General features: G+C 40.0%; 39 protein-coding genes and 1 pseudogene. 15 read left to right on the top strand and 25 right to left on the bottom strand.

The genetic code is table 11. The annotated features are described in order from the left end of the window. Positions 1 to 40: 40 nt before the first annotated feature. Positions 41 to 418, bottom strand: a complete 378-nt coding sequence (locus tag A1QC_RS12585) for a DUF4440 domain-containing protein (protein WP_017024364.1) — start codon at positions 416 to 418, stop codon at positions 41 to 43. Between the two features lie 238 nt (positions 419 to 656). Between A1QC_RS12585 and A1QC_RS12580 the strand changes: the two genes are divergently transcribed. Further along, positions 657 to 1,631 carry an integron integrase gene (locus A1QC_RS12580; RefSeq protein WP_017024363.1) on the top strand — a complete coding sequence of 325 codons (975 nt, stop codon included), beginning with the start codon at positions 657 to 659 and terminating at the stop codon, positions 1,629 to 1,631. A 52-nt stretch (positions 1,632 to 1,683) separates the two neighbouring features. Here the strand turns inward: A1QC_RS12580 and kdsB are convergent, their stop codons facing one another. From kdsB to A1QC_RS12555, 5 genes are read right to left on the bottom strand one after another with little or no spacing between them, the layout of a single operon-like run. Further along, positions 1,684 to 2,433, bottom strand: coding sequence for a 3-deoxy-manno-octulosonate cytidylyltransferase (kdsB, locus tag A1QC_RS12575; protein WP_017024362.1), 750 nt, complete (start codon positions 2,431 to 2,433; stop codon positions 1,684 to 1,686). Next, complete coding sequence (locus A1QC_RS12570) at positions 2,433 to 2,612, bottom strand: Trm112 family protein (protein ID WP_017024361.1); 180 nt, start codon at positions 2,610 to 2,612, stop codon at positions 2,433 to 2,435. The genes kdsB and A1QC_RS12570 overlap by 1 nt, the downstream gene beginning before the upstream one ends. Next, entirely contained in the window at positions 2,593 to 3,600 is a 1,008-nt protein-coding gene (gene lpxK, locus A1QC_RS12565; protein WP_017024360.1) for a tetraacyldisaccharide 4'-kinase, read from the bottom strand. Before lpxK ends, A1QC_RS12570 begins: the two co-directional genes overlap by 20 nt. A gap of 44 nt (positions 3,601 to 3,644) precedes the next feature. Continuing rightward, positions 3,645 to 5,411: a lipid A ABC transporter ATP-binding protein/permease MsbA gene (gene msbA / locus A1QC_RS12560; RefSeq protein WP_017024359.1), complete on the bottom strand. Its 1,767-nt coding sequence runs from the start codon at positions 5,409 to 5,411 to the stop codon at positions 3,645 to 3,647. Between the two features lie 30 nt (positions 5,412 to 5,441). Further along, the gene (locus A1QC_RS12555) at positions 5,442 to 7,757 is read right to left on the bottom strand and encodes a DNA internalization-related competence protein ComEC/Rec2 (protein WP_141706014.1); all 2,316 of its coding nucleotides are present in this window, start codon (positions 7,755 to 7,757) and stop codon (positions 5,442 to 5,444) included. A 6-nt stretch (positions 7,758 to 7,763) separates the two neighbouring features. On the opposite strand from A1QC_RS12555, the gene A1QC_RS12550 reads away from it, so the two are divergent. Continuing rightward, on the top strand, positions 7,764 to 8,273 hold the full coding sequence (locus A1QC_RS12550) for a DUF2062 domain-containing protein (protein ID WP_017024357.1): 510 nt from the start codon (positions 7,764 to 7,766) through the stop codon (positions 8,271 to 8,273). 260 nt (positions 8,274 to 8,533) lie between these two features. Here A1QC_RS12550 and lolE read toward each other — a convergent pair whose 3' ends face one another. From lolE to lolC, 3 genes are all read right to left on the bottom strand, one after another. After that, positions 8,534 to 9,781, bottom strand: a complete 1,248-nt coding sequence (gene lolE / locus A1QC_RS12545) for a lipoprotein-releasing ABC transporter permease subunit LolE (RefSeq protein WP_017024356.1) — start codon at positions 9,779 to 9,781, stop codon at positions 8,534 to 8,536. 1 nt (position 9,782) lies between these two features. Next, positions 9,783 to 10,496: a lipoprotein-releasing ABC transporter ATP-binding protein LolD gene (gene lolD, locus A1QC_RS12540; protein ID WP_017024355.1), complete on the bottom strand. Its 714-nt coding sequence runs from the start codon at positions 10,494 to 10,496 to the stop codon at positions 9,783 to 9,785. An 84-nt stretch (positions 10,497 to 10,580) separates the two neighbouring features. Continuing rightward, positions 10,581 to 11,804 (bottom strand): lipoprotein-releasing ABC transporter permease subunit LolC, encoded by a 1,224-nt coding sequence (gene lolC, locus A1QC_RS12535; RefSeq protein ID WP_017024354.1) that lies wholly within the window; start codon positions 11,802 to 11,804, stop codon positions 10,581 to 10,583. Between the two features lie 225 nt (positions 11,805 to 12,029). Between lolC and mfd the strand changes: the two genes are divergently transcribed. From mfd to A1QC_RS12520, 3 genes are all read left to right on the top strand, one after another. Continuing rightward, positions 12,030 to 15,524 carry a transcription-repair coupling factor gene (gene mfd / locus A1QC_RS12530; protein WP_017024353.1) on the top strand — a complete coding sequence of 1,165 codons (3,495 nt, stop codon included), beginning with the start codon at positions 12,030 to 12,032 and terminating at the stop codon, positions 15,522 to 15,524. An 85-nt stretch (positions 15,525 to 15,609) separates the two neighbouring features. Continuing rightward, positions 15,610 to 16,356, top strand: coding sequence for a peptidoglycan binding protein CsiV (locus A1QC_RS12525; protein ID WP_017024352.1), 747 nt, complete (start codon positions 15,610 to 15,612; stop codon positions 16,354 to 16,356). 153 nt (positions 16,357 to 16,509) lie between these two features. Next, the gene (locus A1QC_RS12520; RefSeq protein WP_017024351.1) at positions 16,510 to 17,067 is read left to right on the top strand and encodes a GNAT family N-acetyltransferase; all 558 of its coding nucleotides are present in this window, start codon (positions 16,510 to 16,512) and stop codon (positions 17,065 to 17,067) included. A 107-nt stretch (positions 17,068 to 17,174) separates the two neighbouring features. Here the strand turns inward: A1QC_RS12520 and A1QC_RS12515 are convergent, their stop codons facing one another. The 7 genes from A1QC_RS12515 to hinT all read right to left on the bottom strand — a co-directional run bounded on the left by A1QC_RS12515 (position 17,175) and on the right by hinT (position 23,225). After that, positions 17,175 to 18,464, bottom strand: coding sequence for an NAD(P)/FAD-dependent oxidoreductase (locus A1QC_RS12515; protein ID WP_017024350.1), 1,290 nt, complete (start codon positions 18,462 to 18,464; stop codon positions 17,175 to 17,177). Positions 18,465 to 18,787: 323 nt separating this feature from the next. Further along, complete coding sequence (gene ycfP, locus A1QC_RS12510; RefSeq protein ID WP_017024349.1) at positions 18,788 to 19,327, bottom strand: alpha/beta hydrolase YcfP; 540 nt, start codon at positions 19,325 to 19,327, stop codon at positions 18,788 to 18,790. 132 nt (positions 19,328 to 19,459) lie between these two features. Next, complete coding sequence (locus tag A1QC_RS12505) at positions 19,460 to 20,347, bottom strand: phosphotransferase (RefSeq protein WP_017024348.1); 888 nt, start codon at positions 20,345 to 20,347, stop codon at positions 19,460 to 19,462. 30 nt (positions 20,348 to 20,377) lie between these two features. Continuing rightward, the gene (gene lpoB / locus A1QC_RS12500) at positions 20,378 to 20,962 is read right to left on the bottom strand and encodes a penicillin-binding protein activator LpoB (RefSeq protein ID WP_017024347.1); all 585 of its coding nucleotides are present in this window, start codon (positions 20,960 to 20,962) and stop codon (positions 20,378 to 20,380) included. Between the two features lie 15 nt (positions 20,963 to 20,977). Continuing rightward, positions 20,978 to 21,364 (bottom strand): YcfL family protein, encoded by a 387-nt coding sequence (locus A1QC_RS12495; protein WP_017024346.1) that lies wholly within the window; start codon positions 21,362 to 21,364, stop codon positions 20,978 to 20,980. Continuing rightward, positions 21,361 to 22,740 (bottom strand): hypothetical protein, encoded by a 1,380-nt coding sequence (locus A1QC_RS12490; protein ID WP_017024345.1) that lies wholly within the window; start codon positions 22,738 to 22,740, stop codon positions 21,361 to 21,363. Before A1QC_RS12490 ends, A1QC_RS12495 begins: the two co-directional genes overlap by 4 nt. Before the next feature lie 134 nt (positions 22,741 to 22,874). Then, the gene (gene hinT, locus A1QC_RS12485; RefSeq protein ID WP_017024344.1) at positions 22,875 to 23,225 is read right to left on the bottom strand and encodes a purine nucleoside phosphoramidase; all 351 of its coding nucleotides are present in this window, start codon (positions 23,223 to 23,225) and stop codon (positions 22,875 to 22,877) included. 396 nt (positions 23,226 to 23,621) lie between these two features. Between hinT and A1QC_RS12480 the strand changes: the two genes are divergently transcribed. After that, the gene (locus A1QC_RS12480) at positions 23,622 to 24,782 is read left to right on the top strand and encodes a Card1-like endonuclease domain-containing protein (protein ID WP_017024343.1); all 1,161 of its coding nucleotides are present in this window, start codon (positions 23,622 to 23,624) and stop codon (positions 24,780 to 24,782) included. A 122-nt stretch (positions 24,783 to 24,904) separates the two neighbouring features. Here the strand turns inward: A1QC_RS12480 and udp are convergent, their stop codons facing one another. The 3 genes from udp to A1QC_RS12465 form a co-directional block, all read right to left on the bottom strand. Next, positions 24,905 to 25,675 carry a uridine phosphorylase gene (gene udp, locus A1QC_RS12475; RefSeq protein ID WP_017024342.1) on the bottom strand — a complete coding sequence of 257 codons (771 nt, stop codon included), beginning with the start codon at positions 25,673 to 25,675 and terminating at the stop codon, positions 24,905 to 24,907. 273 nt (positions 25,676 to 25,948) lie between these two features. Continuing rightward, positions 25,949 to 26,365 carry a CBS domain-containing protein gene (locus A1QC_RS12470; RefSeq protein ID WP_017024341.1) on the bottom strand — a complete coding sequence of 139 codons (417 nt, stop codon included), beginning with the start codon at positions 26,363 to 26,365 and terminating at the stop codon, positions 25,949 to 25,951. A 193-nt stretch (positions 26,366 to 26,558) separates the two neighbouring features. Next, positions 26,559 to 28,106: a bifunctional GNAT family N-acetyltransferase/carbon-nitrogen hydrolase family protein gene (locus A1QC_RS12465; protein ID WP_017024340.1), complete on the bottom strand. Its 1,548-nt coding sequence runs from the start codon at positions 28,104 to 28,106 to the stop codon at positions 26,559 to 26,561. Between the two features lie 203 nt (positions 28,107 to 28,309). On the opposite strand from A1QC_RS12465, the gene A1QC_RS12460 reads away from it, so the two are divergent. Next, positions 28,310 to 29,500 carry a sugar efflux transporter gene (locus tag A1QC_RS12460; protein ID WP_017024339.1) on the top strand — a complete coding sequence of 397 codons (1,191 nt, stop codon included), beginning with the start codon at positions 28,310 to 28,312 and terminating at the stop codon, positions 29,498 to 29,500. Positions 29,501 to 29,599: 99 nt separating this feature from the next. Here A1QC_RS12460 and A1QC_RS12455 read toward each other — a convergent pair whose 3' ends face one another. Next, positions 29,600 to 30,694 carry a GGDEF domain-containing protein gene (locus A1QC_RS12455; RefSeq protein WP_026025720.1) on the bottom strand — a complete coding sequence of 365 codons (1,095 nt, stop codon included), beginning with the start codon at positions 30,692 to 30,694 and terminating at the stop codon, positions 29,600 to 29,602. Positions 30,695 to 30,901: 207 nt separating this feature from the next. Here A1QC_RS12455 and A1QC_RS12450 point away from each other — a divergent pair, with 207 nt between their 5' ends. From A1QC_RS12450 to A1QC_RS12420, 7 genes are all read left to right on the top strand, one after another. Beyond that, positions 30,902 to 31,750, top strand: a complete 849-nt coding sequence (locus A1QC_RS12450) for a patatin-like phospholipase family protein (RefSeq protein ID WP_017024337.1) — start codon at positions 30,902 to 30,904, stop codon at positions 31,748 to 31,750. Positions 31,751 to 31,846: 96 nt separating this feature from the next. Further along, entirely contained in the window at positions 31,847 to 32,767 is a 921-nt protein-coding gene (locus A1QC_RS12445) for an EamA family transporter (RefSeq protein WP_017024336.1), read from the top strand. A 101-nt stretch (positions 32,768 to 32,868) separates the two neighbouring features. After that, a complete protein-coding gene (locus A1QC_RS12440; RefSeq protein WP_017024335.1) occupies positions 32,869 to 33,300 on the top strand; it encodes an acyl-CoA thioesterase in 432 nt (143 codons plus the stop codon). 187 nt (positions 33,301 to 33,487) lie between these two features. Then, complete coding sequence (locus A1QC_RS12435; RefSeq protein WP_017024334.1) at positions 33,488 to 34,438, top strand: SPFH domain-containing protein; 951 nt, start codon at positions 33,488 to 33,490, stop codon at positions 34,436 to 34,438. 4 nt (positions 34,439 to 34,442) lie between these two features. Then, positions 34,443 to 34,901: an NfeD family protein gene (locus A1QC_RS12430; RefSeq protein ID WP_017024333.1), complete on the top strand. Its 459-nt coding sequence runs from the start codon at positions 34,443 to 34,445 to the stop codon at positions 34,899 to 34,901. A gap of 405 nt (positions 34,902 to 35,306) precedes the next feature. Continuing rightward, positions 35,307 to 36,227: an aromatic amino acid DMT transporter YddG gene (gene yddG / locus A1QC_RS12425; protein WP_017024331.1), complete on the top strand. Its 921-nt coding sequence runs from the start codon at positions 35,307 to 35,309 to the stop codon at positions 36,225 to 36,227. A 271-nt stretch (positions 36,228 to 36,498) separates the two neighbouring features. Then, positions 36,499 to 37,665, top strand: coding sequence for a multidrug effflux MFS transporter (locus A1QC_RS12420; RefSeq protein ID WP_017024330.1), 1,167 nt, complete (start codon positions 36,499 to 36,501; stop codon positions 37,663 to 37,665). Positions 37,666 to 37,702: 37 nt separating this feature from the next. Here the strand turns inward: A1QC_RS12420 and A1QC_RS12415 are convergent, their stop codons facing one another. The 4 genes from A1QC_RS12415 to A1QC_RS12400 all read right to left on the bottom strand — a co-directional run bounded on the left by A1QC_RS12415 (position 37,703) and on the right by A1QC_RS12400 (position 41,677). After that, positions 37,703 to 38,389 (bottom strand): haloacid dehalogenase type II, encoded by a 687-nt coding sequence (locus A1QC_RS12415; RefSeq protein WP_017024329.1) that lies wholly within the window; start codon positions 38,387 to 38,389, stop codon positions 37,703 to 37,705. Positions 38,390 to 38,401: 12 nt separating this feature from the next. After that, on the bottom strand, positions 38,402 to 39,052 hold the full coding sequence (locus A1QC_RS12410) for a DsbA family oxidoreductase (RefSeq protein WP_026025719.1): 651 nt from the start codon (positions 39,050 to 39,052) through the stop codon (positions 38,402 to 38,404). A gap of 153 nt (positions 39,053 to 39,205) precedes the next feature. Continuing rightward, positions 39,206 to 40,573 (bottom strand): sensor domain-containing diguanylate cyclase, encoded by a 1,368-nt coding sequence (locus A1QC_RS12405; protein WP_017024327.1) that lies wholly within the window; start codon positions 40,571 to 40,573, stop codon positions 39,206 to 39,208. Positions 40,574 to 40,750: 177 nt separating this feature from the next. Beyond that, positions 40,751 to 41,677, bottom strand: a complete 927-nt coding sequence (locus tag A1QC_RS12400; RefSeq protein WP_017024326.1) for a DMT family transporter — start codon at positions 41,675 to 41,677, stop codon at positions 40,751 to 40,753. Positions 41,678 to 41,795: 118 nt separating this feature from the next. Here A1QC_RS12400 and A1QC_RS12395 point away from each other — a divergent pair, with 118 nt between their 5' ends. After that, positions 41,796 to 42,704: a LysR family transcriptional regulator gene (locus tag A1QC_RS12395; protein WP_026025717.1), complete on the top strand. Its 909-nt coding sequence runs from the start codon at positions 41,796 to 41,798 to the stop codon at positions 42,702 to 42,704. Between the two features lie 576 nt (positions 42,705 to 43,280). On the opposite strand, the pseudogene A1QC_RS12390 reads toward A1QC_RS12395, so the two are convergent. After that, positions 43,281 to 45,277 (bottom strand): annotated as a pseudogene (locus A1QC_RS12390) (hypothetical protein); the annotation flags it as partial.

Raw genomic sequence — 45,277 nt, 5'->3', positions numbered from 1 at the left:
ACACCTATCCTTATTTGTTATATGCCTGTTTTCTCAAGCTTTAATTATGTTCTAGCTCGAATGGCGAGCACGGTGTGCCTTGGTGATACTTGAGTTGCCAGCAAGTACCGGTAAATGCCCAAATTGAACAACGTTTAGCAAAATCACTAACTTCGCCAAATTCACTTACCAGAGCTGACTCGTACCTCAGAAGTTGGACGGAAGGTTCTAGCTGGATACATTCATACCTCTGTGAATGTATGCGAGTGCTTGAAGATTCCTCACCTTCCATCATTTCTATGATTGAGTCGAAATCATAACTCGTACCTGATTTACCGACTTCCACAAAACTTGGATGGATTAAACGCTCAATATCCGTTTTACTTTGACGTATTTCATACTGATGCAACTCGATCTCTTGCTCAATGAGAATATCCATTTGGTCTCCAAAACTTCAAAGGCATATAACAATTTAATAGACGGAAAAAATCCATCTATTCTTTCCGTCTATCATTCCATGGCTTATATCGCACAGCAAGCTAACTATCCATTTTCATTAATAAAATCAAACTTATTTCATACATTTCAAATGTAAAAGGCGGAAATAATCCGTCTAGTTCACACAAAAGCGCTAATACATTAGACCTGTATATAAAAACAGTATAGCAAGGAAGAAAATGAAATCTGAATTTTTACGTTATATTCATGATTATATGCTCAGTCGGCACTACGCTTTGAGAACCGTGCAAGCTTATTTGTATTGGATTAAGCAATTTATTCTTTATCATAATAAACGTCACCCTAATACGATGGGTGATAACGAAGTCGAGCAATTTCTTACCGTCCTTATTACAGAAAAGAATGTAGCGGTAAAAACTCAAGCCACAGCACTGAATGCACTTAATTTTTTATATCAACATATTATTCAACGCCCACTCAATCTTAATATGAATTTTAAACGTTCAAATCGCGCCCAAAAACTTCCTGTTGTTTTAACACAATTAGAAATACAGCAACTGCTCTATCATATTCAACCTAAGTACCTACTCTTGGCTCAGTTGTTATATGGTAGTGGGCTAAGATTAATGGAGGCAATCCGCTTACGGTATGATGATATCGATTATGATTACGGGGCGATTAGAATTTGGCAAGGAAAAGGAAATAAAAACCGGGTTGTCACACTTGCTAAACAACTCTACCCTTCGTTACAAACCCAGCAGAAGATAGTAAAGCAATACTTTGATTCTGATTTATCTAACCCGGCGTATAAAGGGGTCTGGCTACCATCAGCATTAGAAAGAAAATTTCCCAATGCCGAAAAAACACTCACTTGGCAATATTTATTTCCGTCACATAAATTAAGTATTGATCCTGAAAATCAAAAGATTCGAAGACATCATATTGATCCTTCATCACTACAAAAAGAAATCAGACGTGCAACTCAGTTAGCTAAAATTCCTAAAAAAGTATCATGCCACACACTGCGTCATTCATTTGCTACACATTTATTAGAATCAGGGACTGATATTCGGACAGTTCAAGAACAATTAGGACATTCTGATGTTAAAACCACTCAGATTTATACCCATGTATTAGAGCGGGGAGCAAATGGCGTACTTAGTCCATTATCGAAAATACCTATAACGAAATAAAGCCCAGAAATCTCTGAGCTTTATAGGTATGAGTGGCCGAATAAATAGGAGATTACAACGCCAAAATCTTACGTACCACTTCTAAATCTTCTGGAGTATCCACTCCAGCTGCTGGGGCTTCTTTAGCAAGCGCGACATGAATTTTCTCGCCATACCAAAGCACGCGCAATTGTTCGAGTGATTCGATTTGCTCTAAGGCGCTTGGCTGCCAGCTAATGTAAGTGTTAATGAAACCTGCGCGGTAAGCATAAATACCAATATGACGCATCAATGGCTGACGAATCGTTTTGTCTTCTTTTGCCCAAGCATCGCGATCCCAAGGAATAGAGGCACGGCTAAAATACAGCGCATATCCTTGTTCATCGGTTACAACCTTCACTGCATTAGGGTTGAATACCTCTTGTGGTTCATCAATGCTAACACCTAGTGTGGCCATTGGAGCAACACTGCTTGCTAAGTTTTCAGCCACTTGTTTAATGATTGAAGGTGGGATCAAAGGTTCATCGCCCTGTACATTTACGATGATATGATCATCTGCAATGCCCATTTTCTCAACCACTTCAGCTAAGCGTTCAGTACCTGATTGATGATCGGGCGAGGTCATACAAACTTCACCACCAAAACCCTCTACTACCGCTTGAATACGAGCATCATCGGTAGCAACAATCACTCGCTCAGCACCAGCTTGTTTGGCTTGTTCGTACACCCATTGAACCATAGGTTTACCTGCAATATCCGCAAGCGGCTTACCCGGTAAACGTGAAGATTGATAACGAGATGGAATAACAACCGTGAAAGACATTATCGTCCCTCATCCATTGCCATTTTACGAGCTTCTACTTCAAGCATCACTGGAATGCCTTCTTTGATCGGGTAAGCTAAACGGTCCAATTTACAGATAAGCTCTTGTTTATCGTTATCTAAAGTAACTTTACCTTTGCAAACTGGGCAAGCTACGATTTCAAGCAGACGGTGATCCATAATGGCCTTTAACCTCTATAATTTTTTGAATGATATTGTGTTTATCGCTTTGATTAATATTGGCTGAAACGGGTAAGTACCACCAATTATCTTGCGCGTACTGATAACATTTTACTGCGTCTTTCTCTGTCATGATCAAATGCTGACCTTGCGCAGATAACGCATTTAATTCCGATGACTCAAACGCTTGATGATCAGCAAAAGCTTGTGTTTTTACGACATCCGCATTCAAATCTTTTAACGTTTGGAAAAAACGAGGGGGATGCCCTATTCCAGCAAAAGCCACTAATTGCTTTAACATATGGACAGGTTTGCGTTCCCCAGTTTTTAAATTTACAGCGTCACTCGGCGCAAGCGTCATGGCGATTTCAGCATCTTGAGCTTGGCCACCGTTAGTAATAAGAAAGTCAACTTCGGATAAACGCTCCAAGCCTTCGCGTAAAGGTCCGAAGGGAATATAATGTTGATTACCAAAACGACGCTGACCATCAATGACAACTAATTCAATATCACGCTCTAGCGCATAATGTTGCAAGCCATCATCGGTGATAATGATATCGACATCTTGCTCGACTAATGCTTTGACAGCTTGGCTACGAACAGGATCAACCGCGACTGGCACTCCCGTTCGTCGCTTAATTAATAATGGCTCATCTCCAGATTGATCCGATGGCGTGGTCGCCTCAACCAATAATGGGTATTGATCCGATTTCCCGCCATAACCACGAGAAACTACGCCAGGTTTAAAACCTAATGATTGCAGTGTTTCTACCAACCAAATAACAACCGGCGTTTTACCATTACCACCAGCGGTAATATTCCCCACAACAATCACTGGCACTGGCGCACGGTATGTGGATTTGTTCCCTTGCTGATAGCTTTCACGACGATTCTGGCTTATGGCTTTAAACAACAAACTCAGTGGCCATAATAATGGCGCTAATACCCAGCCGAGCGGGTGGCGATGAAACCAAATCTTTTCAATCATCGCCAATTCCCTTTACCGTATAACCCAAACCGTTCAATAACACGCTATTCGCCAAATTGAATGCGGTGCAACTGAGCGTACGCACCATCTTTAGCAATTAATTCCGCATGGTTACCACGTTCAATGATTTCACCTTCATCCACCACAAGAATCTGATCCGCTTCTTCAATGGTGGATAATCGGTGCGCAATCACAATCACGGTTTTGTTCTTTTGCAATTCATCTAAAGCAGATTGAATGGCTCGTTCAGATTCCGTATCTAATGCTGATGTTGCTTCATCAAGAATCAACACTGGCGCATCACGTAGCAACGCACGGGCAATCGCTAAGCGTTGGCGTTGACCACCCGATAAACTTACGCCATTTTCACCAATCATGGTGTCGAAACCGTTATCCATACCTTCAATGAATTCAGTCGCGTGAGCGAGATCTGCCGCGCGTTTAATTTCTTCCATGCTGTATCGATCTTGCGCAGCATAAGCAATGTTATTAGCAATGGTGTCATTGAAGAGGTGAACATTTTGCGACACTAACGCGAAATGCGTACGAAGATTCGATAAGGTATATTCACGAACTTCATTGCCATCAAGATAAATCTCGCCTTCATCAATGTCATAAAACCGGGTAAATAAATTCGCGATGGTACTTTTACCTGAACCAGAACGACCTACCAATGCGACGGTTTTACCTGCAGGAACATCAAACGACACATGACGAAGTGCAGGTGAATCCTTAGTCGGGTAAGTAAAAGTGACATTTTTAACCGACAGATCACCAGTCACTTTTTTCACTTCTTTATTACCTGTATCGACTTCTGGCTGCATTTCAACCAATTCAAATAATGTCTGACAAGCCGCCATCCCTTTTTGGAAATCTGACGTTACATTGGTTAAAGCTTTTAACGGACGCATTAAAGCAAACATTGCAGAGAAAATGACTGAAAATGTACCGGGGGTTAATTGCTCTTTGATCGAATCAATACTAGCTAAATACAACACCACAACTAAAGCAATAGACGCAATAACTTGAATGATCGGGTTAGCGGCAGCCTGCGCTGAGACCAATTTCATTGATTGCTGGCGCATTTTATTGCTTACGCTGTCAAAACGTTCTTTTTCAACACTTTGACCCCCGTAGCTTAAAACAACCTTGTGCCCTTTTAGCATTTGCTCCGCTGAAGAGGTCACGTTCCCCATCATATCTTGCATATTTTTACTGATTTTGCGGAAGCGCTTTGAAACGATACCAATCGCCCATGCCACAATCGGTGCTATCACTATCAATACAAGTGATAACTGCCAACTGTTCCAAAACATTAAGAACAATAGACCAACAATACTTGCCCCTTCACGAACAATACTGACTAATGCCTTGCTGGTCGCGGCGGCAACTTGTTCTGAATCGTAAGTAATACGAGAGAGCAATGAGCCTGTTGATTCTTTATCAAAATAGCTCACTGGCATTTGCATGAAATGGTTGAATAACTTGCGGCGCATTTCCATCACCACATTGCCAGAAACCCAACTCAAGCAGTAGGTAGAAACAAATCCACTCAAACCACGAATGATCATCATACCCATTACAATAAAAGGCAGGACTTTTAAAAAGTTCGATTCTGTACTGCCAAAGCCTTCATCCAATAACGGTTTAAGCAATGAAACCATGTAGGTATCACTGGCGGCATTAATGACAAGTGCAATCGAGGCGACAATTAAACCAGCTTTGTAAACACTGATCATTGGCCACAGTTTTTTGAACGTTTGGAAAGTTGTTTCGTCTTTTTCGACTTTGGTGTCTGTTTGATGAGTCATAAAGGCTTATTTTTAATTAGACAATTGCCCTTATTCTAACCCTTTACGAACAATCTGCCTATACCAAGGCTGATATTGGTTACTCCTCTTTTGATCAACAGACCACTCTTTATCATAAATAGAAATTGTAATTTGTCCTGTATCACCAGTCTCTAACCATGAGATACCCTTTTTTCGATACCTTTCCACAACGTCTTGTGATGGCAAATGCCACTGATTATTTTTGGCGACAGAAGCAATCGCTAACTCTGGTTTTACCGTCTCTATAAATGAGATTAAAGAGGATGTCCGGCTGCCGTGGTGAGGCACTAACATCGCTTGCGCAGATAAATTAGGGTATTGCCGAGCAATCAACACTTCAGAGATCGCATCAATATCACCAGTCAGTAAGAAGCTAAAGTCAGTATCTGATATTTTGATAACGCATGAGTGTGGGTTATATGCTCGGTCAACCAATTTAGGTGGCCACAATGCTTCAAACTGCAACGATTCCCACGCCCAAGTTTGCCCTTGAACACAAGGCAAATCCCCCTTGATGCGTTCGCTACTTCTTTTCCATGTGGGGCTTAACGCTTGTTCAATCGCCACCCGCCCTCCGGCATGATCGGCGTCGCTATGACTAATGATCAATCCATCAAGTCTATCGATACCTTTGGTCATTAAACTGGGGATAATCACTGATTGAGCAATGCTACCTTGTGGCCAATTGATACCTGTATCGTATAACACTGATTTTCCATTTTGATGAATCAATACCGCCAACCCTTGCCCAACATCTAGAATTTCAATTTGCCATTTAGGATTAGGGGTGACTGGAAAAACCAAAAGACATAACGAAACCAACCAGAGTATCGCAATAGGGAAAATCCAACGAAAATGATAAAAGATAACGCTCAAACCCAATAATAAAAACAGTAAAGCTCCCGCTTTAGGCAACATCATCCATGCACCTAAGCTTGATTCTAAAACAAATAATACTGGCTTTAGCGACCAATCAACCCATTGCCAAGTGATGAGGGAGTATTCAGCAGTACCAAACACGCCCATTAATGCGGTAGCAAATAATGAAATAAACAATAACGGAACGGTAATAAGGCTAACCCAAGGTATGACCAGTACGTTAACAAAAGGTGAAACAAGGCTAATCCCACCAAAAACCAATACCCCAAGTACCGATAAACCAATAAAAACGCCGATTTGTACCATCAATATTGATTGCAATTTTTGCTTCCAAGAATATTGAATACGATTGATAAACCAAAGAGATAAGTAGATGGTAACAATGGCGAAAAACGATAACCAAAAACTGGCTTGTAAAATAGAAAATGGATCAAGTGTTAATATAAGGCACAAGGAATACAACAAAATCTGCCAACCCGACCAATGAAGACGCGTTGCTTTCATCAATAAAAAAGCCCCACCCATGATCAAAGCCCGCTGAGTCGGGATTGAAAACCCAGCTAAATAGGCATAAAACAAAGCCAACAAACCCGAGGTGAGCAAGGGTAATAAAAAATAAAAATCATAATTAATGAACGAAAAGCGTGAACATACCATTCGACCAACCAAGCCAATCCACCAACCAATCAACATGGCTAAACCTATATGTAACCCTGAAATTGCCATAAGATGAGAAAGCCCACTATCCCTAAGCTGTTGCCATTGCAAAGGTTTAATTTCACTTCGATCACCAAAACCCAAAGCTAAAATGTAAGAAAATGATGGGTATTCATACGCTTGAGAAGCCACTTTTTGATGAAGCCATAAGCGCCAAGAATTACTCGGTTTAATTTTTTTATTATCTGCACTATCTGGGTCAATAACTGCTTTACCGCTCCACCCATTAGCGACATAATATTGTTCGCTGTCGAATCCAGCATCATTTAAACGCCCAGTAATAGGCTTCATTGCAACATGCAATTGCCAATATTCACCTAGCTGAGGTGGTAATCTTTCACCTGAAAATTGAGAGTCGAAGACTTGAATATTCGGCTTTAAGCCAACTGGCAGGTTATTTCCATTTATTTGATGTACAGAAAAAGTAAACTGACCCCCTTGATTTGAAGGTTGATATAAGTCGGTTACTTTACCTTGCAGAGTGATGCTTTCACCGTACACAAAAAGCGCCGATGTCTTTTCTTTGAATTGATGGGCATGAAGAATAACCACAGCACAGCCGATTAATACACCTGCCACCCATTGCGCAGATTTAGTGAGGTAAAGTACTAAAAATAGTACTACAATCGGCAACAGCCATATTGATGTTGGTATGCTTGGCCATAGCACGCCACTTGCGACGCTAAAAACAAAACCAAGCATATTTAAATTGCGATTAATACGAGCCACCCACTTATGCCAAAAAAACTGATACAACGCTTCATGCCTGATCCTCAAAAGATCAAAAATCAAAAAGCGTTAAAAATATTTGGAAGCGTTTTATATAATCCTAATCTATGGTGTTTAAATCGCCGCTCTGCAGCGGGCGCATTTGCTGTGGGTTTGTTCATCGCCTTTATTCCGCTTCCTAGCCAAATGATCATGGCATCTGGCGCGGCGATTATGTGCGGTGTAAACCTACCTTTATCCGTTGCCTTGGTATGGATCAGTAACCCTATCACCATGCCGTTTCTGTTTTATTTTGCGTATCGTATTGGCGCTTGGTTGATGCATCGCCCAGAACAAACCTTCAATTTTGAATTAAGCTGGCATTTCTTCGTTGAGCAAATCAACACGATCGGCCCACCCCTCTTATTGGGTTGCTTTGTATGTGGCATCGTTTTAGCTACTATTGGTTATTTTGGCATTCAAGGCTTATGGCGCTACTCTGTCGTTCGCAGTTGGAAAAAACGTCGTTCAAGATAAGTAGCCCCTTGAAACATAAAACACAAGCAACCTATTGAAATATAAAATATTCCACAAAGAATTCAGCATTTAAGCCTATATTTCCATGGCGGAAATAAAAAAGTGCTATCAAGTTAAAGTTCATTATGAACCATCTTGATAGCACTCTTTTTTTTGAGACAAATGACGTATTTCGGTATGAACCTCATTTCTCGTAAATCGATCATTGCTTTGTCAATCTACGAGTCACTTAGCAGCACATCATCCAAGAAACGTCCTGCCTATTTCGCACTCAACACCGTCGCTGGGTTTAGCTTACTTGCATGTGATGCAGGGTACCAAGTTGCCAGTAGACTTAATGTAATCGCCGTACCTGAAACCAAAAACACATCCGGCCACGCAACTTGTGAAGGCAAGAAATCGATAAAATAAATATCGCCAGATAAGAACTGATGCCCAATCAAGGTTTCTACCCCCTTCATAATAGGCGTAAGATTAAACGCAACCGCCACACCAATCACACTGCCAATCACGCTGCCTAAAACGCCTGAAAGCACACCATACCAAACGAAAATTCGTTTTATCAGGCCATCACTCGCGCCCATCGTCCGTAAAATAGCGATATCAGAGGCGCGATCTTTCACCGCCATCATCAAGGTCGATACAATGTTAAAACTTGCCACACCAATCACCAGCACCATCACGAGATACATAATAGTGCGCACCATTTGAATATCATGGTGCAAAAATCCGTATTTCTCTTTCCAGCTTTTCAAATAAGCGTAAACCGGAATATTAACCCCGACCTCACGTACGATTCTATCAGCCTCAAAAACAGGGGAGACTTTCAACGACACCCCTGTCACACCAGTACCCATATTCAAATATTGTTGCCCATCTTCCAGTGGGATCATCACTAATCCGTGATCAATTTGCCCACCGAGGCTTAATAAGCCAGTCACTTTCAAGCGAACACGCTTTGGCGCACTTAATTGCAGTTCATTACCTGCGCTGTTTGCCGGAGGAATAAGTACGGTAACGGAATCACCAACACTCACTTTGAGTTGATCCGCCACCCCTTTCCCTAAAATGATTTGGTTTTCTCCAGCGCGAAAATTTTGCCAAGCGTCTTTATCAACATAATTTGAAAGGCTAGAGACCGCACGTTCAAAATCTGCATCCACGGCACGAACTTCCACTGCTTTTAATTTGCTTCCACGCTCAAGCAAGGCTGTAAAACGAACATAAGGTGCGGCAGCTTTCACCCCTTTATTCATGTTTGCGGTGCGGGCAATTTGATGCCAATCTTCGATTGGAGCGCGTACCCCTTCAATTTCCGCTTGTGGAATAACTGACAACACTCGGTTTTCTAACTCTCGCTCAAAACCATTCATTGCCGACAAGCCAATAATGATCACCGCGACACCGACGGCAATACCAATCGTCGACGAAAAAGAAATGAAAGAAACTAACTTATTTCGCTCTTTTGCACGGCTAAATTTTGAGCCTATAAACATGGATAAAAACATATTACTCACTCACCACCGCTGAATTTGGGTTGGAATGCGCTTGCCAATTCAATATGCCATCTTGCATAGCAAATTGCTTATCCATTTTTGAGGCTAAATTCGCATCATGGGTAACCACCAAAAAGGCCGTACCAAAATCTTTATTCAACTGACGCATTAAATCGTAAATTTCTAACGCCGTTTTTTGGTCTAAGTTCCCGGTCGGTTCATCGGCCAAGACTAAATCAGGTTGATTAACCAAAGCTCTAGCAATTGCGACACGTTGTCTTTCCCCGCCTGATAATTCCGAAGGGCGGTGCTCAAGGCGATGACCTAAGCCGACTTTTTCTAATACCGACTTGGCTTTTTCTTTCGCTTCATTTGCTTTCAATTTACCAATCAACAAAGGCATTGCGACATTTTCTAGCGCGGTAAAATCAGCAAGCAGATGGTGAAATTGATACACAAAACCAATATGCTGATTACGTAGCTTTGCTTGTTTATTGGCAGATAAACTGAGCAGTGATTGATCAAATAATTGAACATCACCTTCTGTTGCATTATCCAGCGCCCCTAGAATATGGAGTAACGTACTTTTCCCTGACCCTGACGAGCCAACAATGGCAAGAAAATCGCCTTTATTCACCTCTAGGCTTACCCCTTTAAGCACCTCGGTTTCTAAGTTACCTTCACGGTACGTTTTACTAATATTTTGACAGCTTAATAAAGGTTTCATGTTGGTTGTCCTATTGTGAAGAGACTCCACGCACTGTGAAATTTGAAATCCAGAAAATAAACATCGAAGGTACTGAAAACACCTTTATTCATAACGTAACGCTTCTGCCGGTTTAACCGATGCTGCTCGATAAGATGGAAACAATGTCGCTAGCAGGCTTAGCCCTATTGCTAACAAGATCACCACCATAATTTGTAACGGAGAGATCACCACAGGAAGCTCGGTACCTGCTGAAAACAAAGACAAGCCTAAAGCATCCATTACGTTATTCAAATTTGAAGCTAATAATGTGCCGAGCACACCTCCGACAATCGCACCAATCACGCCACTGCTTGCCCCTTGCACCATAAAAATAGCGAGAATTTGATGATTCGTCATACCTTGGGTTTTTAAAATCGCCACTTCCGATTGTTTTTCCATCACCACCATAATCAGAGCAGAAATAATATTAAATGCCGCAACAGCAATGATCAGCCCCAACATCAGGCCCATCATGTTTTTTTCCATTCGTACCGCTTGAAAGAGTTCTCCACGTTGGTCACGCCAATCAGACCAATTCCAATCTTTGGGTAAAATATTATCGGATTTTACTTTTTGAGAGAGATCTGCGACGACAAAGGGATCATTAAAAAATAATCGCCAACCGGAAATCGTATCAGAGGAATAACGAAGTAATCGACCTGCATCCTCAATATTGGTGACCATTAACATGGAGTCGACATCGGAACCGGTATTAAAAATGCCTGAAACGGTAAAATTTCGTTGGCTAGGAATTCGACCTAATGGTGTAAATTGACTGGCATTGGTCACCATTAAACGTACTTTATCACCCATATTGACGTTCAAAGTTCGTGCAAGAGAATGCCCTAAAAATACGTGATAACTTCCCGCTTGTAAGCCCGACATGCTGCCCATCATCATACGCTGAGCAATCGGATCATCTTCTCTCGGTTCAATACCAACCATTAACCCTGCACTCAATTTAGAAGGGCTTTGAATAATGGCTTCACTACGAACAATCGGTGAAATATCCTGAACATGAGGGATCTTTTGTAAAAACGCAGGGGGCGTTGATTCAAATGGCGTTCGGTCATCACCTTGGCTAACCACGGCTTGAGGCAATACGCCAAGGATTTTATCCTTCAACTGGCCTTCAAACCCATTCATAACAGATAAAACCGTTACGAGAGACAATACGCCAATTGAAATCCCAGCCGTCGACATATATGACACAAAGCGGCTGAACTTATCCCCTGAACGACCCTTTAAATAACGTAACCCGATAAAGGCCGAAACTGGATGAAACATGCACGTATCCTAGAAAAATAATGAAAACAGAGAATAACGATTGTATGAATGATTTACCAATAGCAAAAGCAAGAATTGACTAACTTCTGGCATCAATTTGTGGGATTCCCTTGATTAGTTGTCCCACATGACGATAATCAAAGAAAATAATCGTCTTTAAACCTCTCTTTGAGTGTTTGTTCGAACTGCGATTGCATTCTCAATTTATAAAAGCCCAATCAAATTATGTCTGAAACAACATCAAATAAGACCTCTTTGTTCTCATTGCCATTACCGGCAAAAGAAGGCGACAAAAAGCACATCGGCCAACTCGTAGGTGGTTCTCTTGCCCTATCCATTGCCGAGCTTTCTCAAAAGCACTCTGGGGTGACTTTATTGGCGGTGACGGATCACCAAATGGCCATAAAACTGCAACACGAGGTGTCGCAATTTACGTCTCATTCGGTGTCACTTTTTCCTGACTGGGAAACTCTACCTTACGATAACTTTTCACCTCATCAAGACATTATTTCTGACCGCATTGCCCAGCTTTATCAACTTCCTACGCAGCAATCGGGTCTTATCATCATTCCCATCAGCACCTTATTGCAACGCCAGTCACCAAAAGAATATTTATTGCAAACAACGTTGATGGTTAAAAGCGGTGATTTATATTCTTTAGATAAGCTTCGCATGCAACTTGAGAAATCAGGCTATCGCCACGCTGACCAAGTTTTTGGCCCTGGTGAATATGCCAGCCGTGGTTCTATCATTGATTTATTCCCTATGGGCTGCGAAAACCCTTATCGCATTGATTTTTTTGATGATGAAATCGACAGTATTCGTACCTTCGATGCCGAAACTCAACGAACCATTGAAGATATCAATGAAATTCGCTTACTCCCTGCCCATGAATTCCCAACCACCGAAGCGGCCATAGAAGATTTTCGGATCCGTTGGCGTCAACGATTTGAAGCCAGACGAGAGCCTGAATCGGTTTATATGCAGGTATCTAAAGGAATATGGCCATCGGGCATTGAATACTGGCAGCCTTTATTTTTTGAACGAACGGATACGTTATTTGATTACTTGCCAGATAACGCAATGCTACTCACCTTAGGTGATCTTGAAGCCACCATTGATCACTTCCTAACCGATGTAGATCACCGCTATGAGCAACGTAAAGTCGATCCATTACGCCCTTTACTTGAACCGCACGAGCTGTGGTTGAAAAAAGATGAGTTATTTGGTCACTTTAAAGCAATGCCTCAGGGTTTATTATCCATTGAACCCATTCAAGAAAAAGCAGGCAGAATTAATGCTTCGGTAAGCCCATTACCAAACTTACATGCTCAACATCAACTTAAAGAGCCATTATCTGAGCTTCGTAAATACCTTGAACACTACGCCGTAGAACATCCAAACGGTAAAGTCATCTTTTCCGTTGAATCTGAAGGCCGACGCGAAGCATTAAATGAATTACTAAGCAGTATTAAGGTTCGTGCGAAAGAGTTTGATAATTTAGAGCAAGCCCTAAAAGCAAAAGATAAATACACTCTTATTCTTGGTTCAACTGAACACGGCTTTATTCACCATAACCCTGATTTTGTGTTTATTTGTGAAAGTGACGTTTTAGGCGATAGAGTCATCCAGCGCCGCCGTAAAGATAAAAAAGCGGTCAATAGCGACACCGTAATACGTCATTTAGCTGAATTAAAACCGGGCCAACCCGTTGTCCACTTAGATCATGGTATTGGTCGTTATATTGGATTACAGACTCTAGAAACCGCGGGTATGACCACAGAATATGTCACACTGGAATACCTAAATAATGCCAAGCTTTATGTGCCTGTTTCATCATTAAACCTGATCAGTCGTTATTCTGGCGGCGCAGAAGAAACCGCGCCATTGCATAAATTAGGCAGTGATGCTTGGAGTAGAGCCCGTCAACGCGCCGCAGAAAAAGTGCGTGATGTGGCGGCAGAATTACTTGATATTTATGCTAAACGTGAAGTGAAAAAAGGCTTTAAATTCATTCATGATCGTGAACAATATGCCAACTTCAGAGCAACATTCCCTTTTGAAGAAACCGATGATCAATCCATGGCGATCAATGCGGTGTTGTCTGATATGTGCCAAGCAAAAGCAATGGATAGATTAGTCTGTGGTGATGTTGGTTTTGGTAAAACCGAAGTCGCAATGCGAGCAACTTTCCTTGCTATAGATAACAGTAAACAGGTTGCCGTTTTAGTCCCAACAACGCTGCTTGCTCAGCAGCATTTTGAAAATTTCCGAGATCGTTTCGCGAACTTACCCGTTCGAGTGGAAGTGCTATCTCGTTTTAAATCGGCTAAAGAACAGAAACTAATCCTCGCCGATCTTGCCGAAGGGAAAGTCGACATTATTATCGGGACTCATAAACTGCTACAAGATGACATTAAGTTCCGTGATTTAGGGCTATTAGTGGTGGATGAAGAACATCGATTCGGCGTGCGTCAAAAAGAAAAAATGAAAGCCATGCGCGCGGATGTTGATATTTTAACCTTAACCGCCACACCAATACCAAGAACACTCAACATGGCAATGAGCGGCATGCGTGATTTATCCATCATCGCAACACCACCGGCAAGGCGCCTAGCCATTAAAACTTTTGTCCGTCAAAGTGAAGACAGTGTGGTACGTGAAGCCGTGTTACGTGAAATTACACGTGGTGGTCAGGTTTACTTCTTACACAACCAAGTTGAAACCATCGATAAAGTGGCCGAGGATTTAGCCAAACTGATCCCTGAAGCTCGAATCACCACCGCACATGGTCAAATGCGTGAACGTGAGTTAGAAAGCATCATGAACGATTTTTACCACCAACGTTTTAACCTGTTGGTGTGTACGACTATTATTGAAACAGGTATTGATGTTCCAACCGCTAACACCATTATTATGGACAGAGCAGACAAGCTGGGCTTAGCGCAACTACACCAACTGCGTGGGCGTGTGGGCCGTTCTCATCATCAAGCCTACGCTTACTTACTCACACCTCATCCGAAAGCCTTGAGTAAAGATGCCGTTAAACGCTTAGATGCCATTGCTTCTCTAGAAGATCTGGGCGCAGGCTTCACATTAGCGACTCACGATTTGGAAATCCGTGGTGCAGGTGAGCTCTTAGGTGATGATCAAAGCGGACAAATACAGTCTGTCGGTTTCTCTTTGTACATGGAAATGCTAGAACAAGCGGTAAATGCATTGAAAGAAGGCAAAGAATTGTCATTAGACGAACTTTTGCGTGAACAAACTGAAGTAGAATTGCGTCTACCTGCACTACTCCCGGATGATTACATTCCAGATATTAATACCCGCTTGTCAATGTATAAGCGAATTGCCAGTGTCAGTAACACCGACGAGTTAGCAGAAATGAAAGTAGAATTGATTGACCGATTTGGTACACTGCCTGACGCAGCGAAAAATCTCTTAGTGATCAGTGAAATAAAACTTCAAGCTGCTAGTATAAAAGCGAAAAAAATTGAAGCACATGACAAGGGTGGCTATATTGAATTCTCACCAACCGCAGACATTAACCCTGCTTTTTTGGTGAAATTACTTCAATCTTCACCGAAAAAATATGCAATGGAAGGCCCCACAAAGTTCAAGTTTATTGTACCATTAACAGATAGACGTGAACGAGTGAGCTTTATTAACGATTTATTAGGCCAGTTTCAACAAAACCGGCTACCCAAAGTTAGTTAGCACATTCACTATGTGAACAGTTATCTATAACATTACACTTATTTGCTAAGGCATACTCCGCTATGCCTTCGATTACGGAGCACCAATGAAAAAACTGATTATATTCCTATTGGTTTTTGTTTCATTACCGACATTCGCACGATCTTTTGATATCGAACTTATCATTTTTAAGCGTAACGTCGAACCATCAAACACGAATGAAGCTTGGCCGCAAAGCCTGCCTCCTATCAATTTTAACCGTTCAATTTCATACAATAGTAAAGAGATGATGTCCGCTAATGGGGCTTATTTACTCTCTAGCGGTTCTTATCGCTTAAACCGTCAGTATGAAGCACTTTCTCGTCATGCTGGCTTCAAGCCTCTGGTTCATGTCGCTTGGCGTCAAACTGACCGAGGTGAAAGTCGTTCACCTATCTTACACATCAGAACGGGGCAAGACTTCTCAGATCGCTATGCGGCAGATGGCCGTTCACTCAAAGCAATCGCTGCTGATGGAACACCAACGTCTATTGAAAGAAGCGCTTTAAATGAACTCGATGGTACGATTCAAGTATACGTTCAGCATTACCTTTACTTAAAAACGAATTTGAATTTACGTATTCCTGGTAAAAATGAAGTAATACTGCAAGATTCGACTTTAGATTCTGCTGATGACCAAGATGATGACACGGTACAAATTGGTAACCTTGAGCCAATCAAACCAAAGGTTGAAACTCAAGATTTTCTAAATAGCTACCGAATGAAACAAAAGCGCCAAATTCGTAGTGGTGAAACTCACTACTTAGATAACCCACTACTTGGTGTTATCATTCAAATTCGTAAAGCTCAATAAAACCGTAGTTGATCAACACAAGGCTTAAGAGCGCACAACTGACGAATAAAAATCGGAATAATAAGAAGCTTCCTACTAAAAAGCTCAACACAATACCCTAATATAAGAAGAGGCCAACATGGCCTCTTTATTTTTAGAATTGGAGATTAATCCATGACTCCAGATTTGCAGCTGCATACACCTCGTTTAACGTTAAGGTTAATCCAATCTAACGAGTGCGCTCAACTCGCCACATTAATTCAAACCTCCCCTTCTTTATATCCTTGGATTGATTGGTGCCATCATAAGTTTTCGGTAACAGATGCCGATGATTTTGTGCTTCATACTCGCTTAAATTGGGTGAAGAATATCGCCTATGGATTTGGTGTTTTCACCAAAGATAACGATGAGCTGATCGGCATGGCAGCATTAACCGATCAAGCCTTCAGTTTTAACATGGGAACCGCGGGTTATTGGATTGGTGATACTCATCAACAACAAGGCTACGCAAAAGAGGCCACCCAAGCAGTCATTGACTTTTGTTTTTCACAACTCAAACTCACCCGCATTGAGTTTGTCTGTGCCCCAGACAATCTTGCGAGTCATAATGTTGCTTTAGCATGTGGGGCAAAAAGTGAAGGCTTAGCGAGAAATCGCTATATTTTTAATGCTCAACCTAAAGATGGATTGGTTTTCTCTATTATACCAACAACAGGCGTTAGCAAATCATAGCTTACTGGTGCGATTATGCATCCTTCAGGACATAGATTAGTCAGTACATACAATAAGGGCTTACCACGAATGATAAGCCCTTAAGAATCTCTTGTAACAAGCAATCTTTAGTGAAGTTTTAAGTTTGGACGTAAAACTTTATTAATGCGGCCAACCAGCATCATTAACCCAGTTTTAAAACAACCATGTAAAGCCACTAAGTGCATACGATAAAGCGAGATATACACGATACGTGCAATTCGCCCTTCAATCATCATCGAGCCTTTACTTAGGTTACCCATTAAGCTACCCACGGTCGAAAAACGGCTTAATGACACTAATGATCCATGATCTTTATACACATAAGGTTTCAACGTATGTTGATTAATCTTTGCCACAATATTGGAGTATGCACGGCTTGCCATTTGATGCGCAGACTGAGCTCTCGGTGGTACAAATGAACCGTCAGCTTGTTGGCAAGACGCCAAGTCACCAATAACAAAAATGTCATCATCACGAGTCGTTTGTAACGTTGGCTTAACCACCAATTGATTAATACGATTGGTTTCCAAGCCTGCTATATCTTTCATAAAATCGGGAGCTTTAATACCTGCCGCCCACACCATTAGCTGAGCCGGAATACGTTCACCATCTTTGGTTATCAAGCCTTTTTCATCCGCTTGTGTCACCATAGTTGCGGTACGTACGCTTACTCCAAGCTTAGTCAACTCATTATGCGCTGCTGCAGAAATACGAGGCGGTAAAGCGGGAAGAATACGTTCTCCAGCTTCCACAAGGCTCACATTCAACTTACTTGAATCTAAATCTTCAAAGCCGTAAGTATGCAGTTCTTTAATCGCATTATGTAATTCTGCCGACAATTCAACGCCTGTTGCACCACCACCAACAATCGCAATATCCACTTTACCTTCACCATGCTTCGCGTGAAGTTTAAGGAAAAGGTTATTCATTTCCTTACGGAATCGATGTGCTTGTTCTGGGCTATCAAGGAAAATACAATTGTCTTTCACGCCTGGCGTATTAAAATCGTTCGATTTAGAACCGATTGCCAATACTAAAATATCAAACTCAATTTCTCGGGCTGGAATTAATAATTCGTCATTTTCATCACGTATTTCACTTAAAGAAATGATTTTACGCTCACGATCAAGGCCATCTAAACTGCCCATTTGAAAATCAAAATGATGATTTTTAGCATGGGCGCGATAACTTAATGCATCCACCCCTTCATCAAGGGAGCCGGTTGCAACTTCATGCAATAAGGGCTTCCAAAGATGGCTCGTATTACGATCAACTAACGTAATACATGCTCTGCGTTTGCGACCTAAAGTACGACCTAATTTCGTCGCCAGCTCTAAGCCACCTGCCCCACCACCAACAACAACTATCCGCGTCATCTGACACTCCTAAATTTATAAAGATAAAATGTGTTCAGCCCGGCAATCTGCCAAACCGATAAATTCTTTCGATTTTAAATCGATACTTTAAGAAGGGTCATCTTTGAGAGATGAAAAATGTTGTTTCGTATCGGATGATCAAAGTGTGAATAGAGACTCAATTTTTTGTCTAAATTTGAGAATAATCAGGAATAATTTGATCTCGCTCATTATATCCACACTCATTTAAGGATCAATAAAAACCGACAATAAATCTGAAGACATAAAAAAAAGAGCCAAAGCGGCTCTTTATTTTAACAATACAGTCATAACACAAAGTGTCATTAAGCCAATTTAAAGGCTTTCATCTTCTGAAGATGCTGAGCAATCCTTTTAAATTTATGATTTTCTTGATCATCCCATACCACTTGATAATACGGAGATAACGCTTCATAGGCAGCTTTGCTGTCACGAATTTCATCGCTACGAGACAAAAACACAATACAGTTATCTTTATTTTTCTCTCGGTAGTCATTAACGCATTTCGTCGCAATATCCGTATATTCTTCTGGGCGATTAATTCGTCCTTGCATATTGTCTTCAGGGTTCAGGTTAGGATTAAATATTGCCTGCTTAATTCCACATAGAAAACCGATACGCTCAGACCAATACCCGCCCAAACCAACACCACAAATCAATGGCATTGGATCATCACTTTGTTCAATCACTTTAGATACTTCTTTCAGTAGATGCTGCATATCATGCTTTGGATGCAAGGTGCTATAGTTGATAAAACGTACATCTTCATCGATGAATTGTAGTTGCAGTACTTTTTCATGATTACCAGGACTTGTACTATCAAATCCATGTAAGTAAATAATCATTCAGCCATCCTCAGTTCTCAATTAACAACTTAATCTACCACTTTTTTTGTGGTTTAAAGTATTGTTTGTGTATTCATTGATTTTAAAAGTGGATAAGGCATAAACATGCCCCAAATAACACCAATCCATTGTTTACAAATGGACTTTAGATTGGGCAAGGTAAAATATATCATTCGTCAATTGATAACCAAGTAAATACCATAGCTTGATCATAAAACAAATATGAGGCATCCATAACGTCACTGCCGTTTGCCAATCTTTTACAGAGTTTAGTTCACGTTGGTAACAATACAATGACACACTGGCCTTACTGTCTATCTGGCTATTAGCAATACAGAACGTTAAATCTAAAACTGGAGAAGCTATAGCGGAATACTCCCAGTCAATGATTTTCAAACCTGTTTTGCTCTTAATTAAGTTATATTTACCAATATCAAAATGACATAAGCAATCGCTCCCCAATGACTCTGTCAATGTACGCAAACTATCAGAAATCGCATTTAAAGATTGGTACTGCGACTTCAATTCATCAGTTTTATGTTCAGGGTTTAAGCGACGCCAATAATCTTCGATTGTCTGGTGATAATCGAATCTCAATACCGTGTCAAAAGTAGTACTAGGACAACTCGACGAAAAGTTATGAATTTGAACTAAAGCACTAATTAAATAGCGTTGATGTTCTGACTCAGACAAGTTCACTTCAGTTAGTGGTGTACCCTCAAACCATTCAACCAGTAAACCTTGTGGAAGATTACGTTCTATTTTCGGGGCAAATTTTGCATTGGCTAAACTGACCAACACATCATATTCATTCGTTCGACAAACCGAAAAAGTATCGGTTGATATGGAAATAGGGCGCCACACAAAATGTTGCAGACATTCAGTTGTAATCTTCCAGCAACGATTTGTAGTGCCGCCTTTCATTATTTGAGCATGAGTAGGTTGCCGAGCCCAACCTTGCGCCACGGAAACAAGCGTACTATCTTCTACAATCGCTTTTTGCCATGGTAATGGTTTCACTCAGCATCCTCATTAATCTCAAATTATTGCTTATAGACCGAAAAAGCTTTTTGATTCTTGTTTACGGATTTCTGTTTCATCTGCCCATTCAATCAGGCCGGTTTTCAGATCCATTAAACGCATGGTCATTTTGTAATAAACATCGGTATCACTACCCGCTGATTTTACAATGCTAGATAGGTTGCCATATAACATGTATTGCGCACCTAGCATTTGTCCAAATTTAACCGCGCTGCTTTGATCAACAAGTTCATCATTATTCTGGAAGTTTAAATTCTTACGGACCGTTTCCACTTTATCCATATCAACAAAACGGAATTTGCCAGAATTCAGCATTTTAGTACTAACTGAATCGGTAATCGACTCGGTATCAATATGTTCACTGGTTTTGTTCTTAATTGAATCGACAAAGACAATTGGGCGACCAGTAATCGCGGCAACAGATCCTGAAGCAAGCATGCTATCAACCATCTCATTCGCAATTTTTTGAAGGTCCGTAGAACCGAAGTCAACCGTTGTGGTTTCGGCTGCATTCGCATCGCCATATTCTACTTTATTCGCACAACCACCTAAAACAACCGCTAAACCTAATAATGCAATGGCACTTTTTTTCATCACAAACTTCCTTTATTAATCTTGTGGTCTAATCTGAATGCGAAATTCTTTTGCATTCGGGTTAACCGATACTTCACTCAAACTCATTGATTCATAACCACGAAGGACAAATTGACGCCATGCACCTTGCTTAGCATTCACTTCCAACCCTTGATCGTCGTACCAATAGAAACGATATTGAAGATTTTGATTATCTTCATACTTACTTGTAATTTGAACCAAACCACGGGTATTTCCGTTTAATTCTTTGGCATCAATATTATCAATCGATAATCTGTCATCCAGTACACTGTCACCATAAAGCACTTTTTGACTTGCACTATCAATTCTAAGGCCAGCAGTATTGTTTGAACAACCTGCTAATGCAACGACACCTAAACAGGCTACTAACCACTTTTTCATTCAATCGCTCCTAATTGTTTATACCACAATGTCGTTGCTTTACCTTGGCGTGATACCCATACAAATGTGCGCTTATTGGCTTTAACATTAATTGGATACGTTTTTCCACCAGCAACGATAGAGTGCTCTCCTTCCGGTAAGTTTACACTACTACTGTAGACTTGTGCAGGCAGAGTCTGCCAGCTTCTTGTATCAGGTTGTTCGGTCGCGATGTTCCATAAATTCACAACTAAGTTGGTTACCCCAGAATCATCGGCCTTTACTGCTTGTCGCCTTAATTGATCTTTCGTATATAAACGCAAACCTTGTTTCAAAACAATCGAAGCGATTCGCTCACTTAAATCATTTTGCGCCATTAAGTTAGTATCTGCGAGCAAACTTGGTGTCATGCTTTGGCTATCGAGCATCAATGGTGAAAAGCTTTGTACATGAACATTTTTATAGACGGGTAAGGCAACACTATAAAATTTGGTTCTGCCTGAGCTATCCCATAATGGTAAGGATAATCGCCAACTGTTTTTGGCCGCCACTACGCCTCTTTCATCAATAACAATAACTTGCCCCTTACCTCTAGGAATAGGCTTAGGGTTACCATATTGTTTAATCAATGATTGTAAATCTTGTCGCATCCCAAGTTGTTTTGCGACTCGTATCGTTGCATCAATGATTTCTCGGTTACGAGGATTGACCGCAAGTGCTCGTTTATAGTCGATATACGCATCGTTTAATTGGTTACCTGCTTCATATAATGTGGCAGATAAAAACAACAAATAGCCATTTTGCACCGCTTGTAGCGTTTTCCCTGCGTCAGGGTATTGCGACAAAATACTGCCTAAATTAGGCTTAACACCGCTGCTTGCCATTTTATCTTGTGCTTCTTGCAAGTCTTTCTCTCGGCGTTTTTTCGCCTTTTCTTGCACTTGATTAGCAAGGCGCATTTCAACAAGTGCACCTTCCAAATCATTTTTCTGTAAATAATTTAAGCCTAAATATAAATGCAAATAACCCAGTTCATAATCGGCCGGGTCATACGTCGTTAAATTTTCATTTGTCGCTAATGAGCCAGCTTGATTGGCGCTTTCTGAAATAGAAACAGTTGCCCGTTGATTGAGTTCGGTGACGGCTTTATTACTCAGCTGAAGGGCCGTAAAACTGCTTGGGTAGTTTTCCGCTAAAAACGAAACTCGGCCTCTTTCCATATTGCTCAGTACTGGCCCCCCAACATCTGAATCTTCCAATTCAGATTCGGCATCTTTGTAATCACCCGCTTGAACATCTTGATACATATCGCGGTTTTGTGCCGAATAATGGCTAAACAGATTACCGGCAGATAAGTTGGCGCAAGCAGACAAAACAAGGCTCGATGACAAAACCATCAAAGCTTTTATTTTCGACCGCCAAACCATAGAAAAGTTTGACTGTGCGCTAGTAGGTTTCACATTCAGCGTTATTTTAGATTCGATCATTGTTTATTGTTTGCATTGTTTACGACAGAGAAAATGAATTGGCTTTAATTCACAAGCATTGGACCTAATGGTTGCCCACCGACTAAATGCATGTGTACATGGTAAACCTCTTGCCCGCCATGTGTATTGCAGTTCACAATTAATCGATAACCATTTTCCGCAATGCCTTCTTGCTTCGCGAGTTTTTTCGCTACCGTGAACAAGCGGCCCATGACTCGCTCATCTTCTTCTTCAACATCATTCGTGGTTGGAATGAGCTTGTTAGGAATAATCAGAATATGGCTTGGAGCTCGCGGATTAATATCGCGAAATGCGGTCACTAGGTCATCTTGATATAACATATCAGAAGGGATTTCTTTGCGGATAATCTTACTAAATAAAGTTTCTTCAGCCATTTTAGCCTCCAAGCGCTACTGCCGTGAAAATAGACTAACAGTATGCGCTATGACTTCATATATAACAATATTTTATGCCCATGCAGCCAAATTTATCACCATGAAAATATTGATAAAAAGTAACAATAATGTGGAACCTGTCACGAAATGTATGGTCTACTTTTCATGATGTTGACAAATGATAATAAGTATTAAGCTTCTATCGAAAATATAATACAGCTAAATGCCATCTCAAACTTGTTATTCATAAAATTCAACCTCATATTGTTATATCCAAGTTATTTAAATCATTTATCTTTCCTGTGTGGATCACTTTTTCTTTCACATTGAATACACAAAAAAGATTGATGACCATGTAAATTTATTTTTAGCTTTTATGCTAACCAAGGAAGTAAGATGTCGGTTCATGTTGGTATTATCGATCAAGATCCTGTACGACTGATCACCCCTCTTCTTGATAGTCGCTCTGAATGCTGTCACATGGCATTTATTGGTGATGCAAGTCAAAAAGAAATGTTTTCAAGGCTTCAATCTGTTTTGCAATATCGAGACATTAGTTCTGAGTTCTTTGAAATTCCTACCGCCGTCAATACTTCTGCAATTAAACGAAAAGTAAGAGAGTTAGCTGAGAAGCTTAAAGATCGCGGTGATGATGTATACTTCAATGCCAGTTGTGGATTAAGACACCGCCTGCTCTCCGTTTATGAAGTCATTCGAAGCTACAATTGGCCGATTTTTGTCGTCGAACCATTTAGTGATAACCAATGCTGGCTTTACCCATACGACAAACCTGAACAACAAGTTCAAGATCATATTAGAATCAGTGACTACCTAACGATTTTTGGTGCTCGCAGTGAATTCCCAACCAATGAAATTCCCGCGCCTTTAGATGCTAAATTACACGAATTAGGCAAACGTTGGGCAAGTAATGCTTTAGAATTGGGGCCTGGGCTTGCCACGCTCAACTACTTAGCTACGACTTGTCGTAAAGAACAAAAGTTAGATGTGAGTTTAACCGAGAAACAGCAAGGTTACCGAGAGCTTGATATGTTGATTTCCGATTTAGTCGATATCGAACTGGCGACTTATCAAAATGGCACGCTAACGTTTTATAACGAAGATGCTCGACGCTTTTCTAATGGTGAATGGCTAGAAAACTTGGTTCATAACACGGTAAGAGAAATCCATGATGAACTTCCTACCATCCAAGACCATTCTTTAAATGTTCAAGTTTACCGAGAAACAGGTGGTCGCGAAGTCAGAAATGAGCTTGATGTAGCGACGGTCGTGAATAATAAACTGCATATCATTGAATGCAAAACCAAAGGGATGCGTGATGATGGAGACGACACTTTATACAAATTAGAGTCATTGCGTGATCTATTAGGTGGCCTACAAGCAAGAGCAATGCTAGTGAGTTTCCGTCCTATGCGCCATAACGATATTTCACGCGCACAAGATTTGGGGTTAGCGTTAATTGGCCCTGATGAGCTAAAGAACTTAAAAACTTATTTAACAAAGTGGTTTAATGAAGCTGGTGGGCAAGAGGGCCTTTAAGCTTTAATTAAAACCTCTTTTGTGTAATACCAATTGTAAGCATAAAAATGCCCAGTCACTTTAAAGTACTGGGCATTAATCATTATGCAACCCATGAGATAATCAGGTCATCTCTGCTATTGCTATAGCATTTTTCTTGCCGCGGCCACTACCACTTCAATTGAACGCATTTCTGTTTCTTTCAATTTGTCATGATCTGGAATTTCATCTTTACTGCGGTTAACAATAATTCCCGCGACACAACCTGCTTTTAAACCAGAGCTTGCACACATGGTCAATAATGTGGCTGACTCCATTTCAAAGTTCAGTACCCCCATGTCTTGCCATTCTTGCATTGAGCCTTGGAAACGAGAAACAACACGACCCGTAAAAGTATCGTAACGCTCTTGGCCCGGATAGAAAGTATCGCTTGATGCCGTGATCCCTGTATGCACAGTACAACCTGTTTCGATAGCAGCTTCTTTCATTGCCGTCGCTACATCAAAATCTGCCACCGCAGGAAATTCCATAGGCGCAAAATGCAAACTCGCGCCATCAAGGCGTACCGAGCCAGTTGTCACAATCATGTCACCAATATTCAAGTGTGGTTGAATTGCTCCTGTCGTACCTACTCGTAAAAAAGTACGCACTCCAAGTTGAGCTAATTCTTCTACTGCAATAGAGGTCGATGGGCCACCAATCCCCGTAGAACAAATGACAACCGGTTGACCATCAAGCTTTGCACGAAAAACGGTATATTCACGGTGGCTAGCTAAAAACTCAGGTTCATCCATCTGGTTTGCGATTTTCTCTACTCGCGCAGGATCGCCTGGGATAATAGCAAGTGTTGCGCCATTTAAATCTTGCTGATTAACACCTAAATGAAAAACATTATTTGATGAAGTTGGTGCCACGATGTGCTCCTTAGTTTTTAGTTTGATTGATGAAGCATAGCCGCTTCAACTTTTCTAAATTAATCATACCCTTCGTATTCAAGGTATACCGATACTTTAGCCAAGAACCAGCAACATAAGAGTGAGTTAGATCACGATGAGTCGAGTAATAGATTATGATATTTCATAAGCAAACGTTTTGCATCACACTTTTCCATGAACCATAACAATAAAAAAATGGTCGCATTATTCGCGACCATTTAAATGAACAATTAGACGTCAATCAAAAGTGCCCTAAAGAGGATGTTTAAAACAATCATCCAAGCTATCACTGACCGCTTTTAATACTTCTCTTCGAGAGATAATACCAACCAACTTTTTGTTTTCAACGACAGGGTAAACTTTCGGTTTCCCTTCTTTCATTAACTCCGCCAGCTCAAGCACTGACATTTCAGGGCTAATAGTAAACGCATCTTTACGCATACAGTCGGCAACGGTGTGGGTATCTTGGCAGTGGTAGCTTACCTGCACCAATCTATTCAAGAGATCTTGCTCGGATAAAAACCCTACCACTTCTTGTCTATCATTAATAACAGGCCCACCAATATTAATCGCGTTCAAGACTTTATCTAAAGCGGTTGAAAGCGTCATATCAACGGTGAATGTAACCGCCCGAGGGCGCATATAATCTCTAACTTTTAACGATGCCATAAAGTACTCCTATGGGATTATTGCCTTCTAACGGGCGTATTGTTTGTCATCCAAATTAGGTCGGCAAATTCAATTTCTATTAATAAGTGTCGTCTAATTTCTTGATTTTACTAAATGGATTTAACCAATTTTATTGATAGACAGGGCCAATGGGTGATCAAGCACTCGATTCCCATTGGCTGTTTTCAATCAATTACTGTTTTTTTGCCTTCTCATTGGTTGGCGAAAATTGATAAATCTCTGGACGGCGATGCTTCAAATTCGTTACAGAACCTTCACTATGCAGCATTTTCAATTTTGATAAATCGACATCGGCATAAATCATCATTTCAGTATTAGGATCCGCTTCTGCAATGATCGCATCATGCGGGAAATACACATCAGATGGTGAAAATACCGCCGATTGTGCATATTGAATATCCACGTTATCAACTCGAGGCAAGTTACCAACACTGCCACTAATCGCTACATAACATTCATTTTCAATGGCACGCGCTTGAGCACAAATACGAACACGCAGGTAACCATTTTTAGTATCAGTCCAAAATGGTACAAACAGAATTTGAACGCCCTGCTCGGCTAGCATTCTTCCCAACTCAGGGAATTCAACGTCGTAACAAATCAAAATGCCCACTTTACCGGCATCGGTATCAATAACTTTAACTTTATCGCCACCTTCTATCACCCAATCCCACTGCTCATGAGGAGTGATATGGATCTTATACTGTTCTTCTATGCTTCCGTCACGGTGTAACATGTATGCAACATTGTACATGTGACCATCTTTTTGTACCGGTAAGCTACCGGCTATAATATTAATGTTGTAGGTGACCGCTAAATGAGAAAAACGTTGGATGATTTCATCGCTGTACTCACTCAAATAACGCATCGCTTCAACAGAACGTAAATCTGGTGCTAACCCCATTAGTGGCGCACTAAAAAACTCAGGTAATAGTGCAAAATCCGATTGATAATTGGCCAGTGACGTAATGAAAAACTCTGCCTGGCTTACCAAGTCATCAATTGACATGACATGGCGCATTTGCCACTGAACCACACCAATTCGAACGATGCTTTTCTCTGTCTGATGTACAGATAACACTTCTTCTTCATAAAAAATGTTATCCCACTCTAATAATGTGCCATAACCTTGAGATTTTTCATCTTCTGGTAAATAACCACGCATTAAACGCTTCACATCAAAATCATTAGATAGCTGAAAAGATAAGATAGGATCGTGTAACTCTTGGCGTTTTACTTTTTCAATATACTCACTCACTTTCAGCTCATGCGCATATTGACGGAAGCCGGGAATGCGACCCCCAGTTAAAATAGCTTTTAAATTATCACCACGACATAAATCTTTACGCGCTTCATACAAACGACGTCCTAAGCGTAAACCACGATAGTCAGGGTGAACGAATACATCTAAGCCATAGATCGCATCCCCTTTGGGATTATGCTGAGCAACGTTATTCTCATCGACAATTTCAGTGTATGTGTGTGGAAGGGAGAAGCGCGAATAATCCACCTTGATCGTTAATGCTGCACCGATAATTTTCCCACTATCTTCAATACAAATTTGCCCATCAGGAAACTGGGTAATCAGTTCCATAATCGTGGATTCTGGCCACGCACCACCCACATCAGGAAAAACCAAATCCATTAAAGCGGCCAGCTCAACATAATCTTCTGGCGTGACGGTTCTTAAATTTAACAGCGGGGTATTGTTCTCTTCCATAAATTTGATTCCTCTATTCACTTCATTCCATTATGCGGTTTAGACGAGCAATTTCCAGTGACTCCTTCTTTTTTTATAAAAATCATAGTTATCAAAAATAAAAACACGACTTTTTTAATTTATTTATCAAAAGAGTCTGTATTTTTCATACATCAATATTGCTAATATGACGCTGACTTTTTCATCACTCCAAGACCGTTTTAATGAAGACCTTTCTCTATTCGCTATTCCCAGGTAACCAACCCGACAAAACCGCAGTCTCGTTACTGTTTACTTGTTTTTTTGTAGGGATTGCAGGGGCATTTACCATTCCGACAATGAGCTTATTCATTTCAGAAGAAGTAGGTGCTCGCCCATTTCTTATCGGTATGTTTTTTATGGTGATGACGATCTCTGGAGTGGTGATCAGCCAAGTGATTGGTTGGTGGTCAGATCAAGGTGTTGACCGTAAGCGACTAATCTTAATATGTAATATCATGGGTGCTATCGGCTTCATTATTTTTGCATTCAATCGAAATTATTGGGTGCTACTTGCTGCTTCCGCTATTTTTGTTAGTACCACTTCTGCTGCTACCCCGCAAGTTTTTGCCTTAGCACGAGAAATACTCGACAGACATGCACGTCCATCTGAAACCTTCAGCGCCCTATTACGTGCACAAATATCACTTGGTTGGGTTATTGGCCCACCTATTGCCTTCTTTATCGCCACAGGGTTAGGCTTCACTTACTTATTTTTACTGGCTGCATTTATGTTTGTGGTTTTGTATTTCGTCACCTTCTTTACTTTACCTAAAATTGAACCAACCCCTAAAACGCCACATCAAGGGGTTGATGATTCAATATGGCGTGATAAGAACATCCTTTTACTCGCGATTTCATTTGTGTTCATGTATTGCGCCAATAATATGTACCTCATTAGTATGCCGCTTTACATTGCCAATGACATGGATTTGGACTCTTCCGTCGCAGGTTTAATGATGGGAACGGCTGCCTTTATTGAAATTCCAATCATGCTGCTCTCAGGTCGATACGCGTTACGATTTGGCAAAAAGAAAATGATGGCAGTGTCGATTATTGCTGGCACATTGTTTTATGTCGGGATCATACTCAATTCAAGTTTAGTGGGATTCATCGGGTTACAAGTATTGAATGGTATTTTTGTGGGTGTAACATCTGCATTAGGGATTTCTTTATTTCAAGATCTTAAACCAAAGAAAATGGGACAAGTCACCACTCTTTATTCAAACGCCATTAAAACAGGCGGTGTATTAGGTGGTGCAATAGCAGGGACCATTGCCGACTATTACAGTTTTCACATGGTATTTTTTGCATGTACCATCATGAGCTTGATCTCTTTTATCACCATATTGAAAGTCAGGGACACACACGCTTAACGCCATGATTCAGAAGTTATCTTCTCCATCCAAAAACGTTACTTAAAAAGAAGGCCATGAAATTTTAAATTTCATGGCCTTCTTTTTAAAAGCAGAGAATTATACTTCCACCATCAATTCGTGTGTTTTCGATTCATGAGCACGTTTCTTCGCAAGGTACATTTGTTTATCAGCCCGCACAATCAACGCCTCGACATCGTAGCCGGATTGAGGAGAAACTTCTGCTCCCCCAACGCTTAATGTCACATCTAAAGGCTTTAGCTTATCAAATTCAGCAAATAAACGTTCGCAATAAAAAGCCAAGTTTTCCACTTTTGTACTTGGCAATATAATACAAAATTCATCACCGCCATAACGGGCTGCTGTTTCTGATTTTCGTACCGTTTCATTGATTGCCATCGCCACCGCAATCAATACTTGGTCGCCCATCTTATGACCATAAGTATCGTTCACGGTTTTGAAATGGTTCACATCGAGATATAAAACGCAGAAGAAACCATTATTACGCTCAGCAAGCGCTCCACCTTTTTCTAATTGATCATAAAAGGCACGCTGATTGTACAGGTTCGTCATAGGATCGCGCATAGAAAGCTCGGTAAGCTCTTTAGTTCGCTGAGCAACCTGCATTTCAAGCCTTGAGGCATAGGCTTCTAGCTGAGTATTTACCGCTTCTACTTCCGATTGAAGCGCTGCAATATAAGTATCGAACACAAATTGATTATCAAAATACAATAATTTGCGGACTGCACGTTTTAATAAGCGACCATCAATTCCTTGAAACTCAGCATTGTCATCAATCAAATCTTCTAAAAGCAGCTGTAATTGATTAATGCCAGACAAGTATAATTTTGGACTTACACCAATTCGTTGGTGAACTTTACCGATGCGTAAACGCTTATCAACATAATCAAAATGATATTGGCCACTGAACAAATCTAAAATATATTGATTCATACTGGAGTGAAGGTTACTTAATGTTTCACGATCGCCAATCACCAAAGAAATTTCTGGTATCGCAGTCTGCAAAACATAAAACTGATCGACTAAATCGGGAACTAAAGGCTCGACCCACGGCAAGGCATCCTTAAGCGCTTTGACATCTTCATCTGTAAAACCCATGTATATTTTTCGGCGTTCAATTTCATGTTCGCCAATGCGTAGTTGCTCAGATAATGTTTGATGTAAATATGTCATGGCACTCATTCCAAAAATCTTTGTAACAGTTTACCATCTATCAAAACAAACTTACTAATTACAAGGGAATTTATTATCGATTTAATGTCCGCTAATGAGTAGAAATCGTTATATTTTCCTTAATCGATTGTTTCAGCGATTTCATCTTTCTGTATCATTCAAACGCTGTATAATTTTTAACGATTTAATTGTTCTGAGGTGAATCACATGGAAAAACCATCAACAATGGCACAACATGCTCTTGTCGTTGAAGGCGGTGCAATGCGTGGTATATTTTCAGCCGGCGTTTTAGACCGTTTTATTGACCACCAATTTTCACCCTTCGATTTTTGCATTGGCGTATCTGCAGGCTCTACTAGCTTGGCATCGTGGCTTGCTAACCAGAAACAACGAACTTATAAAGTCGTTACCGATTACTCCTGTCGCCCAGAATTCATCAATTTCAAACGTTTTCTTCGCGGTGGACATTGGCTTGATCTTGATTGGCTTTGGGATATAACAACCTATGAAATCCCTATCGACACTGACAAGCTTCATCAGCAATCAGTACCGCTTTATGTGGTCACTACCGACATTAACACTGGCTTGCCCCATTATATTTCATCCACCCCAGACAATGTGGTTGAATTATTAAAAGCCTCTTGCTCTGTCCCTGTGGCTTATCGGAATTATCCTGTCATTAATGGAATGCAAATGACGGATGGTGGCGTCGCAGATTCAATCCCTGTAGAGAAAGCCTACCAACTTGGCGCAAAAGAAATCACGGTGATCTTATCGCGCCCTCTAGGTTATGAGAAAAAACCCTCTAGAATCCCATGGTTAACTAAGAAATTTCTTGCTCAGCATCCGCAACTCGCAAATGCGGCTTTATTACGTGCTGAGAGTTACAATCGCAGTATTGCTTTCATAAAGCAGCCTCCAAGTGATTGCAAAATTAATGTTATTGCACCACCAGCCGACTTCCCCGTTGGAAGGCTCACTACCGACTTACAAAAACTCGATATTGGTTACCAAATGGGTATCGATGCAGCTGAACAAATTGTAATGGCGAAATAATCCCCAAAGTTCGTTTTTCCTTCAAAAGAACAAAAAACTCGCGGGTAAGAAAAATATGTGGCGTAATGAATTAACAGCTCACCTTCAAGGAAGAACATGAACGCACGCGGATTAGCACTAATATTATTAGTTGTCTTTGTTTGGGGCATTAACTTCGTTATTATTACTATCGGTATTAAAGACGTCCCTCCTTTCTTACTTGCGGGTTTACGTTTCGCGTTTGTTGCGTTTCCACTCATGCTATTTTTACCACGACCCGCCATTCCATTTCGTTGGCTATTTTTGTACGGCATTACCATTAGCTTTGGGCAATTTGCTTTTTTGTTTTACGCGCTTTATGTGGGAATGCCTTCAGGACAAGCATCCTTGCTATTACAAATGCAGGTTTTTGTCACCGCAATTCTGGCTGTGCTGATTTTTCAAGACACTTTAAATCGATGGCAATTACTCGGTGGCTTCATGGCACTAATCGGAATTGGTTTCTTACTTTACGGTGTGATTGAAACGGATATATCCATACTAGGTTATTTACTCACTTTCTGTGCTGCGTGTTCTTGGGGTGTTGGTAATATCTGTAACCGTCATATATCCGTTCAATATAAAGACACCAACATGCTTCAATTGGTCGTTTGGGGGGCATTAATTCCTATTATTCCTTTCTTTGCATTTAGCTTTTTCTTTGAAGACCATCAACAGATCCTTCATGCTATCACTCAGCCTTCTTTAACCTCTGTTTTAGCCTTGCTCTACTTATCAATTGTTGCTTCGCTATTTGGCTACAGCGTTTGGGGCATGTCGATAGCCAAATATGGTACGGCTAGTGTTGTGCCTTTTGCGTTATTGGTGCCAGTCGTTGGGTTACTATCTGGCTGGGTGATGTTAGATGAAACGCTCAATGTCATCCAATTTGTTGGCTGTGCCGTGATCATTGTCGGCCTATGTGTTTATTCCTTAAATCAAAAGCTGATCAATTGGTTACAAGCCTTTCGAAACACTACCATGAAAAATGCTGAGTAAATGCACAAAGCTACAGTTCACGGTTTTTCTTAGAAGGCATTGTACAAAGACAGATAACTGAATAATCTAAACACTCGTTTAACTCATAAGGAAGAAAGCTCATGACAACGTTACTCGATGGTTTTCCAGTCATTACAGAGATCCCTGTCGCTTGGGGTGATATGGATGCGCTGCAACATGTGAACAACGTAATGTACTTCCGCTATTTTGAAACCGCGCGAATAGATTATTTCAAACGCATCAATTTAATGGAAAACATTGCCATCACTCAAGTTGGCCCAATTGTCAGTGAAACCAGTTGCCGATATAAAATGCCGGTCACGTTCCCAGACACCTTATTAGTCGGATCAAAAATCACCGATCTACAAAGCGACCGCTTTACCATGAAATACCAAGTTGTCAGCAAAAAATACAATAAAGTAACAACATTAGGCAGCGCCACCGTGGTAATGTTTGACTTTAAATCCAACCAAAAAGCCAGCTTAACACCCGAAGTATTAGCGATCATTCAGCAATTGGAAAATTTAAAGTAGCGTCCCTCCTTCTTTCATAAACAAGGCTTTAAAGTGTCCTAAAGCCTTGTTTTCATTGTCTCAATCCCGAAACCGTTTCATTTATATTGTGAGATATTTCAGCTTTGCACCAAAATTAACCAATCATGACAAGCTTATTCCCCAAATTGCCGTAGAATGAAATTATTCTCATTAAAAGGACAACGTTATGAATAATCCTCTCGATCTCATCTTCGCTAATATAGTGCCGGTGGTTATCTTCATCTTTGTGGTGGTGGTATTAAAAAGTGGTATCAAGTTTGTGCCGCAAAACCAAGCATGGGTCATTGAGCGATTCGGTAAATTCCACTCGACTAAACTAGCGGGTATCAACTTCATTATCCCTTTCATTGATCGTATTTCTGCCATTCGTAGCTTGAAAGAGCAAGCGCAAGATGTACCTTCTCAATCTGCAATCACCAAAGACAACATTTCTCTCGTTGTAGATGGTGTACTTTATTTCCGAGTATTAGACCCATACAAAGCAACATACGGCGTGGATGATTATGTCTTTGCTGTCACCCAACTTGCTCAAACCACCATGCGTTCAGAGCTTGGTAAAATGGAGCTTGATAAAACCTTTGAAGAACGTGACTTACTTAATACTAATATCGTATCAGCCATTAACGTTGCCGCAGAACCTTGGGGCATCCAAGTCCTTCGTTATGAAATTAAAGATATTGTACCGCCGCAATCGATCATGGAATCGATGGAGGCTCAGATGAAAGCGGAACGTGTTAAACGTGCACAAATATTGGAATCTGAAGGTGACCGCCAAGCCGCTATCAATGTGGCAGAAGGTAAAAAACAAGCGCAAGTACTTGCCGCTGAAGCAGATAAAACAGAACAAATTTTAAAAGCAGAGGGTGAAGCAAAAGCGATTATTGCTGTTGCAAATGCACAAGCTGAAGCATTGAAAACTATTGGTGACGCTGCCAATACTGAAGAAGGTCAAAAAGCCATTCAGTTGGATCTTGCTACCAAAGCGATTGAAGCAAAACATGCGATTGCGAAAGAGTCTTCTGTTGTATTACTACCTGAAAACGGTACTGATGCTAGCTCATTGGTCGCACAAGGTATGTCGATCATTAACTCATTAAACAAACAACCTAGGGCGTAAGCGTATGGATTGGATGCTTAACTATTTACCACAAGTACTGATGTCGATTGGTATCATTGCCTTAATTATTGAAGTGGTTGTATTAGGTTTTGCAACCTTCATACTGTTCTTTATCGGCTTAGCGTTATTTATTACTGGCCTATCAATGTATTTAGGTTGGCTTGATGCCAGTGTTAATATGGCAATGTGGTCCAGTATTATCTTAACCTTCGGGTTTGCATTGATCTTGTGGAAGCCATTTAAAAAGCTTCAAAACAAACAAGTGACTCAAGATACTTCATCAGATTTTGCTCAAGAAACCTTTGTACTCACGGGTGATGTGAATCGCACTTCAAACGACGTATTGCATGCTTATTCTGGCATCAATTGGAAAGTGAGAAGCGAGCAACCATTAACCGCAGGGCAAACCGTTAAAGTAGTAAAAACTGAAGTCGGTATCTTGTGGGTTATAGCCGTCAACTAAAGCAACACAGTTAGCTGGACTCACGAACTTAGGCTGAATAAAGCCCAAAAACTAAAGGCGATATTCCTTAATTGGATATCGCCTTTTTGTATCAGTGAGAAGCTAAATTCCACTTTGAACTTTATAATAAACCGCGGCAAATAAAGCCGCAAAAATCAAAACCGTAATCAACAATTTAAGCCAAATAAATTTCACAATTTTTCCTTACCAAGCATACTAACCATCAATATTGTAACCCTATTAGGATACGCATAAATTCTGGTTTTGCGAATAAATATACTATCGATTCAGGTAAATGTTTTTCTACTTACTAGCACCACCATAAACTTACTGAATCATCCATTGTTCCATCAGAAAATTACTGTTACTTTTATCAATCATACGCGGATGATACATAGGTCAAACATGCCTTTTTTAACAAAAAACAAATATACCCTTTTTGGTATTGCCACAATTTTGCTATGGAGCAGTGTTGTTGCTTTGATCCGTGATGTCTCTGAACTTTTTAGCCCAATTGGCGGCGCTGCACTCATGTATACCATTAGTGCCATTTTTTTAATTGCTATTATGGGTGTGCCAACGTTAAAAGATTTCCCCACCCGGTACTTGATTATCGGCACAACTCTATTTGTCGCTTATGAGATTTGCCTCGCCTTGTCTTTAGGCATGGCAAACAATCGTCACCAAGCCATGGAAATGGCCGTTATTAACTATTTGTGGCCAGCCCTCACTATTTTATTAACGTCCATTCTAGGTGATCGTAAAGTCAGTATTTTGGTTTATCCAAGCGTGATAATCACCTTTATTGGTGTCGCTTGGTGTATTTCAGGTGATAGTGGTATTTCCATCCCTGTATTGCTCGCTAATATGGCAGAAAACCCAATGACTTACTTTATGGCTTTTTCCGCAGCATTTATTTGGGCTATCTATTGCTTCATCACTAAACAATTAAGTAATGGCAAAAATGCGATTACATTATTCTTTACTGTAACCGCGATTGCATTATGGATTAAATATATTTTCAGCAGCGAACCTAGCCTTCAATTTACTTTTAATTCCAGCGCAACCCTACTGCTTGCCGGTATTGTAATGGGAACTGGGTATGCTTTATGGAATCAAGCAATCATTGGTGGCAACATTATGCTACTGGGCACTTTATCTTACTTTACCCCTGTTTTTTCAACCGTTTTTTCTTCTCTATATTTGTCTGTCGCTCTTACTGCCTCATTTTGGCAAGGCGTAATACTGGTCACCGTAGGCTCGTTGATATGCTACTTTGTCACCAAAGAAAAAAACCAAGCTGTCAGCGTTAAAATAACAAACTGATTGATTGATTGAAAATCAACTTACTACTGCCTCTAATCTGAAATCAATTAACCCGCCTTTGGTGTTAAAGTTTGTATGATTAAGTTAATGTAAATCACCTAGCAAGTACTATTGAATTTACTTATGATTGGCGATTAATTATTACCTGAACTTTGGTCAGCCAATCTCATTTACATACATTCTCGTAATTAGTCTGCCCATCCTCTTTGTTTTTCCAAGTTAATCGGAGTATTTTTTGAAATCCACACAAAAAATTCTAGGCAAAAACAGCATGTTACTTTTTCTAATCGTGATCAGTGCTTTCCCACCACTCACAACGGATCTTTACCTTCCCGCTTTGCCGACCATGCTTGATACATTAAATACCACTCAAACCATGGTGAACCTTACGTTAAGCATTTATTTCGCCACTTATGCCATCGGCCTTCTGTTTTGGGGACCGTTAAGTGAAAAATTTGGCCGTAAGCCCATTATGCTAGTCGGGTTAGTGATTTATATTTCAGCCAGTTTATTATGTGCTTTTTCTGAATATATCGAATTACTGATCGTAGGCCGTTTATTACAAGCATTTGGGGGCAGTGCTGTTACTGTGGTTGCAACCGCCATTGTGAAAGATCTATATGATGGTCGAGAACGCGCCAAAATCATGGCGACCATTATGTCTTTAGTAATTATTGCACCAATGATCGCACCAATCTTAGGGGCATTTTTATTAAAAATAGGCTCCTGGCATATGATGTTTATTGCATTGGCTGTTTTTGGCGGTATGTCTGGAATATTCGCCTTATTGTACAGCGAGACATTACCGAATCGTTATACTGGGTCAATGCTACAAGCTTGGGGTCGTCTCGGTACGGTGATCAAAAATCCTAACTTTATTATTTTATTGATCATCTTCACCGCCCCACCTATGGCGTTACTTTCTTTTCTTGCCGTTGGATCTTATGTATACATAGACCAATTTGGCTTATCTGAGCAAATGTTCAGTTATGCTTTTTCTTTTAATGCATTAGTCGCCTCTTTTGGCCCCACTATCTACATTAAATTATCTCGGAAAATATCGGTTGAAAAAATCATCACGGTAAGTTTTGTGTGCTTAATGCTGTGCGGGATATTAATGTATTCATTTGGCCACCAATCTCCATGGGTGTTTGCTTTAATTGCCGCTCCTGCAACCTTAATGGCACTTATTCTTCGAGTACCTGGTACCAACTTAATGCTTGAGCAACAAAGCAGTGACACTGGATCGGCAGTTGCGATTATTCAATTTTGTTCGATGATGTTTGGAGCCTTAGGCATGACATTAGTGTCTCTACATTCAGAGACACTAATTGAAAACTTAGGCGTGATTCAATTTACCGTTGGTCTCGTTACATTAATTCTTTGGATTTTAGTCAAAAAGAAATCGTATGTGACTAACTACATTAAAGATTGCTAATAATTAAGTGAGCATAACCACTAAATATATGAATGACTTAGTGGTTTATAATCTGATCAGAAAAATCATTCAAATTTTTCGCCACAAAATCAGGCTCGGGAATATTACCCACCAATAATAGGTTGTTGTTCGGTCTAGTAATAAAAGCTGAAGAGCAACCGGCTGCTTGTGCGCCTAAGGTGTCCCATAAATGACAAGCCACAAGGCAAACCTTCGAAATATCCACACCCATTACGTTAGCTGAATGACGATAGGTTTCAGGATGAGGCTTAAAGGCTCGGACTTCTTCAACACTCAATTGATGCTCGAAGAATCGACTAATACCGGCTTTTTCTAATAATGTCGGTGAAGCCGTTGGAGCGGAATTGGTGAGCGTCGCCAATCGAAACCCAGCCTGTTGTAAGCGCTCCAAAGCCGGAATGACATCAGGATGTGGCGGCAGACTCCCTAGCAAAGATTTGAACTCTTCTACGTCTTGATCTGATATTACAAGGTTATAATTTACACCAACCATTTTCAGCGTACCCACAGCCAGTTGACCAAATGGTTCATAAAGCCCTGAAATCGTTATTGCTTGCGAATAAAGCACCAGTTCAGAAAACCAGTTCCGTAGTACCGAAGCATCGTTAAAAACGCGATCAAAAAATGGCTCTAAAATAGTGATATCAAGCAGTGTTTCGTTGACATCAAAAAGAAGAACGTCGACTTGACGTGTTGTATTCATATTGTGAACCTTTTAGTCGGAAAGTCCTGCTAGCTCTTTAAGCACGGCTATGTAATTTTCTTGTGGGTAAGCTCCCGTCATCGCACTACTACGATTAAAAATAACGGTTGGTACGCCAGAAATACCTTGCTGCTGCCAAAACATTTCTTGTTCGACAACACGACGATATCTATCTGCATCATTTAAAGCCGATTTGGTTACAACCGAATCTAACCCTACCTTTTGCGCTTCTTCTAATAGAATATTTCGATCGGAGACATCTTTATGCTCCGTAAAAAAAGCCGCAAACAAGCGTTGCTTAAGTTGGTGCTGTAAGCCATGTTCATGTGCAAAATCAAGCAACATATGGGCATCACGGGTATTTACCATCTTCATATTTTCAAAGTAATCAAACTCAAAATCATATTCCGCACCAAGTGCGCTAATGTTTGCGCGAGCTTTATCACTGTCTTCACGTTCAGCGCCGTATTTACGTAAAACATGATCCCGTAAATTTTCACCTTCTACTGGCATATCAGGGTTCAACTCAAATGGTTGCCATTCAATTTCTACTCGGTCTTGAAGCCCTAACTCATTAATCGCCGCTTCTAAACGCTTATAACCCACAATGCACCATGGGCAAACCACATCGGACACAATATCTATTTTGATCTTATCGTTCATTGTCATTTTATTCCTCTGCTTAACTGCCTACTGAATAAGTACACTATAGACATAACTGAACGTTCGTTCAATATTATTTTGAACAATCGTTCAATTTTGAGTTAAGGCTATGTTTATCGATTTAGATCGGCTCTGTGGTTAATTAAAACAACATTAAATAAAGGAGGGCTGTGAAGCGAATACTTTTACTCTATTTCTTCCTTCACGCTTTGCTTCGTACATTACTTGGTCAGCTTGCTGAAGTAATTCATCAAAGCTTTCTTGTTGTTGTAGCGTTGTAACCCCAATACTAACCGTGACTTGAATACTATTTGAATTAACAATTAAAGGCGTGTTCATCATTAATAGGCGTATATTTTCTGCCACTTCAACTGCACCTTCCTCATCTGTATCTGGTAAAACAATCGCAAATTCTTCACCACCAATTCGTCCAAAAATATCAGAGTCTCTGAGGCTTAAACGGCATTGTTCGCTAAATTGCTTTAAAAATATATCGCCAGCGTGATGACCATACTTATCATTAATCGATTTAAAATGATCCACATCTAAAATAAGCAGAGAATAAGCACGCTTTGACCGCTGAGATAAATTGAACTCTTTATTCCCCATATCCATAAAGTAACGGCGGTTACTAATTTGTGTGAGTGGATCAGTCGTCGCTTCAAGGTATAGCTGTTCTTCATAAGCGGAACGATTGTTAAGTTCAACTCTTAATATTTTTCTTGTGATGAGAAGCGTAATAGACGTGATAAAAAGAACAATGCAGGTTATCGGTATGAGTATATTTTTGCTTGGCACCATTGGAGTCCATGTTAAAAGCGTTATTTGCTTACCTAACACAGAATAAATGGGCATGCTTAATGATTCATCAACTGGCTTTTGAGTTTGGCTTAATCCAAACAGCTGATAGTTTGATTCTAATTTCTTTAAAAACGTAGAATCAACTCGTAGCCCTACCGTGAGATAAGAATTACTTCTTGCTGTGTGAAGCTTTTCATCAACTAATGGTCCCCCAACGACAAAATAGGTATTTTCCCCTACTTGTATAAAACCACTAGTAGTCTGTAACTCGGTGTTAAGCGACCTAGAATGCTGCATCATCTTAATCAAACCATTGTTCATCAACTGATCAAACGTAAGAGACGAGTCATTCTCACTTTTCACCAAATAAGCATCATCCTTATCATTTTCTATAGCAACACTGAAGGCTAGATCGAACTTATCCATGAGATAGTCACCGGTATTTTCTGACACCCAGTTAGCATCTCGGTCAATAAATATCCGTTCATAGGATTCATCCCAATAGGTATATTCACTTAAAATATCTTGTGCATGCTGACTTTCAATCGTTAAAGCTAAATTTACCCTTTTCTTAATTTGAGCCGTGGCTTGATGATCTAAAGTACTTAAAAAATACCAAATTCCGAAAAACATCATAATCGTCATGATGAAAAACAAGGCACTGATGGCCGATATAACCGATTTGGTTGAGATAAAACCTTGAGTAGACAACTTAGCCATAAAAGAATCCATAAAATCAAAATAACCCTACTAATTTAATGATTACACATTGGTAGGTGTCATGTGACTTTAGTTTACATTCTTTTACGGAAAATGCCTTTATTAGCAAGCATTATGTTTACATAAGCTCTTAAAGATAAAAATACGTGATTTCACATAATTATGTTATTTCTAAAATCAATACGTCCTTTTATATACCGAAGCCATCATCACACTAACAAAAATCACACACCCACCTATTACTTGAATAATAGATAACGATTCGTTTAACCAAATAACAGCAAACAAAGCGCCAAACATTGGCTCACTGCCCATTAAAAGTGAGACTTTAGTTGGTGATAGTTTCCTTACTGCATAATTTTGAACAAAAAAAGCAAACAAGGTACAACACAAAACCAAATACACCATAATAAACCAAAACTCGATATTGATTGGAAAGTGAACGTTAAAACCAACATCAAACACCACCAAACTTATGGCACTCACGGCAACCACAAACGATTGAATGCAAGTGAGCGTTGCATTACTAACCTGCTTACCTTCCGTCAGCCTTTTGGTCATAGTTACCATGAATGCACGTAGTAAAGCGGCTAATAAAATAAAGTAATCACCTCTATTTAATTCCCATTCAAAACCGTGCGAACTGGTTAATAGAAATACTCCAACAACACTTGATACAGTAAGTATAAACATCCGCTGGCTTATCACTCTTTTACTCATCGACATTTCAACCAGAAAAGTAAAAATAACCGATAGACTTATCAAAAACGCGGCCTTACTTGCCGAGGTTTGAAAAAGTCCTGTAACCTCAAAAAAGAAAATCGCTGCCAAAATAGCGCCCGTTGGTAAACCAACTCTCCAATCTTTACTTCTCTTTGCCTTTATATCCTTCAATGCCACTGGCAATAAAAAGAAACAAGTGACTGAAAATCGAATAGCGATAAATATCATCACAGATGTATAAATGAGCGCCTGTTTAGTTAAGCCATAGCTTGTCCCCCAAAAAATGGCCACCAATAGAAGTAATACTTCTAAGATTGGGAAATAATATTTCGGTTTAGCCTCTCTCTTACTACTTTTTAGTAATGTTGTAGTTTCATTCATACTTACTCCTTAAATTGGCTCAAATAACTTCGAATATTTGTGATTTCTTTGACACAAGCAGTATCAATGAGTAACTTAAATAGAACAATAAGCTAAATATGCAAAGGATAATTGCGCCGTGAACACTAATAGAGTAATGAATTTGATGCCAGAAATGGCAACGTTTGTCACTGTAATAGAAGAAGGAAGTTTTTCTAAAGCCGCAATAAAATTGGGTGTGATGCCTTCATCGGTCAGCCGTTCTATCAGTAAGCTTGAAACAGCGTTACAACAAAAATTGATTGAAAGAACAACTCGCAGGCTGCGCCTAACCAGTGTGGGTGAAGACGTATTTCAACTTTGTTTGGATATGCTTCAATCAGCAAAACAAGCCGTTCACGCTGCGCATACCAATACAGATGAAATTTCTGGAGAGCTTACGATTGCCGCGCCAAAAGCACTAGCTCGTCAGGTCCTTATGCCAACCGTGCTCGAATTTATAAAAGCCTACCCTAATGTGTGCTTAAAATGGAAAGTCACTGATCATTATATTGATCCAGTAGGAGGTGAAGTGGATGTCGTCATTCATATCACCGATCATCCAGTAGAAGGACTCATAGCCAAGAGTCTAGGCAGCGTTAAGCGTATTGCTTGTGCTAGCCCTGATTACATCCAAAAGCATGGTTTACCTATCCACCCTAGCGACCTAACTACCCATCAATGCATAGGTTATGGTGAAACTCCAGCTGATAGTTCATGGACTTTAAGTCAAAACACGAAAAAATACACAATAAACATTAAAGGTTCATTAGCCGTCAATCACAGTGAGATAAGAAGAGAAGCCGTATTGCAAGGATTAGGTATTTCTATTTTCCCCGACTTTACTATTACAGACTATCTCGATTCAGGTGAACTGATTCAAATTTTTCCAGAATGGTATATCAAAGGAAATTACCAAGGAAAAATTGTCGCACAATATCCACAATCGAAATACATCCCCAATCAGCTGAAAGCTTTTATTAATTTTCTGAACAATATTCAATGTTAAGAATAAAAAACTGAGGGGATCAGATATTGCTTCTTACTACACCAATTATTTTTATGATAAAAATCAATTTATTATTGCGTTTTTCTTTGAGGTATAACTTATTTAGGTTCGAGCAAAAGGTAGGATTTCTGCTTATATACAATAAAGTTAGGTTAAAGAAAGCATTTTGATGCCTCTAAGTAACTGACATCTTATATTGACCATGCAGATTTGAGTTATAAACGCTGGATGTGATCTTTGCAACGACTTACTTTGCAAACATCAGAAATGTCGCTGAAAGTATAACCTGTCCTAAGCCACTTTAATAAATCAGTCAGTTATAAAACAAATAACACCATAAAGTGTCCTAACCTGAAAGCATAAAATGTCCTTTTTCTAACGTCTCTTTATACTGATTATTTTTGTGAAAGAAAGTTACTTTCAATAAAACAATCACCTTGCCTCTAAGTTCATAATTCTAAGCATGAACCGTTTCATGCTAACTCATTTTTGGACAATTTCGTGTTACGAATAGAAACAACAAAACCCCAGTTTGCATGAGAAAATGTATGGAAAAAATTAACCACATTGACAAGTTTATGGTTCAATACTTTTTTCACAGTAAAAGCTAATGACGACATGATAAATTGAAACAGTAACGTTACCACGCTGAAGTTCTTCTTTTCCCATCCAAAAGGTATCTGAATCTTCAGCATTTACAGTTTCAAGAGCATAACCATTTGCTTTGGTAAAACCTTTGTGCTGACGTTGTTTTATGTGGTTCTTATACTTATCCAATAGGGTGACAAAATCTTTATCGAATGCATATACGACAACGAATATCGTATTAAAGCCCTCTTGATCATACCCCGCCAACTTATCCATATGCTCATTGATATCGGTAGTACCCCATTTAAGAAGGCGAAACGCTTCAAATAACGCAATACGTCTACTTTTATTGTTATCTACTATGACACCATCCACTTCACCATAGCTTTTACCCGAAGATGAACTGCCTATTTGACTTTGATCCGAAATGTGAAGTGGAGAGCTTTTTTCTCTCATATTAAAAAGACTACAAAACCATTGATTAATTCGGTCTTCGTTTGCTGGCTTACTAGAATATCCAGAAACGGAATCGTCATCTTTGACAGGTATGTAAATATTTTTGCTGCGGCTAAGTAATTCTTTAGAGACTGAAGAAACTGTTTCAACTAAATACTCTTCAACAGAACTATTATTTGTTATCTTCACATATGTTTCGACATCACTACCGTTAATCAGTTTAAAACTATTTGCTAGTTGCTCAGGGCTTCTTTGATTCTTTTCAGCAATACGATCGATATACTCTGTAGCACGCGACTCCTTCGCAAAAGCGTTCATTATAACGTCGTTTATTTTATCTAATTCGTCTGGCAGGGATTCGTTTTGACCTAAGAACCTCGTATAAGATGAAAAAGCGATATCTGCTTCTTTTACCAAGTTATGCTTAAGCAGTAACTCACAATAAGGTGTAAGTAACTGAGGGAGGACTTTCTGAGTTGAACTCAATAGTTCCCATGTTTCCTTCATTGAATTGATGTCTTCAATCGTTAAATAAGCATGAAGTATTCCAGAAATCCACGGCAATGGGTAACTTGGGAAATTAGACCATTGTGCTTCTGCCGACTGTTCTACTTTTGCTAAAACACTTCGAATCAAAGTTATGTTTGAAGCTTCATGATGGTTAGCAATATAGGCACGTAACAACATTAAGATATGTTCTGGGTTCTTAGTATCTTCGGCCAATCGTTTCAGAATAAGAATGCTCTTTGGAGCATCACGTTCAATCAGGTAGTATGCGAGGTAGTAGCGTCTAAAGTGCTCACATTCGTCGTAAAGCTTTCTCTCTGATGATGCAAATGGAATAGGAATATTGTTAACATGTGATTGAAAATCAGGATCATATTCGCTTTGGTTAACAGCCATTAATGTAACATCTAACTTGTATTGATAACACTTAATCAATTGACGTTTATCAGTAAATAGATGGTGTTGTACTTCTTTGAATCTACCTTCATTCAACTCATGACTAGCTTGTTTAAGAACGTTTAATGCAAGGTCAAACTCAGAAGCTCGGTATGCTGATACAAATGTTCTTTCTAAGTCATCTAAAGAGCTATTAGCAATATTGTCTATTGAGAGCTTTGTGATTGCTGATTTGAGAAGCTCTTTTCTTACAGGATGAATACAAGATTCCATTAATTGGAAAAGCTGTGAGTTAGTTAAGCTATCTTCATTTGAATCAAGAAAGTCTTCGAAGTCTGAATAACCGATTTTGTTTATGTAAACACAGAAATCAGGCCATAGGTCGTAAGCATTCATTCCAATAGTGCGAAATAATCCATCTCTTTCATTAGTACCGAAGCCTAAATTGTCAACGATAGATATATTTCTTTTGTGCAGTTTATTTAAATTTTGGCAAGAGTCATGATTTGCAACCGCCATCAGTATTTGAAAGTAACAACTTATAGCTCCTTTCGATTTATACTGAGATTCGTTTTTCCATAGCAGAACCGATGACCAATCGTTTTTGTGCCTTTTAGAAATCGACA

The sequence above is a fragment of the Vibrio rumoiensis 1S-45 genome, assembly GCF_000286955.2.
Lineage (GTDB): Bacteria > Pseudomonadota > Gammaproteobacteria > Enterobacterales > Vibrionaceae > Vibrio > Vibrio rumoiensis_A.
This window is presented reverse-complemented; position numbering and strand designations above follow the sequence as displayed.

What these genes read in the sequence shown, in the direction of transcription:
- A1QC_RS12585 (WP_017024364.1), bottom strand. Translation starts at nt 418, where the DNA reads ATGGATATTCTCATTGAGCAAGAGATCGAGTTGCATCAGTATGAAATA.
- A1QC_RS12580 (WP_017024363.1), top strand. Translation starts at nt 657, where the DNA reads ATGAAATCTGAATTTTTACGTTATATTCATGATTATATGCTCAGTCGG.
- kdsB (WP_017024362.1), bottom strand. Translation starts at nt 2,433, where the DNA reads ATGTCTTTCACGGTTGTTATTCCATCTCGTTATCAATCTTCACGTTTA.
- A1QC_RS12570 (WP_017024361.1), bottom strand. Translation starts at nt 2,612, where the DNA reads ATGGATCACCGTCTGCTTGAAATCGTAGCTTGCCCAGTTTGCAAAGGT.
- lpxK (WP_017024360.1), bottom strand. Translation starts at nt 3,600, where the DNA reads ATGATTGAAAAGATTTGGTTTCATCGCCACCCGCTCGGCTGGGTATTA.
- msbA (WP_017024359.1), bottom strand. Translation starts at nt 5,411, where the DNA reads ATGACTCATCAAACAGACACCAAAGTCGAAAAAGACGAAACAACTTTC.
- A1QC_RS12550 (WP_017024357.1), top strand. Translation starts at nt 7,764, where the DNA reads ATGCCAAAAAAACTGATACAACGCTTCATGCCTGATCCTCAAAAGATC.
- lolE (WP_017024356.1), bottom strand. Translation starts at nt 9,781, where the DNA reads ATGTTTTTATCCATGTTTATAGGCTCAAAATTTAGCCGTGCAAAAGAG.
- lolD (WP_017024355.1), bottom strand. Translation starts at nt 10,496, where the DNA reads ATGAAACCTTTATTAAGCTGTCAAAATATTAGTAAAACGTACCGTGAA.
- lolC (WP_017024354.1), bottom strand. Translation starts at nt 11,804, where the DNA reads ATGTTTCATCCAGTTTCGGCCTTTATCGGGTTACGTTATTTAAAGGGT.
- mfd (WP_017024353.1), top strand. Translation starts at nt 12,030, where the DNA reads ATGTCTGAAACAACATCAAATAAGACCTCTTTGTTCTCATTGCCATTA.
- A1QC_RS12525 (WP_017024352.1), top strand. Translation starts at nt 15,610, where the DNA reads ATGAAAAAACTGATTATATTCCTATTGGTTTTTGTTTCATTACCGACA.
- A1QC_RS12520 (WP_017024351.1), top strand. Translation starts at nt 16,510, where the DNA reads ATGACTCCAGATTTGCAGCTGCATACACCTCGTTTAACGTTAAGGTTA.
- A1QC_RS12515 (WP_017024350.1), bottom strand. Translation starts at nt 18,464, where the DNA reads ATGACGCGGATAGTTGTTGTTGGTGGTGGGGCAGGTGGCTTAGAGCTG.
- ycfP (WP_017024349.1), bottom strand. Translation starts at nt 19,327, where the DNA reads ATGATTATTTACTTACATGGATTTGATAGTACAAGTCCTGGTAATCAT.
- lpoB (WP_017024347.1), bottom strand. Translation starts at nt 20,962, where the DNA reads ATGAAAAAAAGTGCCATTGCATTATTAGGTTTAGCGGTTGTTTTAGGT.
- A1QC_RS12495 (WP_017024346.1), bottom strand. Translation starts at nt 21,364, where the DNA reads ATGAAAAAGTGGTTAGTAGCCTGTTTAGGTGTCGTTGCATTAGCAGGT.
- A1QC_RS12490 (WP_017024345.1), bottom strand. Translation starts at nt 22,740, where the DNA reads ATGGTTTTGTCATCGAGCCTTGTTTTGTCTGCTTGCGCCAACTTATCT.
- hinT (WP_017024344.1), bottom strand. Translation starts at nt 23,225, where the DNA reads ATGGCTGAAGAAACTTTATTTAGTAAGATTATCCGCAAAGAAATCCCT.
- A1QC_RS12480 (WP_017024343.1), top strand. Translation starts at nt 23,622, where the DNA reads ATGTCGGTTCATGTTGGTATTATCGATCAAGATCCTGTACGACTGATC.
- A1QC_RS12470 (WP_017024341.1), bottom strand. Translation starts at nt 26,365, where the DNA reads ATGGCATCGTTAAAAGTTAGAGATTATATGCGCCCTCGGGCGGTTACA.
- A1QC_RS12465 (WP_017024340.1), bottom strand. Translation starts at nt 28,106, where the DNA reads ATGGAAGAGAACAATACCCCGCTGTTAAATTTAAGAACCGTCACGCCA.
- A1QC_RS12460 (WP_017024339.1), top strand. Translation starts at nt 28,310, where the DNA reads ATGAAGACCTTTCTCTATTCGCTATTCCCAGGTAACCAACCCGACAAA.
- A1QC_RS12455 (WP_026025720.1), bottom strand. Translation starts at nt 30,694, where the DNA reads ATGACATATTTACATCAAACATTATCTGAGCAACTACGCATTGGCGAA.
- A1QC_RS12450 (WP_017024337.1), top strand. Translation starts at nt 30,902, where the DNA reads ATGGAAAAACCATCAACAATGGCACAACATGCTCTTGTCGTTGAAGGC.
- A1QC_RS12445 (WP_017024336.1), top strand. Translation starts at nt 31,847, where the DNA reads ATGAACGCACGCGGATTAGCACTAATATTATTAGTTGTCTTTGTTTGG.
- A1QC_RS12440 (WP_017024335.1), top strand. Translation starts at nt 32,869, where the DNA reads ATGACAACGTTACTCGATGGTTTTCCAGTCATTACAGAGATCCCTGTC.
- A1QC_RS12435 (WP_017024334.1), top strand. Translation starts at nt 33,488, where the DNA reads ATGAATAATCCTCTCGATCTCATCTTCGCTAATATAGTGCCGGTGGTT.
- A1QC_RS12430 (WP_017024333.1), top strand. Translation starts at nt 34,443, where the DNA reads ATGGATTGGATGCTTAACTATTTACCACAAGTACTGATGTCGATTGGT.
- yddG (WP_017024331.1), top strand. Translation starts at nt 35,307, where the DNA reads ATGCCTTTTTTAACAAAAAACAAATATACCCTTTTTGGTATTGCCACA.
- A1QC_RS12420 (WP_017024330.1), top strand. Translation starts at nt 36,499, where the DNA reads ATGTTACTTTTTCTAATCGTGATCAGTGCTTTCCCACCACTCACAACG.
- A1QC_RS12415 (WP_017024329.1), bottom strand. Translation starts at nt 38,389, where the DNA reads ATGAATACAACACGTCAAGTCGACGTTCTTCTTTTTGATGTCAACGAA.
- A1QC_RS12410 (WP_026025719.1), bottom strand. Translation starts at nt 39,052, where the DNA reads ATGAACGATAAGATCAAAATAGATATTGTGTCCGATGTGGTTTGCCCA.
- A1QC_RS12405 (WP_017024327.1), bottom strand. Translation starts at nt 40,573, where the DNA reads ATGGCTAAGTTGTCTACTCAAGGTTTTATCTCAACCAAATCGGTTATA.
- A1QC_RS12400 (WP_017024326.1), bottom strand. Translation starts at nt 41,677, where the DNA reads ATGAATGAAACTACAACATTACTAAAAAGTAGTAAGAGAGAGGCTAAA.